This window comes from Roseivivax sp. CAU 1761, assembly GCF_054482755.1.
On sequence record NZ_JBTLRM010000024.1, the window covers coordinates 1 to 40,409 of the forward strand.

General features: G+C 70.4%; 43 protein-coding genes and 1 pseudogene. 27 read left to right on the plus strand and 17 right to left on the minus strand.

Annotated features, from left to right (window positions below; translation table 11 throughout):
• Window positions 1–154 precede the first annotated feature (154 nt).
• Window positions 155–559, plus strand: a complete 405-nt coding sequence (gene mce / locus ACXYMW_RS14085) for a methylmalonyl-CoA epimerase (protein ID WP_459035962.1) — start codon at window positions 155–157, stop codon at window positions 557–559.
• Window positions 560–563: 4 nt separating this feature from the next.
• The gene (locus ACXYMW_RS14090) at window positions 564–860 is read left to right on the plus strand and encodes a DUF1467 family protein (protein ID WP_459035963.1); all 297 of its coding nucleotides are present in this window, start codon (window positions 564–566) and stop codon (window positions 858–860) included.
• Here ACXYMW_RS14090 and ACXYMW_RS14095 read toward each other — a convergent pair.
• Together ACXYMW_RS14095 and ACXYMW_RS14100 are read right to left on the minus strand one after the other, a co-directional pair.
• Window positions 814–1,518, minus strand: a complete 705-nt coding sequence (locus ACXYMW_RS14095; protein WP_459035964.1) for an EI24 domain-containing protein — start codon at window positions 1,516–1,518, stop codon at window positions 814–816. The two genes, ACXYMW_RS14090 and ACXYMW_RS14095, sit on opposite strands and share 47 nt — an antisense overlap.
• Window positions 1,515–2,093 (minus strand): nitroreductase family protein, encoded by a 579-nt coding sequence (locus ACXYMW_RS14100; RefSeq protein WP_459035965.1) that lies wholly within the window; start codon window positions 2,091–2,093, stop codon window positions 1,515–1,517. The genes ACXYMW_RS14095 and ACXYMW_RS14100 overlap by 4 nt, the downstream gene beginning before the upstream one ends.
• A gap of 175 nt (window positions 2,094–2,268) precedes the next feature.
• Here ACXYMW_RS14100 and ACXYMW_RS14105 point away from each other — a divergent pair, with 175 nt between their 5' ends.
• Window positions 2,269–2,901 (plus strand): MT-A70 family methyltransferase, encoded by a 633-nt coding sequence (locus ACXYMW_RS14105; RefSeq protein ID WP_459035966.1) that lies wholly within the window; start codon window positions 2,269–2,271, stop codon window positions 2,899–2,901.
• Window positions 2,902–3,015: 114 nt separating this feature from the next.
• On the opposite strand, the gene ACXYMW_RS14110 is transcribed toward ACXYMW_RS14105, so the two are convergent.
• Both ACXYMW_RS14110 and aspS read right to left on the minus strand, forming a co-directional pair.
• Window positions 3,016–3,795, minus strand: a complete 780-nt coding sequence (locus tag ACXYMW_RS14110) for a BglII/BstYI family type II restriction endonuclease (protein ID WP_459035967.1) — start codon at window positions 3,793–3,795, stop codon at window positions 3,016–3,018.
• Window positions 3,795–5,576 carry an aspartate--tRNA ligase gene (aspS, locus tag ACXYMW_RS14115; protein ID WP_459035968.1) on the minus strand — a complete coding sequence of 594 codons (1,782 nt, stop codon included), beginning with the start codon at window positions 5,574–5,576 and terminating at the stop codon, window positions 3,795–3,797. The genes ACXYMW_RS14110 and aspS overlap by 1 nt, the downstream gene beginning before the upstream one ends.
• Window positions 5,577–5,749: 173 nt before the next feature.
• Between aspS and ACXYMW_RS14120 the strand changes: the two genes are divergently transcribed.
• Window positions 5,750–6,982, plus strand: a complete 1,233-nt coding sequence (locus tag ACXYMW_RS14120; protein ID WP_459035969.1) for a class I SAM-dependent methyltransferase — start codon at window positions 5,750–5,752, stop codon at window positions 6,980–6,982.
• Window positions 6,983–6,995: 13 nt separating this feature from the next.
• Here ACXYMW_RS14120 and ACXYMW_RS14125 read toward each other — a convergent pair whose 3' ends face one another.
• The 3 genes from ACXYMW_RS14125 to ACXYMW_RS14135 form a co-directional block, all read right to left on the minus strand.
• The gene (locus ACXYMW_RS14125) at window positions 6,996–8,270 is read right to left on the minus strand and encodes a bifunctional folylpolyglutamate synthase/dihydrofolate synthase (RefSeq protein WP_459036017.1); all 1,275 of its coding nucleotides are present in this window, start codon (window positions 8,268–8,270) and stop codon (window positions 6,996–6,998) included.
• An 8-nt stretch (window positions 8,271–8,278) separates the two neighbouring features.
• Window positions 8,279–9,235, minus strand: coding sequence for an acetyl-CoA carboxylase, carboxyltransferase subunit beta (accD, locus tag ACXYMW_RS14130; RefSeq protein ID WP_459035970.1), 957 nt, complete (start codon window positions 9,233–9,235; stop codon window positions 8,279–8,281).
• Window positions 9,236–9,337: 102 nt separating this feature from the next.
• On the minus strand, window positions 9,338–10,222 hold the full coding sequence (locus tag ACXYMW_RS14135) for a CPBP family intramembrane glutamic endopeptidase (RefSeq protein WP_459035971.1): 885 nt from the start codon (window positions 10,220–10,222) through the stop codon (window positions 9,338–9,340).
• A 183-nt stretch (window positions 10,223–10,405) separates the two neighbouring features.
• Here ACXYMW_RS14135 and ilvD point away from each other — a divergent pair, with 183 nt between their 5' ends.
• The 5 genes from ilvD to ACXYMW_RS14160 all read left to right on the plus strand — a co-directional run bounded on the left by ilvD (window position 10,406) and on the right by ACXYMW_RS14160 (window position 15,252).
• Window positions 10,406–12,169: a dihydroxy-acid dehydratase gene (ilvD, locus tag ACXYMW_RS14140; RefSeq protein WP_459035972.1), complete on the plus strand. Its 1,764-nt coding sequence runs from the start codon at window positions 10,406–10,408 to the stop codon at window positions 12,167–12,169.
• Complete coding sequence (locus ACXYMW_RS14145) at window positions 12,169–12,852, plus strand: dihydroxy-acid dehydratase (protein ID WP_459035973.1); 684 nt, start codon at window positions 12,169–12,171, stop codon at window positions 12,850–12,852. The genes ilvD and ACXYMW_RS14145 overlap by 1 nt, the downstream gene beginning before the upstream one ends.
• Window positions 12,849–13,682 (plus strand): DUF6478 family protein, encoded by an 834-nt coding sequence (locus ACXYMW_RS14150; protein ID WP_459035974.1) that lies wholly within the window; start codon window positions 12,849–12,851, stop codon window positions 13,680–13,682. Before ACXYMW_RS14145 ends, ACXYMW_RS14150 begins: the two co-directional genes overlap by 4 nt.
• Window positions 13,683–13,708: 26 nt before the next feature.
• A complete protein-coding gene (locus ACXYMW_RS14155; RefSeq protein ID WP_459035975.1) occupies window positions 13,709–14,110 on the plus strand; it encodes a hypothetical protein in 402 nt (133 codons plus the stop codon).
• A gap of 227 nt (window positions 14,111–14,337) precedes the next feature.
• Window positions 14,338–15,252, plus strand: coding sequence for a DMT family transporter (locus ACXYMW_RS14160; protein WP_459035976.1), 915 nt, complete (start codon window positions 14,338–14,340; stop codon window positions 15,250–15,252).
• 129 nt (window positions 15,253–15,381) lie between these two features.
• Here ACXYMW_RS14160 and ACXYMW_RS14165 read toward each other — a convergent pair whose 3' ends face one another.
• Window positions 15,382–16,371 carry an adenosine kinase gene (locus tag ACXYMW_RS14165; protein ID WP_459035977.1) on the minus strand — a complete coding sequence of 330 codons (990 nt, stop codon included), beginning with the start codon at window positions 16,369–16,371 and terminating at the stop codon, window positions 15,382–15,384.
• Window positions 16,368–17,012 (minus strand): endonuclease III, encoded by a 645-nt coding sequence (gene nth, locus ACXYMW_RS14170; protein WP_459035978.1) that lies wholly within the window; start codon window positions 17,010–17,012, stop codon window positions 16,368–16,370. The genes ACXYMW_RS14165 and nth overlap by 4 nt, the downstream gene beginning before the upstream one ends.
• 104 nt (window positions 17,013–17,116) lie before the next feature.
• Here nth and ACXYMW_RS14175 point away from each other — a divergent pair, with 104 nt between their 5' ends.
• The 3 genes from ACXYMW_RS14175 to ACXYMW_RS14185 all read left to right on the plus strand — a co-directional run bounded on the left by ACXYMW_RS14175 (window position 17,117) and on the right by ACXYMW_RS14185 (window position 19,449).
• Entirely contained in the window at window positions 17,117–17,989 is an 873-nt protein-coding gene (locus ACXYMW_RS14175; protein ID WP_459035979.1) for a methylated-DNA--[protein]-cysteine S-methyltransferase, read from the plus strand.
• 142 nt (window positions 17,990–18,131) lie between these two features.
• The gene (locus ACXYMW_RS14180; protein ID WP_459035980.1) at window positions 18,132–18,800 is read left to right on the plus strand and encodes an OmpA family protein; all 669 of its coding nucleotides are present in this window, start codon (window positions 18,132–18,134) and stop codon (window positions 18,798–18,800) included.
• 97 nt (window positions 18,801–18,897) lie between these two features.
• Window positions 18,898–19,449 carry an NADPH-dependent FMN reductase gene (locus ACXYMW_RS14185; RefSeq protein ID WP_459035981.1) on the plus strand — a complete coding sequence of 184 codons (552 nt, stop codon included), beginning with the start codon at window positions 18,898–18,900 and terminating at the stop codon, window positions 19,447–19,449.
• Window positions 19,450–19,470: 21 nt separating this feature from the next.
• On the opposite strand, the gene ACXYMW_RS14190 is transcribed toward ACXYMW_RS14185, so the two are convergent.
• On the minus strand, window positions 19,471–20,163 hold the full coding sequence (locus ACXYMW_RS14190) for a sugar transferase (protein ID WP_459035982.1): 693 nt from the start codon (window positions 20,161–20,163) through the stop codon (window positions 19,471–19,473).
• Window positions 20,164–20,962: 799 nt separating this feature from the next.
• Between ACXYMW_RS14190 and ACXYMW_RS14195 the strand changes: the two genes are divergently transcribed.
• From ACXYMW_RS14195 to ACXYMW_RS14220, 6 genes are all read left to right on the plus strand, one after another.
• Window positions 20,963–21,577, plus strand: coding sequence for a ribonuclease D (locus ACXYMW_RS14195; RefSeq protein ID WP_459035983.1), 615 nt, complete (start codon window positions 20,963–20,965; stop codon window positions 21,575–21,577).
• Between the two features lie 5 nt (window positions 21,578–21,582).
• A complete protein-coding gene (gene lptC / locus ACXYMW_RS14200) occupies window positions 21,583–22,197 on the plus strand; it encodes an LPS export ABC transporter periplasmic protein LptC (protein WP_459035984.1) in 615 nt (204 codons plus the stop codon).
• A 23-nt stretch (window positions 22,198–22,220) separates the two neighbouring features.
• Entirely contained in the window at window positions 22,221–22,706 is a 486-nt protein-coding gene (gene lptA, locus ACXYMW_RS14205) for a lipopolysaccharide transport periplasmic protein LptA (protein WP_459035985.1), read from the plus strand.
• 1 nt (window position 22,707) lies between these two features.
• Window positions 22,708–23,478: an LPS export ABC transporter ATP-binding protein gene (gene lptB / locus ACXYMW_RS14210; RefSeq protein WP_459035986.1), complete on the plus strand. Its 771-nt coding sequence runs from the start codon at window positions 22,708–22,710 to the stop codon at window positions 23,476–23,478.
• Window positions 23,479–23,763: 285 nt separating this feature from the next.
• Window positions 23,764–24,333, plus strand: coding sequence for a ribosome hibernation-promoting factor, HPF/YfiA family (gene hpf / locus ACXYMW_RS14215; protein ID WP_459035987.1), 570 nt, complete (start codon window positions 23,764–23,766; stop codon window positions 24,331–24,333).
• A 65-nt stretch (window positions 24,334–24,398) separates the two neighbouring features.
• Window positions 24,399–24,863 carry a PTS sugar transporter subunit IIA gene (locus ACXYMW_RS14220; RefSeq protein WP_459036018.1) on the plus strand — a complete coding sequence of 155 codons (465 nt, stop codon included), beginning with the start codon at window positions 24,399–24,401 and terminating at the stop codon, window positions 24,861–24,863.
• A 148-nt stretch (window positions 24,864–25,011) separates the two neighbouring features.
• Here ACXYMW_RS14220 and ACXYMW_RS14225 read toward each other — a convergent pair whose 3' ends face one another.
• The gene (locus ACXYMW_RS14225; RefSeq protein WP_459035988.1) at window positions 25,012–26,610 is read right to left on the minus strand and encodes a phosphoenolpyruvate carboxykinase; all 1,599 of its coding nucleotides are present in this window, start codon (window positions 26,608–26,610) and stop codon (window positions 25,012–25,014) included.
• A gap of 336 nt (window positions 26,611–26,946) precedes the next feature.
• Between ACXYMW_RS14225 and ACXYMW_RS14230 the strand changes: the two genes are divergently transcribed.
• From ACXYMW_RS14230 to ACXYMW_RS14255, 6 genes are read left to right on the plus strand one after another with little or no spacing between them, the layout of a single operon-like run.
• On the plus strand, window positions 26,947–27,648 hold the full coding sequence (locus ACXYMW_RS14230; protein ID WP_459035989.1) for a response regulator transcription factor: 702 nt from the start codon (window positions 26,947–26,949) through the stop codon (window positions 27,646–27,648).
• Window positions 27,649–27,651: 3 nt separating this feature from the next.
• A complete protein-coding gene (locus ACXYMW_RS14235) occupies window positions 27,652–29,382 on the plus strand; it encodes an ATP-binding protein (RefSeq protein WP_459035990.1) in 1,731 nt (576 codons plus the stop codon).
• Between the two features lie 7 nt (window positions 29,383–29,389).
• Window positions 29,390–29,815, plus strand: a complete 426-nt coding sequence (locus ACXYMW_RS14240; protein ID WP_459035991.1) for an HPr kinase/phosphorylase — start codon at window positions 29,390–29,392, stop codon at window positions 29,813–29,815.
• Window positions 29,816–29,821: 6 nt separating this feature from the next.
• The gene (gene rapZ / locus ACXYMW_RS14245; RefSeq protein WP_459035992.1) at window positions 29,822–30,739 is read left to right on the plus strand and encodes an RNase adapter RapZ; all 918 of its coding nucleotides are present in this window, start codon (window positions 29,822–29,824) and stop codon (window positions 30,737–30,739) included.
• A complete protein-coding gene (locus ACXYMW_RS14250; RefSeq protein WP_459035993.1) occupies window positions 30,736–31,158 on the plus strand; it encodes a PTS sugar transporter subunit IIA in 423 nt (140 codons plus the stop codon). The genes rapZ and ACXYMW_RS14250 overlap by 4 nt, the downstream gene beginning before the upstream one ends.
• Window positions 31,159–31,179: 21 nt before the next feature.
• Complete coding sequence (locus ACXYMW_RS14255) at window positions 31,180–31,458, plus strand: HPr family phosphocarrier protein (RefSeq protein WP_459035994.1); 279 nt, start codon at window positions 31,180–31,182, stop codon at window positions 31,456–31,458.
• A 46-nt stretch (window positions 31,459–31,504) separates the two neighbouring features.
• On the opposite strand, the gene ACXYMW_RS14260 is transcribed toward ACXYMW_RS14255, so the two are convergent.
• A complete protein-coding gene (locus ACXYMW_RS14260; protein ID WP_459035995.1) occupies window positions 31,505–31,735 on the minus strand; it encodes a hypothetical protein in 231 nt (76 codons plus the stop codon).
• On the opposite strand from ACXYMW_RS14260, the pseudogene ACXYMW_RS14265 reads away from it, so the two are divergent.
• A pseudogene (locus ACXYMW_RS14265) lies at window positions 31,659–32,045 on the plus strand (1-acyl-sn-glycerol-3-phosphate acyltransferase); the annotation flags it as partial. The gene ACXYMW_RS14260 and the pseudogene ACXYMW_RS14265 overlap by 77 nt on opposite strands.
• A gap of 363 nt (window positions 32,046–32,408) precedes the next feature.
• Here ACXYMW_RS14265 and ACXYMW_RS14270 read toward each other — a convergent pair.
• From ACXYMW_RS14270 to ACXYMW_RS14280, 3 genes are read right to left on the minus strand one after another with little or no spacing between them, the layout of a single operon-like run.
• Window positions 32,409–32,906 (minus strand): MarR family winged helix-turn-helix transcriptional regulator, encoded by a 498-nt coding sequence (locus ACXYMW_RS14270; RefSeq protein WP_459036019.1) that lies wholly within the window; start codon window positions 32,904–32,906, stop codon window positions 32,409–32,411.
• A gap of 57 nt (window positions 32,907–32,963) precedes the next feature.
• Complete coding sequence (locus ACXYMW_RS14275) at window positions 32,964–33,242, minus strand: succinate dehydrogenase assembly factor 2 (RefSeq protein WP_459035996.1); 279 nt, start codon at window positions 33,240–33,242, stop codon at window positions 32,964–32,966.
• Window positions 33,239–33,628, minus strand: a complete 390-nt coding sequence (locus ACXYMW_RS14280) for a helix-turn-helix domain-containing protein (RefSeq protein WP_459035997.1) — start codon at window positions 33,626–33,628, stop codon at window positions 33,239–33,241. The genes ACXYMW_RS14275 and ACXYMW_RS14280 overlap by 4 nt, the downstream gene beginning before the upstream one ends.
• Window positions 33,629–33,738: 110 nt before the next feature.
• On the opposite strand from ACXYMW_RS14280, the gene ACXYMW_RS14285 reads away from it, so the two are divergent.
• Window positions 33,739–34,944, plus strand: a complete 1,206-nt coding sequence (locus ACXYMW_RS14285) for a pyridoxal phosphate-dependent aminotransferase (RefSeq protein ID WP_459035998.1) — start codon at window positions 33,739–33,741, stop codon at window positions 34,942–34,944.
• Window positions 34,941–35,354 carry a hypothetical protein gene (locus tag ACXYMW_RS14290; protein ID WP_459035999.1) on the plus strand — a complete coding sequence of 138 codons (414 nt, stop codon included), beginning with the start codon at window positions 34,941–34,943 and terminating at the stop codon, window positions 35,352–35,354. The genes ACXYMW_RS14285 and ACXYMW_RS14290 overlap by 4 nt, the downstream gene beginning before the upstream one ends.
• Here the strand turns inward: ACXYMW_RS14290 and ACXYMW_RS14295 are convergent.
• Together ACXYMW_RS14295 and rpoC are read right to left on the minus strand one after the other, a co-directional pair.
• A complete protein-coding gene (locus ACXYMW_RS14295) occupies window positions 35,339–35,947 on the minus strand; it encodes a hypothetical protein (protein ID WP_459036000.1) in 609 nt (202 codons plus the stop codon). The two genes, ACXYMW_RS14290 and ACXYMW_RS14295, sit on opposite strands and share 16 nt — an antisense overlap.
• A gap of 149 nt (window positions 35,948–36,096) precedes the next feature.
• The gene (rpoC, locus tag ACXYMW_RS14300; protein ID WP_459036001.1) at window positions 36,097–40,350 is read right to left on the minus strand and encodes a DNA-directed RNA polymerase subunit beta'; all 4,254 of its coding nucleotides are present in this window, start codon (window positions 40,348–40,350) and stop codon (window positions 36,097–36,099) included.
• Window positions 40,351–40,409 lie beyond the last annotated feature (59 nt).

Consider the following 40,409-nt stretch of genomic DNA (forward strand, 5'->3'; position numbering starts at 1 on the left):
GCGGGGCGCCGCGCCGGCCCCGCAGCGGCGCCCCGGCAACGGCGCCCGGGCGGCATGCGCGCCGCCCCCGCGATGCCGTGCCGCAGCCGGCCGGCTTGCGCGCCGCCCGCTCCCGGGGCGATAACCGCGGCGCAACGATCCCGGAGGATATGCGATGATCGGTCGTCTCAACCATGTCGCCATCGCGGTGCCCGATCTCGAGGCCGCGGCGGCGCAGTATCGCAGCGCGCTGGGCGCCCATGTCGGCGCGCCGCAGCCCGAACCCGATCACGGCGTCACGGTGATCTTCATCGAGCTGCCCAACACCAAGATCGAGCTGCTGCACCCGCTGGGCGAGGACAGCCCGATCAACGGCTTCCTCGAGAAGAACCCCGCCGGCGGCATCCACCATGTCTGCTACGAGGTCGAGGACATCCTGGCGGCGCGCGACCACCTGAAGGCGCAGGGCGCGCGGGTGCTGGGCTCGGGCGAGCCCAAGATCGGCGCCCATGGCAAGCCGGTGCTGTTCCTGCATCCGAAGGACTTCAACGGCTGCCTGGTCGAGCTCGAGGAGGTCTGAGGCAATGTCCATCGCCTCCGCCATCGTGCTCTACGCGGTGATCTGGTTCCTGACCTTCCTGGTCGTCATCCCGATCCGCCTGAAGACCCAGGGCGATCTCGGCAAGGTGGTGCCCGGCACCCATGCCGGGTCGCCCGAGATCCATTCGCTGGGTCGCAAGGCGCTGGTCACCACCGGGGTGACGACGGTGCTCTGGGCGGTGATCGCCGGGATCATCGTCTCGGGCTGGATCGGGGTGCGCGACATCGATATCTTCAACCGGATGGATCCCGCGCCCGCAGCGCGTGGAACAGATGGGTGAAGGTGGCTGCACCGAGGATCGGGATCAGCAGATTGACCAGCGGCAGGCTGAGCGGCAGCGCCATCAGCGTGCCGGCGGCCCAGATCGTCGCGGCGTGGCGGCGCCGCAGCCGCCGCGCCTCTTCGCGGCCCAGCCGCCGCGCCGCCGCCAAGGTGAAGTATTCCCGCCCCAGCAGGAAGCCGTTCACCGCCCAGAAGATCAGCGGCGCGAGCGGCGCGAACATCAGGTAGAGCACCAGGGCCGCCAGGTTGGCGCCGAGCAGCAGGCCGAGAAAGCCCAGCGTGTCGGCGACCATTTCCGGGAAGGGCTGGCGCCGCGCCGGCGGCAGGCCGGGATAGTGCCGGGTCTCCACCGCCTCGGCCACGGTGTCGAGGAAGATGCCGGTGATCGCCGAGGCCACCGGCACCATCAGCACCACCGACAGCAGCAGCATGGCCGGGATCAGCGACCAGCCGAGCGCCTCGTCGAGCCAGCCGACCTCGCCCAGCCAGGGCAGGGTGACGCTGTCCGGGGCGAGCCAGCCGACCCCGGCGATCAGCGCCCAGGAGAAGCCGGCCAGCAGCGCCACGCTGAGCCCCAGCCCGCGCCACAGCACGCCGCGGAAGCGGGCATCGGCGCCGAACTGCGCCAGCGCCCGCAGGAAGGCGCCGAGGATCATGCCTCGCGCCATTCGACGATGGCGGCGAGATCGGGGCGCGGGCGCTCGGGCGGGGCGGCGCGCGCGGTGCCGATATGGACGAAGCCCGCCACCCGCTCGCCGGGGGCGAGGCCCAGCGCCCGGGTGCCGAACGCGGCATCATGCGCCACCCAGCCGGTGAGCCAGTTGGCGCCCCAGCCGGCGGCGAGCGCCGCGTTGAGCAGGGCGAGGCAGGCGGCGCCGGCGGAATAGGTCTGCTCGATCGCCGGGATCTTGGCGCTGTCCTTGGGCGATTCGATCACCGCCACGCAGAGCGGGCTGTCGCGGAACTGCGCCTCGGCCTTGGCGGCGTCCTCCTCGCCGCGGCCGGCCTCCGCCGCGCATTCGCGCGCGGCGGCGGCCAGGCGGTCGAGCGCGGCGCGGCCCAGCACCACGAAGCGCCAGGGCTCGAGCTTGCCGTGATCGGGGGTGCGGGCGGCAGCGGTCAGCAGGCGCTCGAGCTCGGCGCGGTCGGGCACCGGCGCGGCCAGCAGCTTGGCCGGGCGCGAGCGCCGGGTGAGCAGGAAATCGAGGGCGGCATCGTTGCGGTCGGGCATCGCGAACACTCCGGAAGCAGGGGTCCGGGCCTGTCTCCGACAGCGCCCGGCCACTTGCAAGGCCGGGGCGCCGGTCGGGGGGCGGGAATGCGATTGCGGATCCCGCCCCGCCCGGTATAGGTTCGCCAAACGTTCGCAATCGACATTCCCGCGGCAACCCGGCAGACTCACCTTCATGGGGCAGGACGCAGTACAGGATCTCAGAACCTTCCTGAACGGGGACCGGTTCGGCTGCGTGATGGCCGACCCGCCCTGGCGCTTTGCCAACCGCACCGGCAAGGTGGCGCCCGAGCACAAGCGCCTGGCGCGCTACCCGACGATGACGCTCGAGGATATCTGCGCGCTGCCGGTGGCCGAGCATCTCGAGGACCGGGCGCATTGCTATCTCTGGGTGCCCAACGCGCTGCTGCCGGACGGGCTGGCGGTGCTGACCGCCTGGGGCTTCGAGTACAAGTCGAACATCGTCTGGCACAAGGTGCGCAAGGATGGCGGCTCGGACGGGCGCGGGGTGGGCTTCTACTTCCGCAACGTGACCGAGCTTTTGCTGTTCGGCACCCGCGGCAAGAACGCCCGGACCGAGGCCGCGGGCCGGCGCCAGGTCAACATGATCCAGACCCGCAAGCGCGAGCATTCGCGCAAGCCCGACGAGCAGTACCGGCTGATCGAGAGCTGCTCCTGGGGGCCCTATCTCGAGCTGTTCGGGCGCGGCGTGCGCGACGGCTGGACGGTCTGGGGCAACCAGGCCGACGCCGATTACAAGCCGTCCTGGAAGACCTACGTCTACAATTCCTCGCTGGCGGCGGAATAGCGGCCGGCCGGTCCGGGGACGACGGGGATTGAGGGGCGCTGCCCCTCTTGCCCGGCTCGGCCGGGCAATTCACCCCGGGATATTTTTGCTCAAAAGAAGCGGCGGGCGCGGACGCTAGCGGCTGAAGAGGTCGGGGGCCGGGCTCTGCGGGGCGGGGGGCGGGCCTTCGGTCAGGAGGCTGGCGGGCAGGCCGATCAGCAGCAGCGGGCAGGGATTGCCGACGCCGCGGGCCACGCGGTCGGCGAGCTTGCTCCAATGCGTCGTGGCGATGCCGTATTTCGAGGTCACGAAATTGCGCGCGAAGGCCTCCGGGAAGGACAGGCCGCGGGCCACCTGGCGGGCCACCGCGTCGCGCTGGGCGCGGGTGCGCTCGCCGATGCCGAGCCGGTCGAGATCGGCCTCCGAGGTCAGGCCCTGATCGGCCATCCAGGCGCTGAGCCGCGGCAGGAAGGCCTCCTGCATGGAGCTGCCCCGGGTCACCACGATGCCGACCGAGATCGCCGAGAGCGCATGCAGGCGCTGGAAGTTTTCCAGGTCGCGGTCGAAGAACGGATCCTTGTTGTTCCACTCGATTTCGCAGGCCAGCGTGCCGCGGGCGGCGAAGCGGACATGGTCGACCTCGTGGCTGATCGAATCGCGCAGGCGGCCGTCGACGGTGATCTGCACCGCGAAGGAATGCTTGCGCCATTCCGCGGCGGCCAGGGCGTGGCGCAGGCGCTGGGTCTGGCCGGCCTCGCCGCCGCCGCCGCCCGCCAGTTCGGTCAGGGTGATGCGGTGGGCGGCGAGGGCCGAGACCAGCTCGTCCAGCTCGGGCGCGAAATCCTGCGCCAGGATGGCGTCGGCATGGTTGCGGGTCAGGACGTCGAAGCCCGCCCGGCGCAGCCGGTCGAGCATCACTCCTCCGGCATCACCCGCAGCCGCAGCTCCATCAGCTGCTCCGGCGCGGGCTCCGACGGCGCGCCCATCATCAGGTCCTCGGCGCGCTGGTTCATCGGGAACATGATGACCTCGCGGATATTGGCCTCGTCGGCCAAGAGCATGACGATGCGGTCGATGCCCGCCGCGCAGCCGCCATGCGGCGGGGCGCCGAAGCGGAAGGCGTTGACCATGCCGCCGAAGCGCTTGCGCACCTCGTCCGCGCCGTAGCCGGCCAGTTCGAAGGCCTTGAACATGACGTCCGGGCGGTGGTTGCGGATGGCGCCCGAGACCAGCTCGTAGCCGTTGCAAGCGAGGTCGTACTGGTAGCCCTTGACCGCCAGCGGATCGCCTTGCAGCGCCTCCATGCCGCCCTGCGGCATCGAGAACGGGTTGTGCGAGAAGTCGACCGCGCCGGTCTCCTCGTCGGCCTCGTACATCGGGAAGTCGACGATCCAGGCAAAGGCGAAGCGGCCCTCGTCGGTCAGGCCGAGCTCCTCGCCGATGGTAACCCGGGCCTTGGCGGCGACGCGCTCGAAGCTCGCCGGCTTGCCGCCGAGGAAGAAGGCCGCGTCGCCGACGCCGAGCCCCAGTTGCTGGCGGATCGCCTCGGTGCGCTCGGGGCCGATGTTCTTGGCCAGCGGGCCGGCGGCCTCGGTCTCGCCACCCGCGTCGCGCCAGAAGATGTAGCCCATGCCCGGCAGGCCTTCCTTCTGGGCGAAGGCGTTCATGCGGTCGCAGAACTTGCGGCTGCCGCCCTTGGGGGCCGGGATGGCGCGGATCTCGGTGCCGTCCTGCTCCAGGAGCTTGGCGAAGATGGCGAAGCCCGAGCCGCGGAAATGCTCGGAGACGTCCTGCATCTCGATCGGGTTGCGGAGGTCGGGTTTGTCGGTGCCGTATTTCGCCAGCGCCTCGGCATAGGGGATCTGCGGCCAGCTCTCGGGGGCATCGACCTTCCGGCCGCCGCCGAACTCCTCGAACACGCCGGCCACGACGGGCGCGATGGTGTCGAAGACGTCCTGCTGCTCGACGAAGCTCATCTCCATGTCGAGCTGGTAGAAGTCGGTGGGCGAGCGGTCGGCGCGCGGATCCTCGTCGCGGAAGCAGGGGGCGATCTGGAAATACTTGTCGAAGCCCGACACCATGATCAGCTGCTTGAACTGCTGCGGCGCCTGCGGCAGGGCGTAGAACTTGCCCGGGTGCAGCCGCGACGGCACCAGGAAGTCGCGCGCGCCCTCCGGCGAGGAGGCGGTGATGATCGGCGTCTGGTATTCGCGGAACTTCTGGTCCCACATGCGCTGACGCAGGCTGCGCACCACGTCCGAGCGCAGGGTCATGTTGTGCTGCATCGCCTCGCGCCGCAGGTCGAGGTAGCGGTAGCGCAGGCGGGTTTCCTCGGGATAGTCCTGATCGCCGAAGACCTGCAGCGGCAGCTCCTCGGCGGCGCCCAGCACCTCGAGCCCGCGGGCATAGACCTCGATCGCGCCGGTCGGCAGCTTGGGGTTCACGAGGCTTTCGTCGCGCGCCTTGACCGAGCCGTCGATGCGCACGCACCATTCGGCGCGCAGCTTCTCGACCTGGGCGAAGACCGGGCTGTCGGGGTCGCAGATCACCTGGGTGATGCCGTAATGGTCGCGCAGGTCGATGAACAGCACGCCGCCATGGTCGCGGATGCGGTGGACCCAGCCGGCCAGGCGGACATCCTCGCCCACATGCTCCTTGCGAAGGTCGGCACAGGTCTGGCTGCGATAGGCGTGCATGGCGTCTTGGCCCCTTCGGATCTGCCGGAAATTCAGGCGGTGATACACAGGTCCCGGCCGGGGAAGTCAAGCGCGGGCCCCGGCGGATTTGGCCGCCGGGCGGAATCGTCCTAACATTTCCGTGTGGGTGGCGCCGCTTGGCGCCGCCGGGGGGTGAAAGACGGGAGGCGCCGATGTGGGAGAAGACGCTCGACCGGATGCTGGAGCGGCTGATCACCGAGGGCCGCCTGACGGTGATCTGGCCGGATGGCGACCGCCGCGAATACGGCCCGGGCGGCGCCGCGGCGCCGGTGGTGACGCTGGCCGATGCCGGCCTGTTCCGCCCGCTCTGCCTGACCCCGGTCCTGACCTTCGGCGAGGGCTACATGGAGGACCGCATCCGCGTCGAGGAGGACCGGATCTACGATCTGCTGGCCTTCCTGATCCGCAACCGCATGCAGGGCGAGGTGCCGGGCTGGGTGACGGCGATGGAGCGCGGGCGCAACGCGGTCAAGCGCTTCGTGCTGCGCAACACGCCGCTCAGCGCGCGCCGCAACGTGGCGCATCACTACGACATCTCGGACGATCTCTACCGCCTCTTCCTCGACGCGGACATGCAGTATTCCTGCGCCTATTTCGCCCGCCCCGACATGAGCCTCGAAGAGGCGCAGGCGGCCAAGAAGGCGCATATCGCGGCCAAGCTCAGGCTCGAGCCGGGGATGCGGGTGCTCGACATCGGCTGCGGCTGGGGCGGCATGGCGCTGACCCTGGCGCGCGATCACGGCGTCCACGTCACCGGGGTCACGCTGTCGGAGAACCAGCTCGCCACCGCGCAGGCGCGCGCCGCGGCGGCCGGGCTGGGGGCCAAGACCGAATTCCGCCTGCAGGATTACCGCGATGTCGCCGAGCGCTTCGACCGCATCGTCAGCGTCGGCATGCTGGAACATGTCGGCACGCCGCAATACCCGGTCTATTTCGACAAGGTGCACGACCTGCTCGACCCCGACGGGGTGGCGCTGATCCACACGATCGGGCTCACCGGGCCGCCCTCGCCGACCTCGCCCTGGATCGCCAAGTACATCTTTCCGGGCGGCTATTGCCCGGCCCTGTCGGAGCTGATGCCGGCGGTCGAGCGCTCGGGGCTCTGGACCTGCGACATCGAGGTGCTGCGCGGCCATTACGGGCCGACGCTGCGGCACTGGCGGGAGCGCTTCGAGGCCAATGCCGGGAAGGTCGCGGCCATGTACGACGCCCGCTTCGTGCGGATGTGGCGCTTCTACCTCGCCGCCTGCGAGGCCGCCTTCGAGGAGCAGACGCAGGGCGTGTTCCAGTTGCAGCTGGCGCGCCGGCAATACGCCGTGCCCACCACCCGCGACTACCTCTACCCGTCCGGCGCCGACCAGACCTGGCGGCACGCCGCGCAGTAGCGCCGCGTGGCGGTCAGCCGTTGTCGCGCAGGATGTGCCCGGCGAGGTAGAGCGAGCCGCAGATCAGCACCCGTGCCGCGGGGTCCTCGGCCCGGATGCGGTCCAGTGCCGCGCCGACGTCGGGGGCGGTGGCGGCGCGGTGGCCCGCGGCCCTGGCCGCCGCGGCGGTGTCCTCGGCCGACAGGGTCGCCGCCTCGCCCGGCACCGGCACCGCGGTCAGGCTGGCCGCATGGCGCGCCAGCGGGCGCAGGAAGCCGCCCACATCCTTGGTGTTGAGCATGCCGCAGATCAGGTGCGTGGGCCGCGCCGGCAGGTCGCCCAGATGCGCCGCCAGCGCCTCGCCCGCGGCCGGGTTGTGGCCGCCGTCGAGCCAGAGCTCGATGTCCGGCGCGGCCGCAACCAGCGGTCCGCGGCGCAGGCGTTGCATGCGCGCGGGCCATTCGGCGCGGGTCGCCGCGGCCTCGGCGGCGTCCTCGCCCGCGCCGAGATGGCGCAGGGCGGCCAGCGCCGCGCCGGCATTCTCGATCTGGTGGCGCCCCGGCAGGTTGGGCCGCGGCAGGTCGAGCAGCCCGGTCTCGTCCTCGTAGACCAGCCGGCCGTGTTCCTCGCGCACGTGCCAGTGCTGGCCGTGCGCCAGCAGCGGCGCGCCGAGCCGCGCGGCGCGGTCCTCGATCACCTCCAGCGCCGCCTCGGGCTGCGGGCCGACCACGCAGGGCACGCCGCGCTTCAGGATGCCGGCCTTCTCCCCGGCGATCGCGGCCAGCGTGTCGCCGAGATATTGCTGATGGTCGAGCGAGATCGGCGTCAGGATGGTCAGCGCCGGGCGCTCGACCACGTTGGTGGCGTCGAGCCGTCCGCCCAGCCCGGTCTCGAGCAGCGTGTACTCCGCCGCGCTGCGGGCGAAGGCCAGCAGCGCCGCGCAGGTGGTGATCTCGAAATAGGTGATCGCCTCCCCGCCATTGGCGGCCTCGCATTCGTCGAGCACCGCGGCCAGCGCGTCCTCGGAGATCAGCGTGCCGGCCAGCCGGATGCGCTCGTGGAAGCGGGCGAGATGCGGCGAGGTGTAGACGTGGACCCGGTGCCCCGCGCCCTCGAGCCCGGCGCGGATCATCGCCAGCGTCGAGCCCTTGCCGTTGGTGCCGGCGATGTGGACCACCGGCGGCAGCGCCCGCTCGGGATGGTCCAGCGCCGCCAGCAGCCGCTCCACCCGGTCGAGCGTCAGGTCGATGATCTTCGGGTGCAGCGCCATCATCCGCGCGAGGATGCGGTCCGAGGCGGGCGCCGCCAGATCCGCGGTCACTTCGCCGGGCCCTTCTCGGCCGGGGCCTTGGCTTGCGCCGCCGCGGGCTCCGCCGCCTCGGGGGTCAGGGTCTCGGGAGCCGGCAATTCGCCCCAGACCGGGGGCTCCATCCCCATCAGCATGCGCAGCATCACGATCAGCTCGTCGCGCAGCTTGCGGCGGTCGGTGACCCGGTCAAGCATGCCGTGCTCGAGCAGGTACTCGGCGCGCTGGAAGCCCTCGGGCAGGGTCTCGCGGATCGTCTGCTCGATCACCCGCGGGCCGGCAAAGCAGATCAGCGCCCCGGGCTCGGCGATCTGGATGTCGCCCAGCATGGCGTAAGAGGCGGTGACGCCGCCGGTGGTCGGATGGGTGAGCACCACCACGTAGGGCAGCCCGGCCTCGCGCAGCATCTGCACCGCGACGGTGGTGCGCGGCATCTGCATCAGGCTCAGGATGCCCTCCTGCATGCGCGCGCCGCCGGCGGCGGAGAACAGCACCAGCGGCCGCTTCAGCTTCACCGCCTCCTCGGCCGCCTTAATGATGGCGTTGCCCACGAACATCCCCATGGAGCCGCCCATGAAGGAGAAGTCCTGCGCCGCGGCGACGATCGGGGTGCGGCCGATCTCGCCCTTGGCGACCAGCATCGCCTCCTTCTCGCCGGTGGCCTTCTGGGCCGCCTTCATGCGGTCGGGATAGCGCTTCTGGTCGCGGAACTGCAGCGGGTCGGCGACCGGTTCGGGCACCGCGATCTCGGCGAAGGCGCCGCCGTCGAACAGCGCCGTGAAGCGCTGCCGCGGGGTGATCGACATGTGGTGCCCGCAATTGGTGCAGACGTTCAGGTTGTCCGCCAGCTCGCGGTGGAACAGCATCGTTCCGCAGGACTCGCACTTGGTCCAGAGATTGTCCGGCACCTCGCGCCGCGAGAAGATCGAGTTGATCCGCGGGCGGACATAGTTGGTGATCCAGTTCATCTGCGCATCCCGCTTCGGCCCTCGGTGGCCGGGACTTAATGCCGCGTCTGGCGATTTGCAATCGGCCCGGGGCGGGGGCGTCCACCGCCGCGCGGGGCCGCCTCAGGCCCGCAGCGCCACCCGCGCGGCGAGCCAGCTGACCCCCAGCACGGCGTAGTCGAGCGGCAGGGCGCGGGCGATCTCGGCGGCGTCGGCGGCGCCGAACGGATAGACGTAGAGCGCCAGCCCCGACATCGTGCCGTCGAGACCCACCACCAGTAGCACCACGGCGTTGTTGGCGAAATGTAGCGCCATGGCCGGGCCCAGCGTGCCGGCCCGCGCCGTCAGGTCGGCCGCCGCCAGGCCGAACAATCCGGCCCAGCCCGCCACCAGCCAGGCATTCTCGCCGAAGGTGGCGGCGTAATGGCCGAGCGCGAAGATCAGCGAGGGCAGCCCCATCCAGAGCAGCGGGCTGCGGAACCGCGCGGCAAGCTGGCTTTGCAGGTAGCCGCGGAAGAACAGCTCCTCGCTGCCGGTCTGCACCAGCACCGCCAGCGCCGAGAGCGGCAGCAGCGCCAGCCAGGTGGCGGGCGCCATGTTCAGGCTCAGCCCCTCGGCGCCAAGGCCGAGCACCGCAAGCAGGATGGCGTCGAGCAGCGCGATGGCGCCCAGCACCCTCAGCCCCTGCCGGAGCGCCGCGGGATGCGGGCCGAACAGGCTGCGCGCCGGGCGGGCATGCAGGAGCCGCGCCGCCAGCAGGGCGCCCAGACCCAGCGCGCCCATGGCCAGCAGCATGGTCAGCATCGCCGGCGCGGTGTCGGCCCGCGCCAGGTCGCGGAGGAACCGGTCGAGCCCCTCGGCCGGCAGCAGCGTCGCCGCCGCGGCGATCACCGTCTGGCCCACCGTCAGGGTGACGGCGATCACCAGCAGCACCCCGGCGGCGAGCCGCCACAGCGCCGGCCGGCGCCGGGCCGGGGCGACCATCGCCTCGTGCGCCGCGTAGCTCATGCGCGGCGTCCTGCGGCAGGGCGGCGACCGGGGGTGCGGCGGGGGCGGACGGGATCTGGCATGCGGGTCCTCTGGTCGGGATCGGGCGGGGTCGTGCGGGTCCGGCGGGCGGCCGGGCATGAAGCTTGTATGGCCGGATGCGCTTCGCTATTCGATGGAAAACGTTTCTCCCGCGAGGTTTCCATGCTCAAGCGCCCCTTCGACAAGACGAAGCTGCCCAGCCGCCACGTGACCGAAGGGCCCGCCCGCGCGCCGCATCGCTCCTACTATTATGCGATGGGCATGACCGAGGAGGAAATCCACCAGCCGCTGGTCGGCGTCGCCACCTGCTGGAACGAGGCCGCGCCCTGCAACATCGCGCTCAGCCGTCAGGCGCAGGCGGTGAAGATGGGCGTCAAGCAGGGCTTCGGCACGCCGCGCGAATTCACCACCATCACCGTCACCGACGGCATCGCCATGGGCCATGAGGGCATGCGCTCCTCCCTCGCCTCCCGCGAGGCCATCGCCGACACTGTCGAGCTGACCATGCGCGGGCATTGCTACGACGCGCTGGTGGGCCTGGCCGGCTGCGACAAGTCGCTTCCCGGGATGATGATGGCCATGGTGCGGCTGAACGTGCCCTCGGTGTTCATCTACGGCGGCTCGATCCTGCCGGGCCGGGCGCCCGCGCACAAGGAGATCCCCGAAGACTTCGCCGCCCGCGACCTGACCGTGCAGGACATGTTCGAGGCGGTGGGCCGGCACCAGTCCGGCACGCTCTCGGACAAGGCGCTCGACGTGCTCGAGCGCGTCGCCTGCCCCTCGGCCGGGGCCTGCGGCGGCCAGTTCACCGCCAACACCATGGCCTGCGTCTCCGAGGCCATCGGCCTCGCGCTCTTCAACTCGTCGGGCGCCCCCGCCCCCTACGAGAGCCGCGACCAGTACGGCGAGGCCTCGGGCCGCGCGGTGATGGACCTGATCGAGAACAACATCCGCGCCCGCGACGTCGTCACCCGCAAGGCGCTGGAGAACGCCGCCCGCGTCGTCGCCTGCACCGGCGGGTCGACCAATGCCGGCCTGCACCTGCCGGCCATCGCCCACGAGGCCGGGATCGAGTTCTACCTCGAGGATGTCTGCGACATCTTCCGCGACACGCCGTACTTCGTCGACCTGAAGCCGGGCGGGCAATTCGTTGCCAAGGACCTCTACGAGGCCGGCGGCCTGCCGGTGGTGATGAAGGAGCTGCGCAAGGCGGGCCTGATCCACGAGGATTGCCTGACCGCCTCCGGCCGCTCCATCGGCGAGGAGCTCGACCGGGTCGAGCGCGAGGCCGACGGAAAGGTCATCCACGCCATCTCCGACCCGATCACCAAGACCGGCGGCGTCGTCGGCCTGAAGGGCAACCTCGCCCCCGAGGGCGCCATCGTGAAGGTCGCCGGCATGTCCGCCGAGGAGCAGGTCTTCACCGGCCCGGCGCGGGTCTTCGAGTCCGAGGAGGAGGCCTTCGAGGCGGTCAAGGCGCGCTCCTACAAGGAGGGCGAGGTCATCGTGATCCGCAACGAGGGCCCCGCCGGCGGCCCCGGCATGCGGGAGATGCTGGCCACCACGGCGGCGCTGTCGGGCCAGGGCATGGGCAAGAAGGTGGCGTTGATCACCGATGGCCGGTTCTCCGGCGCGACGCGCGGCTTCTGCGTCGGCCATGTCGGCCCCGAGGCGGCGCAGGGCGGCCCGATCGCGCTGCTGCAGAACGGCGACATGATCACCATCGATGCGGTGAAGGGCGCGATCAGCGTCGATCTGAGCGACGACGAGCTGGCCGAGCGCCGCGCCGCCTGGAGCGGGCCGCGGCCGACCAACTACGCTTCGGGCGCGGTGTGGAAGTTCGCCAAGCTGGTGGGCCCGACCTACAAGGGCGCGGTGACCCATCCCGGCGCCGAGGCCGAAACCCACGTCTACATGGATTTGTGATGCGTCGCGCGCTCGCCTCTGCCGTTCTCCTGGCCCTCGTCCTGGCGGGCTGCGCGACCGGACCGGACGGGCGGGCGCGCGCTTTCCTCGACGGCTTCACCACGCCGGGCTCGGAGGGCGGCGCCTCGGCGCTGGCCAAGCCCGACAGCGACCTGCCGCCGATCCGCCGCGCCGCGCTGGCCGGCGGCGAGGTGGTGGTGGCGGGGCCGGACGGCTATTGCATCGATCCGGTCACCTTGAAGGGCACGGCGCGCGAGGGCGTGGTGATCCTCGCCAGCTGCCGCATCCTGAGCGGCGGCCGCACCGGGCCTGAGGTCGCGCCGGCGCTGATCACCGTCACCGTGGGCGCCCGCGAACCGGCCCCGGTGCTGCCCGACCCGCCGACGCTGGCCGGCATTGCCGGGGCGCCGCTGGCCAGCGGCGAGACCCGCGGCGGGTTCAGCCTGGCGCAGATCTCCGAAGGCGGCGGGCGCTTCTTCGAGGGCTCCGACGGGCGCTACTGGCGCGGCGCCTTCGTGCTGCGCTCGCGGCTGGTGGCGCTGGCGCTCTACGCGCCCGCGGGCTCGCCGCTGGCCGCCGGCCGGCGCGGCGCCGAACTGCTTGACCAAGTCCAACGGGCGATCCGCGCCGCGAGCCCCGGTGCGCCGCTCAGCGGGCGCCCGGCGGGCACCTCGCGCGGATGACACCGGCAGCGACGCCGGGCAGGCGCGACGGCCCGGCCCGGCCCGGGCGTCTCCTGCGGTGGGCGCGGCGCTGGACCGAGCCGCCGGGGCGCCGGGCCGAACGGGTTTGGCGCGACCGCGCCGCGGCGGCCGCGACCTGCCCGCTTTCCGAGCTGGACGCGCAGCGCGCCGAGGCGCGGCGCCTCCGCGCCGAACTCGACCGCTTCCTGCACCGCGCCGCGGCCCGGCTGGCCGGCAGCGACCGCCCCGCGCCGCCGCATCCGCACGCGGCCGACTGGGTGTGGCGCCCGGATGTCTGGGCCGCGCCTGATGCCGTGGCCGGGGCCGCCGGGGTGGCCTCCGGACATGTCGTGGCGCCGAGCCTGCGGCTCTTCCACGACTGCCCGCTGGCCGAGGTGACCATCCGCCAATGCCCGGCCGCCCCGGACGCAGGCGGGGACGCCGGACGCGGTGCCGCCCGCGGCCTCGCCCTCGACGTGCTGGGCTTCGAGGGCAGCTACCTGTCGCTGGCGCTCGACCTGCCGGCGGAGGCGGTGCGCGGGCTGGCAGGGCGCCACCTGATCCGGCTCACCCTGGCGCGCGAGGCCGAGGCGCCGGTCGGGCTTCGCGCCCGGCTCAACCTGCGGCACGGCCCGAATGTCGCGCAGATCCTCTGCGAGGTGCCGACCGGCGGGGCGGAGGCGATGGTGGAATTCGACCTCGCCCATGCCGGCCTCGGCGAACGAGGGGTGGAGGCGGTCTGGCTCGACCTGCTCCTGGAGGGCGTGGCGATGAACCGGGTGACGATCGGCGACCTGGTGCTCTGCCGGCTGCCGCGGGCGGAATTCTGAGGACATTTCCGAGCGGCGGGGAGGCGATGGCGCAGTACCGAGTGATCAAGACCGGCTTCTCGGACGGCATCTGGCGCGGCCGGCTGGAGGCCGAGGGCCGGGCCGGGGCGGCGCCCGAGATCGTCGTGACCCGGGACGGCCGGGCCGTGCCGGGCCTGCGGCTGGCCGAGACCGCGGCGCCGGGCGCCTGGACGCTGGAGATTCCGGTCCCGGCCGCGGCGCTGTGCGACGGGGTGCAGAGTTTCGTGATCGCCCTGGCCGGCGAGGCGGCGCCGCTGGCCAGCTTTTCGGTGATCGCGGGGGATGCCGCCGAGGCCGATCTGCGCGCCGAGATCGCCCTGCTGCGCGCCGAGCTCGACCTGGTGAAGCGCGCCCTGCGCCGCCTCGCGGCACGGCAGCCGGGCCCCGCGGGCAACGCCGCGGACTGAGCGCGCCGCCGCGGGCGGACGCCGCGCCGCGGCGGCGGGGCCGTCGTGGGCGCCCCGGGGGGGCCGGCGCGACCGCCCGCGGCGCGGCGCCGGATGCGGGGGCCGGGGTCGGGCCGGGGGCGAGGCTCCCGTTGCCGGAAGACCGGGCTTGCAGCCCGCGCGGGTCGGCCTGCGTTGACCATCCCGCCGCGGCGCGACAGGGTCGCGGCGAACCCGAAAGGTCCCGAATGTCTGCGTTGCGCGGAATTGCTCTGAAGCTCGCCTCCGTGGCGCTCTTCGTCGTCATGTCGGCGATGATCAAGGCCACCGCCGCGGAGGTGCCGCCGGGCCAGGCGGTGTTCTTCCGCTCGCTCCTGGCGATGCCGGTGATCCTGGTCTGGCTGACCGGGCGGCGGGCCCTGCGCACCGGGCTGAAGACCCGCGACCCGCTGGGCCATCTCTGGCGCGGGCTGATCGGGGTCTCGGCGATGGGCTGCACCTTCGCCGGGCTGGGCCTGCTGCCGCTGCCCGAGGTCACCGCCATCGGCTTCGCCGCGCCGCTCCTCACCGTGCTGTTCGGCGCCGCCCTGCTGGGCGAGCGGTTGCGCGCCTTCCGGATGACCGCGGTCGTGGCGGGGCTGGTGGGGGTGCTGATCATCCTCTGGCCGCGGCTGGCGCTCGAGTCGGGCGACGAGGCCGCGACGCTCGGCGTCGGCGTGGTGCTGGCGGCCTGCGTGTTCCGCGCGCTGGCGCAGATCCAGACCCGGCGGCTGGTGGCGCACGAGGACACCGCCGCCATCGTCTTCTACTTCTCGCTGACCTCGACGCTGCTGTCGCTGCTCACCCTGCCGCTGGGCTGGGTCCGGCCGGCGCCGGACACCGTGCTGCTGCTCTGCGCTGCGGGGCTCCTGGGCGGGCTGGCGCAGATCCTCATCACCTCGGCCTACCGCCATGCCGAGGCGGGGCTGCTGGCGCCCTTCGACTATGCCTCGATGCTGTTCGCGCTGGTGATCGGCTACGCCGTCTTCGGCGAGGTGCCGACGGTCTGGATGCTGTCCGGCGCCGGCATCGTGATCGCCGCCGGCTGCCTGATCATCTGGCGCGAGCGCCAGCTCGGGCTGCAGCGCGGCCGGGCCCGGCCGGGGATGACGCCGCAGGGGTGAGGCGGTGCCGCGCCGCGCGCCGCGCCGGGGGCGCTGCCCCCGGACCCCCGGGATATTTCTGCTCAGAAGAAGTTGGGGGCGGCGCTGGCGCCGGGGGCGCCGGTCACGGGCGCGCGGCCGGGGCGGGGCTCAGATCAGGCCGCGCTCGCGGAACAGGGCCGAGAGATCGGCCTCGGGGCGCGGGCCGAGATGCGAGATCACCTCGCCGGCGGCGGCATGGCCCATGCGCGCCGCGGCCGCCATGTCGGCGCCGGTGGCGAGCCCGTAGAGGAAGCCCGCGGCGAACTGGTCGCCGGCCCCGGTGGCGTCGACCGGCGTCACCTTCTCGACCGGGACGTCGGTGCGGACGCCGTCGCGGATCACCGTGACGCCGTCGCCGGACCGGGTGCAGATCACCAGCGGGCAGATCGCCGCGACCGCGGCCAGGTCGGCGTCGAGATCGTCGTTGCGGTAGAGCGCGCGGATCTCGGCCTCGTTGCCGATGACGTAATCCATCTCGTGCTCGATCAGGGCGAGGAAATCGTCGCGGTGGCGCTCGACGCAGAACGGGTCGGAGATCGCGATGCCGGCCCGGCCGCCGCCGCCGCGGCAAGCCCGGGCGAGCCGGGTGAAGGCCTCCTTGCCCTTGTCCTTGTCGAACAGGTAGCCCTCGAGAAAGACCAGTTCGGCCTCGCGCGCCACGGTCTCGTCGACGTCGTCGGGGCCGAGCTCGGCGGAGATGCCGAGATAGGTGTTCATCGACCGCTCGCCGTCGGGGCTGACGAAGATCATCGAGCGCGAGGTCGGCAGCTCGCCGCCGGCGGCCGGGGCGTTGACGAAGCGGGTGCCGGCCTCCTCCATCGCGGCGGCGTAGAAGCGGCCCAGGGGATCGTCGTTGACGCGCCCGATGAAGGCCGTGCGGAGGCCGAGATTGCCGAGACCGGCGAGGCTGTTGGCGACCGACCCGCCGGGCGCCTCGAGGCGGTCCTGCATGGCGGCGTAGAGCGATTCCGCGCGGTCGCGCTCCACCAGCTGCATGATCCCCTTCTCGATCTCCATGCGGGACAGGAAGGCATCGTCGCAGCGCGCGATGACATCGACGATGGCGTTGCCGATGCCGACGATCTGGTAGGTCTTCATGCGGTCTTTTCCTCGAAGGGACAGAGGTCACGGATCAGGCAGGCCGGGCATTTCGGCTTGCGGGCGACGCAGGTGTAGCGGCCGTGCAGGATCAGCCAGTGATGGGCGTGGCGCAGGAAGTCCACCGGCACGTTGTCCTCGATGGCGCGCTCCACCGCGACGACGTCGCGGCCCGGCGCGATGCCGGTGCGGTTGGCGACGCGGAAGATATGCGTGTCGACGGCCTGGGCGGGAAACCCCCACCACATGTTCAGCACCACGTTGGCGGTCTTGCGCCCGACCCCGGGCAGGGCCTGCAGCGCGGCGCGCGAGCAGGGCACCTCGCCGCCATGCTGCTCGACCAGGATGCGGCTGAGCTTGATGACGTTCTTGGCCTTGTTTCGGTACAGGCCGATGGTGCGGATATGCGCGACCAGCCCCTCCTCGCCGAGCGCCAGCATCTTCTCGGGCGTGTCGGCGATCTCGAAGAGCTTGGCTGTGGCCTTGTTGACCCCGGCATCGGTGGCCTGGGCCGATAGCGCCACCGCCACCACCAGGGTGAAGGCGTTGACATGCTCGAGCTCGCCGCGGGGCTCCGGCTCGGCCTCGCGGAAGCGGGTGAAGATCGCCCTCAGGGCGTGGTAATCGAGCTGGCTGGCCATCGGCCCGATGTATGGCCGAGGGCCGCTGGATGCGCAACATTCGGGTCGCCCGGGCGGGCGGGGGGGCGTAGAACCGGTGCGGAGACGCCGCAGGAGGTGGAGCGATGAGCGTTCAGCAGGCACAGGTCGCGCCGCAGGGGCCCGAGGCAAGCTACCATTACCGCGTCATGGCGCGCGCCATCGCGGCGGTGGACCGGCTCGGCCCGGCCGCGCGGCTCGAAGATCTGGCCGCCGAGATGCGGATGAGCCCGGCGCATTTCCAGCGGCTGTTCAGCGAATGGGCCGGGGTCAGCCCGAAGCGGCTGCAGCAATACCTCGCGCTCGGCCATGCCAAGGCGCTGCTGCGCGAGCATTTTACCACGCTGGAGACGGCGCAGGCGGCGGGCCTGTCCGGCAGCGGCCGGCTGCACGACCTGTTCCTGCGCTGGGAGGCGATGGCGCCCGGCGCCTATGCCGCCGGCGGCGCCGGGCTGGAGATCGCCTGGGGGCGCTTTCCGAGCCCCTTCGGCCCGGCCCTGCTGATGGCCACCGGGCGCGGTCTCTGCGGCCTCGCCTTCGAGGCCGAATGCGGCCCCGAGGCGGCCTTTGCTGATCTCGCCGGGCGCTGGCCGGCGGCGCGCTTCGTGGAGGCGCCGGAGCGGCTCGCGGACCATGCCGAGGCGGCCTTCGGCGCCGCCCCGCGGCGCGCCGCGGCGCTGGTGCTGATCGGGGCGCCGTTCCAGATCAAGGTCTGGGAGGCGCTGATGCGCATCCCCTCGGGGCAGGTCACCACCTATTCCGAGATCGCCGCGGCGATCGGCCGGCCGGCCGCGGTGCGGGCGGTGGGCACCGCGGTGGGGCGCAACCCGGTGAGCCTGCTGATCCCCTGCCACCGCGCCCTGCGCAAGACCGGCGGGCTTGGCGGCTACCATTGGGGGCTGCCGGTGAAGCGCGCCATCCTGGCGCACGAGGCGGCGCGCCGCGACCTCGCCGGCTGAGGGCTCCGTTCACGACTTTCCAACAGGCTCAGCAAGATTTTGCCGAGCGCACACTGGTTTGAGTTCAGGGCCGGGCCATCTCCCCCTATACCGATCGGCGATCCCGTTTCCGGGACCGCACCTGACTGCATGAGGGACACCCATGATCCGAGCCAAGTCCACCATCCTTTTGTCCACCGTGGCGCTGATGGCGCTGGCCGCCTGCGACCCGGCGGCGATGAACGACCCCAACAACCCCAACCGCAAGACCCAGCAAGGCGCGCTGATCGGCGCCGGCGTCGGCGCGGTGGCCGGGGCCCTGGCGGGCAACGACCCCGAGGAGCGCCGCCGCAACGCCGCGGCCGGTGCGCTGATCGGCGCCGGGGCCGGCGCGGTGGTCGGCAACCAGCTCGACAAGCAGGAGCAGGAACTGCGCCAGCAGCTCGGCAACGACGCGATCGACATCCGCAACACCGGCGACCGCCTGATCGTCACGATGCCGCAGAACATCCTCTTCGCCACCGATTCCGCCAATGTCAGCCCGTCGATCCAGGGTGACCTGCGGGCCGTGGCGCAGAACCTCAACCAGTACCCGAACACCTCGGTGCAGGTGGTGGGCCACACCGACAATACCGGCGGCGCGACCTACAACTACAACCTCTCGGAGCGCCGCGCCCAGGCGGTGGCCGGCATCCTGATCTCGAACGGCGTGGCCTCCGGCCGGGTCCGTGCGATCGGCCGCGGCGAGGACCAGCCGGTGGCCTCCAACCTGACCCCCGAGGGGCGTCAGCAGAACCGCCGGGTGGAGATCGTCATCCTGCCCAACGCCTGATCCGGTCCGGACAGACGCATCGTGCGGGCGTCGCGGCTTGCCGCGGCGCCCGTTTCGTTTCACCACGGGCGCAGTTCTTGCCGTTTGCGGAGGACCCATGTCCGAACTCACGCTCGTCGGCCTGTGCGGATCGCTGCGCCGGGCCTCCACCAACCGCTTGCTGCTGCACGAGGCGGCGCGCCGCTTCGGGCCCAGCCGCTTCGACGAGGCGCCGATCGCGCTGCCGCTCTTCGATGCCGACCTGCAGGCCGAGGGCATCCCGGCGGCGGTGCAGGATCTCTCCGACCGCATCGCCGCCGCCGACGCGGTGATCGTCGCCACCCCGGAATACAACAAGGGCATCTCGGGGGCGCTGAAGAACGCGCTCGACTGGATCAGCCGCACCGAGGGCAATCCGTGGCGCGACAAGCCGGTGGCGATCCTGTCGGCCAGCGCCGGCATGGCCGGCGGGCCGCGCGCGCAGGCCATGCTGCGGCTCTGCCTGACGCCGTTCCGGCCGCTGCTGCTGCCGGGGCCGGAAGTGCTGGTGGGGCAGACCTCGAAGAAGTGGGACGAAGAGGGCCGACTCGCCGACGAGACCGCGATCCGGCTGCTCGACGAGCTGATGGCCGACCTGCGGCGCGCGGCGGAGCGGGCGCGGGCCGGCTGAGCCGCGCCCGGGCTGCGGGTCTCAGTACCCGGTGCCGGTGGCCACCACCTTCACGGTGCGCACCAGAAGCTTCACGTCGGTGGCAAGCGACAGGTCGCGCAGATAGGCGAGGTCGAATTCCGCGCGCTCGGCAAAGCTCGAATCGTTGCGCACCGAGGTCTGCCAGTAACCGGTGATGCCCGGGCGCAGCGCGTAATAGGCGCTGCCGGGATAGATGCTGCGCTGGCAATCCATCATCGGCCGCGGGCCGACCAGGGACATGTCGCCGCGCAGCACGTTCCAGAGCTGCGGCAATTCGTCGAGCGAGGTCTTGCGGATGACCCGGCCGAGCGGGGTGATGCGGGGATCGCGGCGCAGCTTCTGCGCGGCGTCCCATTCCGCGCGCGCCGCCGGGTCGGAGGCGAGATGCGCCTCGAGCCGGGCCTCGGCATCGGGCACCATGCTGCGCAGCTTCCACATGTAAAAGACGCGCCCGCCCCAGCCGACCCGGCGCTGCCGGTAGATCGGCGCGCCGCCATCAAGCATGATCAGGGCGCAGAGCGGCAGCAGCGCCAGAAGCACCGGCAGCGCCGCCATCAGGACCAGCGCCACGTCGAGCAGCCGCTTCGCCCGGTCGCGGTAGAAGGTCGGACGCGGACGCGCCTGGAACGCGTCCAGCACGAGGCTTTCGATCTCGTTCGTACCGGCCAGCGGTCGACGGAAATGTGCGGTCAAGGTTCCCTCCGAGGCCCGGGGCCACTGCTCTTTCGGACCCGGTTGGACGGCGCGGGGCGGTGCGGGAGCCGCGCTGGCGCGCGGGGCACTGCCCTGCCGGTCTTCCGGGGCCGCTCTTGTTGTCTGCGCAGCACCAGCCCCCGGTGCCTCGTCACCCGAAACGGACCGGAATGCGGCCGTCCCGTTACGCCCCACGATATTGAATTGCGGCCATTTTCGGCAACGGACCTCACGCAGTTACAACTTCGGAGAGAACGGGACTCCGCGCGGCAGGGCCCGTGCCGCGCGCCGCAATTCGCCGGCCGGTCCGAAATGGGCCGCGCGCACGAGGGTCCGGCCCAAAGGAAACCCCACGGTTTCAGGAACTTGCCGCCCGGGCGCCGCAACGCACCGCTTCCCCGCGGGAAACAAATCCGGAAGCGGGGTGCGGCATTCGTTAAGAAATCTGAACGAATGTTAATCTCTACCTGGAATTGTTGCGCGCCGGGGTGCGAATTGCGCCCGCGGCGCGGCAACAATTCGGCGGAGGGCCGGGCGGGGCATTCCCGGCGCGCGGGGCTCCGGGCCGCGCCCGGCTCCGCGCTTCACGGCCGCGGCGGCGCGACATCCTAGAGGAGAGCCGGGCGATGTCTCAAATGTTACAAGAATTGGAGGCGACCCTCCGGGACCCCCCGAAGCCGCCACAAAGTCGCCCGGTTTCGCCCGAATCGCCGCCCCGTCCGGGGCACGGGCGGGGCGCCGATCGCTTGCCTCGCCGCCATGCCCCTTCTATGTCGGCAGCAAACCAACGGAGTTCGCCATGGCCAATCATCTCCATCACGGCGATCTGCCCGACGGGCTGGATCTCGGACCCGCCGTGGCGATCGACTGCGAGACGATGGGGCTCGATCCGCATCGCGACCGGCTCTGCGTGGTGCAGCTCTCGGCCGGCGACGGCGAGGCGCATCTGGTGCAGATCGCCCGCGGCCAGACCAGCGCGCCGAACCTCGAACGCCTGCTGACCGACCCGCAGGTGCTCAAGCTGTTCCATTTCGGGCGCTTCGACATCGCCGCGATGTACAAGACCTTCGGGGCCCTCGCGGCGCCGGTCTATTGCACCAAGATCGCCAGCCGGCTGGTGCGCACCTATACCGACCGGCACGGGCTCAAGGCGCTGCTGAGCGAGCTGCTCGACGTCGACATCTCCAAGCAGCAGCAATCCAGCGACTGGGGGGCCGAGGCGCTGAGCGGGGCGCAGATGGATTACGCCGCCTCCGACGTGCTCTACCTGCACCGCCTGCGCGAGGCGCTCGACGCGATGCTGGCGCGCGAGGGCCGCAGCGCACTGGCGCAGGCCTGTTTCGACTTCCTGCCGGTGCGGGCGCAGCTCGACCTCGCGGGGTGGCCCGACACCGACATCTTCGCGCATTCCTGACGGCGATGGTCCGGGCGCGCGGCAGAGGGCTCCACTCCGATCTCGTCTCCTGGATGAAGATCGTGCTGCCGCTGGTGGCGCTGGGCCTGTTGTCGACGATCTTCCTCTTCGCGCGCGATTCCGATCCCACCGGCAACGTGCCGATCGCCACCCGCGAGGGCTTTTCCGACCGCGCCTCCGAGATGGTCACCGCGCCGTTCTATTCCGGCGCCACCGGGTCCGGCGCGCTGCTGACGCTCAAGGCGGCGCAGGCCCGCCCCGACCCCGAGGCCGAGGGCCGGGCGCTGGCAGTGGACGTCGAGGCGGCGATGGCCTGGCCGGATGGCAGCCGCGTCGACCTCGCCGCCCCGGCGGCCAGCCTCGACGGCGAACAGAGCGTGCGGCTGACCGGCGGGGTGCGGATGCGCTCCTCGCAGGGCTACCGGATGCAGACCGATGCCCTGACCGCGGCGATGGACCGCGTCGCGGTGGAGAGCGACGGCCGGGTCGATGCCAGCGGCCCGGTGGGCGAGATCGAGGCCGGCCGGATGCGCATCGAGGAAAGCGCCGGCACCGCCGAGGAGGATGCCGACCTGCGTCTGCTTTTCACCGACGGGGTTCGGGTGATATATCGCCCCTGATGCCAGCGAGGTCTCCGGCCATGATGCGACACATTCCGTTCTGCCTGGTTCTGGGCCTGCTGCCGGTCGCGGCGCTGGCCCAGGGGGCCGAGGTGGCCTTCGGCGCGATGCGGCAGGACAGTTCCCTGCCGGTCGAGATCAGCGCCGACCAGCTCGAGGTGAGCCGCGCCGAGGGCACCGCGCTCTATACCGGCAACGTGGTGATCGGGCAGGGCGAGATGCGCCTGGCCGCGCCGCGGGTGCTGGTGGTCTACGGCGAGGAAGCCGGCCGCATCGCCCGGCTCGAGGCCACCGGCGGCGTCACCCTGGTCTCCGGCGAGGAGGCGGCCGAGGCGGAGCGCGCCGATTACGACATCGATGCCGGCACCGTGGTGATGAGCGGCGACGTGCTGCTGACCCAGGGCGACAACGCCCTGACCTCGGAGCGCATGGTGGTCAACCTCGAGAGCGGCACCGCCGAGATGTCCGGTCGGGTGCGCACGGTGCTGCAGCCGGCGGGTCAGGAATGACATGGCGGGACCGAACGGGCGCGCGGCGCTGAGCGTCACCGAAGGCGAGAGCGGGCTGCGGGTCAGCCACCTGCGCAAGAGCTACCGCAAGAAGGTGGTGATCCGCGACGTGTCGATCACCCTGGAGCGCGGCGAGGTGGTGGCGCTGCTCGGGCCCAACGGCTCGGGCAAGACGACGAGCTTCTACGCCATTGCCGGGCTGGTGAATCCCGAGGGCGGGCAGGTCCTGATCGACGGTTACGACGCGACCTACCTGCCGATGTATCGCCGCGCCCGGCTGGGCATCGGCTACCTGCCGCAGGAAATGTCGATCTTCCGCGGCCTGTCGGTCGAGGAGAACATCGCCTCGATCCTCGAGATCAGCGTGCGCAACGCCCAGAAGCGGCGCCGGCGGCTCGAGGCGCTGCTCTCGGAATTCTCCATCGAGCACCTGCGCCGGGCGCCGGCGCTGGCCCTGTCGGGCGGCGAGCGGCGCCGGGTGGAGATCGCCCGCTGCCTTGCCGCCGATCCGAAATATCTGCTGCTCGACGAGCCCTTCGCCGGGGTCGACCCGATCAGCGTCGGCGACATCCGCGGCCTGGTCTCGGAACTCAAGACCCGCGGCATCGGCGTGCTGATCACCGACCACAACGTGCGCGAGACGCTGGGTATCGTCGACCGGGCCTACATCCTGCACGACGGACGGGTGCTGATGTCGGGCAGCCCGGAGGAGGTCGTGCAGAACGAGAACGTCCGCCGTGTCTATCTGGGGGAAGGCTTCCGCTACGGTTGATTGCCGTCGCGGCACCCGCCCGCCGGGCCGCGGGCGGGGATCGGCTGACGTCGGTGCGCGGAACCCGGAGGCGCGGGTTTCGTTTGACAGAAACCCGGCTTCTCGCCTCAAATATCCATCATGACGCAGCGACTCCGTGCCCCTCGACGCGCCTGCCTCCGCTTCCGCGGCGGTGCGGTCTGGGCGATCGCAGGCGCGCGTCATCTCCCGACGCCAGGGGCCGTTCGCGCGTGCCAGAGCACGTGACCGGTCGCGCGCGCGGCCCTTTCACAGAAGGACAAGTCCATGCGGTATCAGATCACGGGCAAGCAGATCGACATCGGCGAATCGCTTCAGACCCACGTCAGGACCGAGCTCGCCGGCACGGTGGAGAAATATGCCGGCCGGCCGACCGACGCCAATGTGATCTTCTCCAAGAGCGGCCATGAATATGTCTGCGAGGCGGTGGTGCATCTGTCCACGGGCCTGAACTGCACCGCCAAGGCCCGCGCCACCGAGATCTATGCCGCCTTCGACGCCGCGCGCGAGAAGATGGACAAGCAGCTGCGGCGCTACAAGCGGCGTCTCAAGGACCACCATCAGGCCCGGACGAGTCCGGTTGAACTCTCCGGTGCGTCTTCGTATATCCTCGCCGGACCCGGTGACGACCTGCCGGAGGATGCCGAGCCCGACAGCCTCCAGCCGATCATCGTCGCCGAGATGGAGACGCAGATTCCGTCGCTCTCTGTGGGCGAGGCGGTGATGCAGATGGAACTCGCCGGAGCGCCGGTGCTGGTGTTCCGGAACGAGAAGAAGGACGGCGTGAACGTGGTCTACCGTCGTGACGACGGGAATATCGGCTGGATCGATCCGTAGGGCTCGGGCAGATGCCGAGCCAGAAGTCGGACGGCACGCGGCACGCGAAATCTGAGCAGGTGCATATGAACGTCATGAACCTTCTTGAGCCGGGCGCCGTCCGGGTGATCAGCGGTGCCACGAGCAAGAAGCGGCTGATGCACGACATCGCGGAGACCGCGGCGAGTGCCTATCGGGTGGATTACGACCGCACGCTCGAGGCGCTGATGGAGCGCGAGAGCCTGGGCCCCACCGGCGTCGGTCACGGCGTGGCGCTGCCGCATGCCCGTCTGTCCGGGCTCGACGCGGTGCGCGGCGCCTTCATCCTGCTCGAGAAGCCGATCGAGTTCGAGGCGGTGGACCGCCAGCCGGTCGATCTGGTCTTCGCGCTCTTCGCGCCCGAGGATGCCGGGGTGGAACACCTGAAGGCGCTGGCGCTGGTGTCGCGGACCCTGCGCGACGGCGGTTTCTGCAACAAGCTGCGCGCCAATCCCGATCCGGCCAAGCTGTTCACCATCCTGACCGAGGTGACGCCGTCGCAGGCCGCCTGAGCCGCGCCCGGACCGCACCCCGAACACGCGACATGACGGCCCCGCGGCATCTGCCCGGGGCCGTTTCGCGTGGCCGGTCCCGCAAACGAAAACCGCCCGCCCCGGGACGGGGCGGGCGGCGCGAGGGCGGGCCGTGGCCGGCCTGCGGTCAGCCGATGGCGGCGGCCTTCACGTCCTCGTCGATATAGGGCGCGTATTGCGCGAAATTGTCGGCGAACATCTGCACCAGCTTGGCGGCCTGCGCGTCGTAGGCGGCCTTGTCCTCCCACGTGCGGCGCGGGTCGAGCAGCAGCTCGGCCACGCCCTCGACCTTGACCGGCACCTCGAAGCCGAAATTCGGGTCCTTGCGGAACTCGGCATTGGACAGCGACCCGTCGAGCGCCGCGGTCAGCAGTGCCCGGGTGGCCTTGATCGGCATCCGCGAGCCGGTGCCGTAGGCGCCGCCGGTCCAGCCGGTATTGACCAGCCAGCAGGTGGCGCCGTGCTTGGCGATCTTGTCGCGCAGCAGGTTGCCGTAGACCTCGGGGCGGCGCGGCATGAAGGGCGCGCCGAAGCAGGTCGAGAAGGTCGGCTCGGGCTCGGTGACGCCGCGCTCGGTGCCGGCGACCTTGGAGGTGAAGCCCGACAGGAAGTGGTACATCGCCTGCGCCGGGGTCAGCCGGGCGATCGGCGGCAGCACCCCGAAGGCGTCGCAGGTCAGCATGATGATGTTCTTCGGATGCCCGCCGAGCGCCGTCTTCGAGGCGTTCGAGATGTAGCTCATCGGGTAGGCGCAGCGCATGTTGGCGGTCAGGCTGTCATCCTCGTAATCGAGCTCGAAGGTCTCCTCGTCGAAGACCATGTTCTCGATCACCGTGCCGAACTTCTCGGTGGTGGCGTAGATCTCGGGCTCGGCCTCGCGGCTCAGGCTGATCGTCTTGGCGTAGCAGCCGCCCTCGAAGTTGAAGGTGCCGCGCTCCGACCAGCCATGCTCGTCATCGCCGATCAGCACCCGCGCGGGGTCGGCCGACAGGGTGGTCTTGCCGGTGCCGGACAGGCCGAAGAAGATCGCCGTGTCGACCGGGTTGCCGACGGCGTGGTTGGCCGAGCAATGCATCGGCATCACGCCCTTCTCGGGCAGCAGGTAGTTCAGCAGCGTGAACACCGACTTCTTGTTCTCGCCGGCATATTCGGTGTTGCCGATCAGGATCAGCTTCTTGTCGAAGTTCAGGGCGATGACCGTCTCGCTGCGGCAATCGTGGCGCGCCGGGTCGGCCTGGAAGGTGGGGCAGTTGATGATGGTGAAGTCGGCGGTGTACTCGTCCAGATCCTCGCGGTCGGGCCGCCGCAGCAGGTGCCGGATGAACAGGTTGTGCCAGGCCAGTTCCGAGACCACGCGCACGTTGATGGCGTGCTGCGGGTCGGCCCCGCCCACCAGATCCTGCACGTAGTAGTCGCCGCCCTTCATGTGCTCGAGCATGTCGGCATGCAGCGCGTCGAAGCCTTCGGGGGACATCGGCGCGTTGTTGTCCCACCAGATCTTGTCCTCGACCGAGGCGCTGCGCACGACGTGCTTGTCCTTGGGCGACCGGCCGGTGAAGGCGCCGGTGGTGACCAGGAAGGCCCCGCCGCGGCCCAGCCGTCCCTCTCCCCGTTTCAGCGCCGCCTCGACGAGGGCGGGCTCCATCAGGTTGTAGTAGACATTTCCCAGCCCCTCGATCCCCTGATCTTCGAGCCGGAATTGCGGGTTGACCCGTCCAAATGTCATCGCTCTCGCGCTCCTGTAAGCCCGGCCGCCCGGCGGCCTGTCATCAGTTCCCCACGGCATAGTATACCGCAGGGCACCATCTAGCACGGGCAGCATTTGACTGAACAGATTGCCGGGCATCGAGTTAGCGCAACCAGTCGAGGTTTAGCGCAACCAAATTTCGCGGCGTTCCGGCGGCGGGAAAGGTCGTGACGCGGATTAAGCCGATCTCGACACTTTTGGGGTTGCATCGAAGCCATGCCCCGTCGGTGATTCGTCATTAGGAATTGCTGTACCCCCCGAAACCGCCCATATTGTGGAAAAACAGACAACAAGAGCAGTACAAGGAATTCCCCCATGTCGAGAATCGCCCTTGTGGACGATGACCGCAACATCCTGACCTCTGTCTCGATCACGCTCGAGGCCGAGGGCTTCGAGGTCGAAACCTACAACGACGGCCAGCAGGCGCTCGAAGCCTTCAACCGCAAGCTGCCGGACATGGCGGTGTTCGACATCAAGATGCCGCGCATGGACGGCATGGACCTGCTGCAGCGGGTGCGGCAGAAATCCAAGATGCCGGTGATCTTCCTGACCTCCAAGGACGACGAGATCGACGAGGTCCTGGGCCTGCGCATGGGCGCCGACGACTACGTCAAGAAGCCGTTCAGCCAGCGCCTGCTGGTGGAGCGCATCCGCGCCCTGCTGCGCCGCCAGGAGGCGGTGGAAACCGACGCGGTGGGCGACACCGAGGAGACCAAGCTCCTGGTCCGCGGCTCGCTGACCATGGACCCGCTGCGGCATTCGGTGACCTGGAAGGGCAAGGACGTGTCGCTGACGGTGACCGAGTTCCTGCTGCTGCAGGCGCTGGCGCAGCGCCCGGGCTTCGTCAAGAGCCGCGACCAGCTGATGGACGTGGCCTATGACGACCAGGTCTACGTGGACGACCGCACCATCGACAGCCACATCAAGCGGCTGCGCAAGAAGATGCGCGGCGCCGACGACACGTTCTCGGCGATCGAGACGCTCTACGGCATCGGCTACCGCTTCAACGAAGAGTGATCCATGGCCCTTGCCGAGCGCATCCTGCCGCAGGATGACCCTTCGCCGGGACGGCGGGACGACGACGTGGTGCTGGGCGACGACTGGGTCGCCCCGCATTCCACCGTCGAACGCGAGCTGCGCGAGAGCCGCGCGCGGCGGGGGCTGTTTTCACTCAACCGGTCGCCGCTGACCCGCAAGATCATCACCTTCAATCTGATCGCGCTGAACGTCCTGGCGGCCGGCATCCTGTTCCTGAATTCGTCGCGCGACACCCTGGCGATCCAGCGCGCCAACGCCGTGCAGGGCGAGATCGAGCTCGTCGCCGACGTCTTCGAAGCGCAGATCGACAGCGCGGCGGAGGTCGATCTGGCCGCCGGGCAGGGGCTCGACGTGGCGCGGACGCTGGCCGGGCTCGACCTGCGGGCCGGGGCCCAGGTGATGGTCTTCGACCCGGCGCTGTTCCTCGTCGGCGAGGCCGAGGGCGCGATGCGCCCCGCCGCCGGCGAGACCGCGGCCGAGGCGGTCGAGCAGCCGACGGTGATCTCCGACTTCCTGACCGCGCTGTGGCATTCGGTGGCGGGGATGTTCTCCATCCTGTCGAGCGACGCGCCGCTCAGCCTCGAGGACCGGCTGCGCCGCCTGATCGAAAGCAACGGCACCGAGGCGACCGTGGTCTCCCAGGTGCAGGTCGAATCCGGCGCCACGGTGTTCACCGCGCTGACGCCGATCCGCCAGGGGTCGGAGGTCGCGGGCATCGTCGGCGCGGTGTTCCCGGCCGAGGAGATCGACACCGCGGTGCGGCTCGAGCGCGAGCGCGTGTTGCAGATGTTCGTCATCGCCACGCTGGTCTCGATCGGGCTCAGCCTGGTTCTGGCCTCGACCATCGCGCACCCGATCTCCGACCTCGCCGAGGCCGCCGAGATGGGGCGCGACCGCAACCGCCGCAACAATTCCCCCGGCCGCATCCGCATCCCCGACCTGACCGCCCGCCCGGACGAGATCGGCCGCCTCTCGGGGGCGCTGCGCGGCATGGTGGCGGCGCTTTACGACCGCATCGACGGCAACGAGCAGTTCGCCGCCGACGTCGCGCACGAGATCAAGAACCCGCTGGCCTCGCTGCGCTCGGCCGTGGGCTCGCTCCGGATGATCAAGAAGGAGGAGCACCGCACCAAGCTGCTCGACGTGATCGAGCACGACGTGCGCCGCCTCGACCGCCTGGTCTCCGACATCTCGAACGCCTCGCGGCTCGACAGCGAACTGGTCAAGGAGGAGGAGCAGGAGTTCAACCTGCTTGAGATGGTCGACAACCTGACCCAGTATCTCGGCGCCGATGCCAAGAAGAAGGGCGTCGAGTTCATCACCGACCTGCCGCCGCGGCCGATCCGCATCAACGGGCTCGAGGCGCGGCTGGCGCAGGTCTTCGTCAACCTCATCACCAACGCGATCTCGTTCTGCGAGGACGGCGACGCCATCCGCGTCTGGGTGCGGCGGCGCGACAACCGGGTCCTGGTGGTGGTCGAGGATACCGGCCCCGGCATTCCCGAACAGTCGCTGACGAAGATCTTCAAGCGCTTCTACTCGCACCGCCCGGACAGCGATTTCGGCAACAATTCCGGCCTCGGCCTGGCCATCTCCAAGCAGATCGTCGAGGCCCATGGCGGGGTGATCTGGGCCGAGAACATCCGCCCCACCGAGGCCGACGTGACCTCCGAGCCGCTCGGCGCGCGCTTCGTCGTGGGCCTGCCGATATGAGCCGGGGATGACCGACGCGCCGGTCGTCCTGCACGGCACGGCGGTCGCCTGGGAGAGCCGCGCCCTGCTGATCCGCGGCGCATCGGGGCGCGGCAAGTCGGCGCTGGCGCTGCAGCTCATGGCCTGGGGCGCCGGGCTCGTCGCCGATGACCGGGTCTGCCTCGCGGCGCGGGCCGACGGCGTCGAACTCTCCGCCCCGGCGCCGATCCGCGGGCTGATCGAGGCCCGCGGCCTCGGGCTGCTGCGCGCCGAGGCGGTGGCGGGCGCGCGGCTGGCGGCGATCCTCGATCTCGACCGGGCGGAACCGCAGCGCCTGCCGCCGGCGCGGCACGAGACGGTTCTCGGTCACCGGGTGGTGTTGCTTCACAACTTCGAGCACGCCCATTTCGCCGCCGCATTGCTGCAATATCTAAAGGCGGGTCGAAAGGAGTAACGCGGCATGGGTTCGTCCGCTGAGCGTGTTGTGCTCGTCACCGGTCCGTCCGGGGCCGGACGGTCCACGGCGATCAACGCGCTGGAGGATTTCGGCTACGAGGCCATCGACAACATCCCGGTCAGCCTGATCCCGCGCCTGCTCGAGGGACCGACGCTGCCGCGGCCGATGGCGCTGGGAGTCGACGTGCGCAACCGCGACTTCTCGGTCGAGGGGCTCTTGGAACTGCGCGCCCGGCTGGCCGATTGGCCGAGCCTGGCGCTGGAACTGCTCTATCTCGATTGCAGCGAGGCGGTGCTGGTGCGGCGCTATTCCGAAACCCGGCGCCGGCATCCGCTGTCGCCCGATGCCGCGCCCAGCGACGGCATCCGCCGCGAACGGGCCCTGCTGGAGCCGGTGCGGCTGGTCTCCGACACGCTGATCGACACGTCTGCCCTGTCCCCGCACGAGCTGCGCGAGGAATTGCAGGCGGGCTTCAGCCTCGACCCGGCGCGGCAGCTCGCCGTGTCCCTGATGTCCTTTTCCTACAAGCGCGGCGTGCCGCAGGGGGCCGACATGATCTTCGACTGCCGCTTTTTGCAGAACCCGCACTGGGTGGCGGAATTGCGGCCTCTGACCGGGCTCGACGCCGAGGTGGCCGCGCATGTGGCGGGCGATGCCCGGTACGCCCGCTTCCTCGACCGGGTGACCGACCTTTTGACCTTCCTGCTGCCGGCCTACCGCGACGAGGGCAAGGCGCATTTCGCCGTCGGCTTCGGCTGCACCGGCGGGCAGCATCGCTCTGTTGCCGTTACGGAAAGCGTGGCCGGCGGGCTTGCGGCTGCGGGCTGGCGGGTGTCTATAAGACACAGGGAACTGGAACGCCGGGGCCTTGCCCCCGCTACCGGACGCGTTCTGGACAAAACTGGGGAAGGCGGATCTTGATCGGGATCGTCATCGTGGCGCATGGCGGACTCGCGCGCGAATATCTCGCCGCGGTCGAGCATGTCGTGGGCCAGCAGCCCGGGATCAGCGCGATCGCCATCGAGGCCGATTGCAACCGGAGCAGCAAGCAATCCGAGATCTGCGCCGCCGCCGACGCCGTCGACCAGGGCGACGGGGTGGTCATCGTGACCGACATGTTCGGCGGCTCGCCCTCCAACCTGTCGCTGCGCGCCTGTCAGCCCGACAACCGCCGCATCCTCTACGGCGCCAATCTGCCGATGCTGATCAAGTTGGCGAAATCACGCAACAAAAGTGTGACGGAAGCGGTCCGCGCAGCGCTCGAGGCGGGCCGGAAATACATTGACAGCCAGAACATCAAGCCCGATCACATGGCCGATCTGCCGTCCCAGACGGCCTGACCGGAACCGGACGTTTCTGCCATGACCGACATCGTGCGCCGCCAGCTCAGGATCGTGAACGAGAAGGGCCTGCATGCCCGCGCCTCGGCCAAGCTGGTGGAGATCGTCGAGGGCTTCGACGCCTCGGCCGAGGTGTCGCGCGACGGGCTCTCGGCCTCGGGCGACAGCATCATGGGGCTCTTGATGCTGGCCGCGGCGCGTGGCAGCACGATCGAGGTGGAGACCTCGGGCGCCGATGCGGCGGCGCTCGCCGATGCCATCGAATCCCTGGTGGCCGACAAGTTCGGGGAGCCGTGCTGAGCCACGCCGCCCGGGGCGACGGCCGCGTCGAGGCCCGCCGCCTGAGCTACGCCAACACCTTTCCCGATCCCTGGAAGCGGGTTGCGATCCGGGCGCTCGAATGGAGCACCGGCAAGGCCCGGCTGCTGCGGTTGGTGCGGCGCTTCGAGCGGCTGGGCCCGGCCGAGGGCCAGGCCTTCTGGAGCCAGGCGCTGGCGGTGATGGGCATCGCCATCGAGACCCCGGCGGCGGAGACCGCGCGGATCCCGGCCCAGGGCCCGGTGGTGCTGGTCGCCAACCATCCGCACGGCCTCGTCGACGGCATGGTGCTGGCCGAGCTGCTGGGCCGGGTGCGCCAGGATTACCGCATCCTCGTGCGCTCGCTGCTCACCGGCATTCCCGAGATCGAGGACTTCCTGATCCCGGTGCCGTTCCCGCACGAGGCCGATGCCCGGGCGCGCGGCCTGGAGATGCGGGCGCGGGCGATGGCGCAGCTCGAACGCGGCGGCGCGGTGGCGCTGTTTCCCGCCGGCGCGGTGGCCGCGGCGCCGGGCGGCTGCGGCGCCGCCCAGGAGGCGCCCTGGGCGCCCTTCACCGCCAATCTCATCCGGCGCAGCGGCGCCACCGTGGTGCCGGTGCGCTTCCCGGGGGAGAATTCCCGCGCCTACCAGCTGGCCAGCACGCTGTCGCCGACGCTGCGCCAGGGGCTGCTGCTGCACGAGGTGGTGCGCGCCTGCGGCCGGCCGCAGGCGCCGGTGACCGGCGCGCCGCTGGGGCCGGCCAACTGGGCCGCGCCGGACCTGATCCGGCGCGCGGCCCCGCGCCCCTGTGCCGGAAACCCGGTCCGGCGGCGCCCGGCCGCGGCGCGCCCCTGGCGCTCCGGGGCGCCCGCCGGCTCGGAACCCGGGCCGCCCGCCGCCTCCGGACCCGGGCCGCCGGCCGGATCGCCAAGCCGGGCGCCGGCCGGCTGCTCAGTAGATGTAGCGGATCTGGTCGGTCCAGAAGCGTTCCAGCCGGCGCAGGTTGTGCGACAGGTCGTCGAAGCCCGCCGGGCCGAACACGCTGCCGCGGCGCATGCCGTCGGCATGCCGATCGAACAGCTCACGCACGACCTGACGGACCTCCCGCCCCTTGCCGGTCAGCCGGACCCGCACCGCGCGGCGGTCGATCTCGCAGCGCTGGTGGTGCATGTAGCCGGCATCCACCAGCTTCTTGAGATTGTAGCTGACATTCGAGCCCTGGTAGTAGCCGCGGGTCTTCAGTTCGCCCGCGGTCACCTCGTTGTCGCCGATGTTGAACAGCAGCAGCGCCTGCACGGCATTGACCTCGAGAATGCCGAGCCGCTCGAACTCGTCCTTGATCACGTCGAGCAGCAGGCGGTGCAGCCGTTCGATCATCGACACCGCGTCGAGATATCCGGGCAGCAATCCGTCGCGTTCCGCCTGGCCCATCATGGAGTGCAGGGTCATCGTCTTCTCCGCCATTGTTCATTGGGCGGAGATTGCGGCAAAGTCGCAAACAATCGGTTAAGTCGCGCGGCCCCCGCCGGGCAGGGTCGCGGTGATCTCGGCGATGCTGGCGCCGTGGCGGGACGGCGCCGGCTCCTGGCCGCTGATCCAGCGGTAGAGATCCTGATCGTTCTCCTCGAGCAGCGCCTCGTAGCGGTCGAGCGCCTCGTCCGGCAACGCCCCCAGCCGAGCCTCGACGAAAGCCATCAGGATCAGGTCCATCTCCTTGGTGCCGCGGCGCGAGGAGCGCATGGCGAGCCGGCGCAGGCGCACCGCGCGGGTCTCCGCGGCGCTCATATCCCGGCCTCCGACATCGCCCGGCGCAGGCGCTTCTCGAGCCGGCCGACGCGTTCCGCCGTGCGCCGCATGTCGGTCTGGATCTCGCGCAGGTCGATCAGCAGGGCGCGCAGGTCGGCCATGTCGGGCTCGTCGGCCGGCGGGCTCAGCCCCTCGCCCTCGCCGGAGAGCAGCCAGGCCATCGACACGTTCAGCATGCCCGACAGCGATTGCAGCCGGTGGGTCCGCGGCTCCGCCCGGTCCTCCTCCCAGGACTGCACCAGCGTCACCTTGACGCCGAGCCGCCGCGCCAGGTCCTCCTGGGACATCTGCGCCGCGTCGCGCGCCGCCGCCAGGCGATCGCCGAAGGTCGCCGCGTCGGGGCCGTACCAGTTCTCGTCATCCATCGCGTCATTCCTTTCAGCGCCGCCGCGCGCCCGCCCGCGACCGGCCCCGGTTGATCACCGCTGCGGCCAAATCTAAGACAGGGCGCATTGCGGTTCAAATCGGGGCACCCATGGCCTTTCTGTCCGACACCCTCTCCCGCGTCAAACCTTCCCCCACCGTCGCGGTGACGCAGCTGGCGCGCGACCTCGCCGCCGAAGGCCGCGACATCATCGGTCTCGGCGCCGGCGAGCCGGATTTCGACACGCCCGAGCATATCAAGGCCGCCGCCGTCGCGGCGATCGGTGCCGGGCACACGAAATACACCGCGCCCGACGGCATGCCCGAGCTCAAGGCGGCGATCGCCGAGAAGTTCCGGCGCGAGAACGGGCTGGTCTATGCGCCCTCCGAGATCTCGGTCTCCACCGGCGGCAAGCAGGTGCTGTTCAACGCCCTGATCGCCACCCTCAACCCCGGCGACGAGGTGGTGGTGCCGGCGCCCTACTGGGTCAGCTACCCCGACATCGTCCGGCTCGGCGGGGCGGAGCCGGTGATCGTGGCGACCCGGGCCGAGGCGGGGTTCAAGCTGACGCCCGAGGCGCTCGGGGCGGCGCTGACGCCGCGCAGCAAGTGGCTGATCTTCAACTCGCCCTCCAACCCCACCGGCGCGGCCTATACCAGCGGCGAGATCGCCGCGCTGATGGCGGTGGTGCGGCGCTGGCCCAACCTGCACGTGCTGTCGGACGACATCTACGAGCACCTGACCTATGACGGCTTCCGCTTCGCGACCCCGGCCAAGGTGGCGCCCGACCTGCGCGACCGCATCCTGACCGTCAACGGCGTCTCCAAGGCCTATGCCATGACCGGCTGGCGCATCGGCTATGCCGGCGGGCCCGAGCCGCTGATCGCGGCGATGCGCAAGGTGCAGTCGCAATCGACCACCAATCCCTGCTCGATCAGCCAATGGGCGGCGGTCGAGGCGCTCACCGGGCCGCAGGACTTCCTGGCCGAGTGGCGCGAGGTCTTCCGGCGCCGCCGCGACCTGGTGGTCGGCGCGCTGAACGCCTGCCCGGGGATCACCTGCGCGGTGCCCGAGGGCGCCTTCTACGTCTACCCATCGGTGGCCGGGCTGATCGGCGGCACCAGCGCCGGCGGCACCCCGCTCGACGACGACGAGGCGGTGTGCCGCGCCCTGCTCGAGGAGGAGGGCGTGGCGGTGGTGTTCGGCGCGGCCTTCGGCCTCAGCCCCTATTTCCGGGTCAGCTACGCCACCTCGGACGCGGTTCTGGAGGAGGCCTGCCGCCGCATCCGGCGCTTCTGCGAGGGGGTAACGCGATGAGCCGGCTGCCGCGGCTCTACTTCCGCATCCGCGAGGGCGGCGCCGCGGTCTGCCGGATCGATGCCGAGAACCGCAACCGCCGGCTGGACCTGCAGCAGGTCGCGGTGGTCGGGCTGCGCTCGGGCGAGATCCGGACCCAGGGCGGGGCCGAGCTGTCGCCGGAGGAGGTCGCCGAGATCGAGACCTGGCTGATGCGGCGCCGCACGCTGCTGAAGCTGCGCGAGGCCGACGAGATGCACCGCGTGGTGGAGCAGATCAACCTCGCCGCGCACTGGGCGCAGAGCCGCGCCAGCGACGCCCAGCTCGACGAGATCACCGACGACCTGCTGCTGGCGATGCACGATCTCCGGGCGGTTCTGGTGCGGCGCCGCGCCGAGCGCGACCCGCCTTCCGGTCAGGGCAGCGCGTAGCCGCGGGTCACCGCAGCGGTTTCCGAGCCTTCGCCGCCGCTGCGGCGCGACGACAGCACCTCGGCGCGGGGCAGCCAGTCGTACCGGGCGTCCTCGCGCGTCGGGGACCAGAACAGGACACCGCCGAAGCGCCAGGGATCGAGCACCAGACCGTCATACATGCCGTCGCCGCGGCGGCTCAGGATCACCGTGCTGTGCTCCAGCCGGAAGACATTGCGCGGCGGCGCGATGGCGCGGTGCAGCTGGAGCGTGCGGAAGCCCTCGCGGGCCAGCCGGGCCTGCAGGTCCTCGGCCCAGTGCCAGCACAGGCCGCGCGGCTTGGCGCCGTTGTTGACCTTGATGTTGTGGACCACCGGCGGGTCCTCGATCTCGTAGCGCTCGGCCAGCGTCAGCGGGTAGGTGAAGGCGATGCGCGCGGCGCGCTCGGCCTCGCCGGGATCGACATCGGCGCCGAGGTCGCGGATCGCCGCCGCCAGGGCCGCGATCTCGGCCTGGTCCGGCCCCGGCGGTCCGTTCACGTAGCTCGGTCCGCAAGCGGTCAGGCCCAGCAGGGCGACCAGCGCCGCGAGGCGCGCCAACAGCCTGAATGTCATGGATGTCTCTTCCCGTTCCCGTCGTGCGCGCCGTCCCTAGCGCGGAGGCCGGCGGCTGTCGAGCGCCCGGAACGCGAAAGCCCCCGCCGGGGGCGGGGGCTCACGAAGCAGTGACGCGGCGGGCCGGGCGGAGGCCTGGCCCGGAGCGGTCACTCGCGGCTTTCGGGGGTGTCGACGATCAGCGTGTCGTAATCGTCCTCGCCCATCACGTCGCTGCCGGCGCTCTCCTCCGGGGCGGCCAGGGCCGCGGCCTGCTCGGCCTCGGTCTTGCGCGCCTCGATCACCACGTTGTCGCGGTCGGTGGCGATCTTCTGCACCTTCTGGGTCGCGCCACCGGTGCCGGCCGGGATCAGGCGGCCGACGATGACGTTCTCCTTGAGGCCCACCAGCTTGTCCACCTTGCCCTGCACCGAGGCCTCGGTGAGCACGCGGGTGGTCTCCTGGAAGGAGGCCGCGGAGATGAAGGACCGGGTCTGCAGCGACGCCTTGGTGATGCCGAGCAGGATCGGTTCGCCCTGGGCCGGACGGCCGCCCTTCTTCTCGATCTTCTCGTTGGCGGCGTCGAACTCGGCCTTGTCCACGTGCTCGCCCTTGAGCAGCGTCGTGTCGCCGGAGTCGAGGATCTCCCACTTCTGCAGCATCTGCCGGACGATGACCTCGACATGCTTGTCGTTGATCTTCACGCCCTGCAGCCGGTAGACGTCCTGGACCTCGTCGATCATGTAATTGGCCAGCGCCTCGACACCCATGATCGACAGGATGTCATGCGGCGCCGGGTTGCCGTCCATGATGTAGTCGCCCTTCTGGACGTAATCGCCTTCCACGACCGGAATGTGCTTGCCCTTCGGGATCATGTATTCCTTGGGCTCGACACCGTCCTCGGCCGGTTCGATCGAGATCCGGCGCTTGTTCTTGTAGTCCTTGCCGAAGCGCACGTAGCCGTCGATCTCGGCGATGATCGCGTGGTCCTTGGGACGACGGGCCTCGAACAGTTCCGCCACCCGCGGCAGACCGCCGGTGATGTCCTTGGTCTTGGCGCCCTCGCGCGGGATCCGCGCCACCACGTCGCCGGCCTTGATGTCCTGGCCGTCCTCGCAGCTGAGGATGGCGTCGACCGACATCGGGTAGGTGACCGGGTTGCCGGCATCGTTGCGCACCGGCTCGCCGTTGGCGTCCTGCAGGATGATCTCGGGCTTGAGCTCGTTGCCCTTGGGCGCGGCGCGCCAGTCGGTGACGATCTTCTGCGTCATGCCGGTGGCGTCGTCGGTATCCTCGCGGACCGAGATGCCGTTGATCAGGTCGACATGACGGGCGGTGCCGTCCTTCTCGGCGATGATCGGCAGGGTGTAGGGGTCCCATTCGAAGAGCTTGTCGCCCCGCGCGATGGTCTGCCCCTCCTCGACGAAGAGCTTGGTGCCGTAGCCGACCTTGTGGCTGGCCCGCTCGGCGCCGTCCTCGCCGACGATGCGCAGCTTCATGTTGCGGCCCATCACCAGCGTCTCGCCCGCGGCGTTGAGCAGGGTCGAGGCGTTCTCGTACTCGATCTTGCCCGACTGGCTGGCCTCGAGGAACGATTGCTGGCCGCCTTGCGCGACGCCGCCGATGTGGAAGGTCCGCATCGTCAGCTGGGTGCCCGGCTCGCCGATCGACTGCGCCGCGATGATGCCGACGGCCTCGCCGACGTTCACCATGGTGCCGCGGGCCAGGTCACGGCCGTAGCACATGGCGCAGACGCCTTCCTCGGCATCGCAGGTCAGCGGCGAGCGGATGCGCGCGGTCTGCACCGCCGCCTCCTCGATGGCGTCGGCCATGCGCTCGTCGATGAGCTGGCCTTCGCGGATCAGCACCTCGTCGGTGCCCGGCTTGAGGATGTCCTCCGCCGACACGCGGCCGAGCACGCGCTCGCCAAGCGAAGCCACGACCTCGCCGTCGTTGATCGCCGCCTCGGCGGTGATCGAACGGTCGGTGCCGCAATCGTTCATCCGCACGATGCAGTCCTGCGCCACGTCCACCAGGCGGCGGGTCAGGTAGCCCGAGTTCGCCGTCTTCAGAGCGGTGTCCGACAGGCCCTTCCGGGCACCGTGGGTCGAGTTGAAGTACTCGAGAACGGTCAGGCCTTCCTTGAAGTTCGAGATGATCGGCGTCTCGATGATGTCGCCGTTCGGCTTCGCCATCAGGCCGCGCATCCCGCCCAGCTGCTTCATCTGGGTGACCGAGCCCCGGGCGCCGGAATGCGCCATCATGTAGACCGAGTTCGGCTCCATCTCGGCGCCGCTCTCGTCCTTCTTGGCGGCCGAGATGGTCGCCATCATGGCCTCGGTGACCTTGTCGTTGCACTTCGACCAGGCGTCCACGACCTTGTTGTACTTCTCGCCCTGGGTGATCAGGCCGTCCATGTACTGCTGCTCGAAATCCTTCACGAGCGCGCGGGTCTCTTCCACGATCGGCCACTTCGACTCGGGCACGACCATGTCGTCCTTGCCGAAGGAAATGCCGGCGCGGAACGCCTCCTTGAAGCCCATGCCCATGATCTGGTCGCAGAAGATGACCGATTCCTTCTGGCCGCAATAGCGGTAGACGGTGTCGATGACGCGCTGCACGTCCTTCTTGCGCAGCAGGCCGTTGACCAGGTCGAAGGGCGCCTTGGCGTTCATCGGCAGCAGCGCGCCGAGACGGACCCGGCCCGGCGTGGTCTCGTAGCGCTTCCAGACCTCCTGGCCCTCGTCGTCGATCTGCTTGACGCGGCACTCGATCTTGGCGTGCGGATGCACCTCGCCGGCATTCAGGGCGTGCTCGACCTCCTCGATGGAGGCGAACTTCATGCCTTCGCCCTTCATGCCCTCGCGCATGATCGTCGTGTAGTAGAGGCCGAGGATCATGTCCTGCGACGGCACGATGATCGGCGCGCCGTTGGCCGGCGACAGCACGTTGTTGGTGGACATCATCAGCACGCGCGCTTCCAGCTGGGCCTCGAGGCTCAGCGGCACGTGGACGGCCATCTGGTCACCGTCGAAGTCGGCGTTGAAGGCCGAGCAAACGAGCGGGTGCAGCTGGATCGCCTTGCCCTCGATCAGCGTGGGCTCGAAGGCCTGGATGCCGAGGCGGTGCAGGGTCGGGGCGCGGTTCAGCAGCACCGGGTGTTCGCGGATCACCTCGTCGAGGATGTCCCAGACCTCCGGACGCTCCTTCTCCACCAGCTTCTTGGCCTGCTTCACCGTCGAGGAGAGACCCTTGGCCTCGAGCCGCGAATAGATGAACGGCTTGAACAGCTCGAGCGCCATCTTCTTCGGCAGGCCGCACTGGTGCAGCTTCAGCTCCGGACCGGTCACGATGACCGAGCGGCCGGAGAAGTCCACGCGCTTGCCGAGCAGGTTCTGGCGGAACCGGCCCTGCTTGCCCTTGAGCATGTCCGACAGTGACTTCAGCGGGCGCTTGTTGGCGCCGGTGATGACGCGGCCGCGACGGCCGTTGTCGAACAGCGCGTCGACCGATTCCTGCAGCATCCGCTTTTCGTTGCGGACGATGATGTCGGGCGCGCGCAGCTCGATCAGCCGCTTCAGGCGGTTGTTGCGGTTGATCACCCGGCGGTAGAGGTCGTTCAGGTCCGAGGTTGCGAAGCGGCCGCCATCGAGCGGCACCAGCGGACGCAGTTCCGGCGGGATGACCGGGATCACCGTCATCACCATCCACTCGGGACGGTTGCCGCTCTCGAGGAAGTTCTCGACGACCTTCAGGCGCTTGATGATCTTCTTCGGCTTGAGCTCGCCGGTGGCTTCCTTGAGCTCCTCGCGCAGGCGCTCGGCCTCGCTCTCGAGGTCGATCTGGGCCAGCATCTCGCGGATCGCCTCGGCGCCGATATTGGCGGTGAAGGCGTCGGCGCCGTACTGGTCCTGGGCGTCGAGGAATTCATCCTCGGTCAGCAGCTGGCCGTAATTCAGGTCGGTGAGACCCGGCTCGACCACCACGTAATTCTCGAAATAGAGGATGCGCTCGAGATCGCGCAGCGTCATGTCCAGCATCAGGCCGATGCGCGAGGGCAGCGACTTCAGGAACCAGATATGGGCGCAGGGCGCGGCCAGCTCGATATGGCCCATGCGCTCGCGACGGACCTTCTGCAGCGTCACCTCGACGCCGCATTTCTCGCAGACGACGCCGCGATACTTCATCCGCTTGTACTTGCCGCAGAGGCACTCGTAATCCTTGATCGGCCCGAAGATGCGGGCGCAGAACAGGCCGTCGCGCTCGGGCTTGAAGGTCCGGTAGTTGATGGTCTCGGGCTTCTTGATCTCGCCGAAGGACCAGCTGAGGATCCGCTCGGGGCTCGCCAGCGACACCTTGATCTCGTCGAAGACTTTCGGCGGGGTCAGGGGGTTGAACGGGTTGTTGGTGATTTCCTGGTTCATCTTGATACCTCGAATTGCGCGCAAGGGACGGGGCGGGCCGGGCTAGTGCCCGGCCGGCC

Coding starts and splice junctions, on each gene's coding strand:
- ACXYMW_RS14225 (WP_459035988.1), bottom strand. CDS start 26,610: ATGACATTTGGACGGGTCAACCCGCAATTCCGGCTCGAAGATCAGGGG.
- mce (WP_459035962.1), top strand. CDS start 155: ATGATCGGTCGTCTCAACCATGTCGCCATCGCGGTGCCCGATCTCGAG.
- ACXYMW_RS14275 (WP_459035996.1), bottom strand. CDS start 33,242: ATGAGCGCCGCGGAGACCCGCGCGGTGCGCCTGCGCCGGCTCGCCATG.
- lptB (WP_459035986.1), top strand. CDS start 22,708: ATGGCGGGACCGAACGGGCGCGCGGCGCTGAGCGTCACCGAAGGCGAG.
- ACXYMW_RS14295 (WP_459036000.1), bottom strand. CDS start 35,947: ATGACATTCAGGCTGTTGGCGCGCCTCGCGGCGCTGGTCGCCCTGCTG.
- ACXYMW_RS14255 (WP_459035994.1), top strand. CDS start 31,180: ATGACCGACATCGTGCGCCGCCAGCTCAGGATCGTGAACGAGAAGGGC.
- ACXYMW_RS14105 (WP_459035966.1), top strand. CDS start 2,269: ATGGGGCAGGACGCAGTACAGGATCTCAGAACCTTCCTGAACGGGGAC.
- ACXYMW_RS14090 (WP_459035963.1), top strand. CDS start 564: ATGTCCATCGCCTCCGCCATCGTGCTCTACGCGGTGATCTGGTTCCTG.
- ACXYMW_RS14120 (WP_459035969.1), top strand. CDS start 5,750: ATGTGGGAGAAGACGCTCGACCGGATGCTGGAGCGGCTGATCACCGAG.
- nth (WP_459035978.1), bottom strand. CDS start 17,012: ATGGCCAGCCAGCTCGATTACCACGCCCTGAGGGCGATCTTCACCCGC.
- ACXYMW_RS14290 (WP_459035999.1), top strand. CDS start 34,941: ATGAGCCGGCTGCCGCGGCTCTACTTCCGCATCCGCGAGGGCGGCGCC.
- lptA (WP_459035985.1), top strand. CDS start 22,221: ATGCGACACATTCCGTTCTGCCTGGTTCTGGGCCTGCTGCCGGTCGCG.
- ACXYMW_RS14150 (WP_459035974.1), top strand. CDS start 12,849: ATGACACCGGCAGCGACGCCGGGCAGGCGCGACGGCCCGGCCCGGCCC.
- aspS (WP_459035968.1), bottom strand. CDS start 5,576: ATGCACGCCTATCGCAGCCAGACCTGTGCCGACCTTCGCAAGGAGCAT.
- ACXYMW_RS14155 (WP_459035975.1), top strand. CDS start 13,709: ATGGCGCAGTACCGAGTGATCAAGACCGGCTTCTCGGACGGCATCTGG.
- lptC (WP_459035984.1), top strand. CDS start 21,583: ATGGTCCGGGCGCGCGGCAGAGGGCTCCACTCCGATCTCGTCTCCTGG.
- ACXYMW_RS14285 (WP_459035998.1), top strand. CDS start 33,739: ATGGCCTTTCTGTCCGACACCCTCTCCCGCGTCAAACCTTCCCCCACC.
- ACXYMW_RS14095 (WP_459035964.1), bottom strand. CDS start 1,518: ATGATCCTCGGCGCCTTCCTGCGGGCGCTGGCGCAGTTCGGCGCCGAT.
- ACXYMW_RS14195 (WP_459035983.1), top strand. CDS start 20,963: ATGGCCAATCATCTCCATCACGGCGATCTGCCCGACGGGCTGGATCTC.
- ACXYMW_RS14270 (WP_459036019.1), bottom strand. CDS start 32,906: ATGACCCTGCACTCCATGATGGGCCAGGCGGAACGCGACGGATTGCTG.
- ACXYMW_RS14145 (WP_459035973.1), top strand. CDS start 12,169: ATGCGTCGCGCGCTCGCCTCTGCCGTTCTCCTGGCCCTCGTCCTGGCG.
- rpoC (WP_459036001.1), bottom strand. CDS start 40,350: ATGAACCAGGAAATCACCAACAACCCGTTCAACCCCCTGACCCCGCCG.
- hpf (WP_459035987.1), top strand. CDS start 23,764: ATGCGGTATCAGATCACGGGCAAGCAGATCGACATCGGCGAATCGCTT.
- ACXYMW_RS14185 (WP_459035981.1), top strand. CDS start 18,898: ATGTCCGAACTCACGCTCGTCGGCCTGTGCGGATCGCTGCGCCGGGCC.
- ACXYMW_RS14235 (WP_459035990.1), top strand. CDS start 27,652: ATGGCCCTTGCCGAGCGCATCCTGCCGCAGGATGACCCTTCGCCGGGA.
- ACXYMW_RS14240 (WP_459035991.1), top strand. CDS start 29,390: ATGACCGACGCGCCGGTCGTCCTGCACGGCACGGCGGTCGCCTGGGAG.
- ACXYMW_RS14100 (WP_459035965.1), bottom strand. CDS start 2,093: ATGCCCGACCGCAACGATGCCGCCCTCGATTTCCTGCTCACCCGGCGC.
- ACXYMW_RS14220 (WP_459036018.1), top strand. CDS start 24,399: ATGAACGTCATGAACCTTCTTGAGCCGGGCGCCGTCCGGGTGATCAGC.
- ilvD (WP_459035972.1), top strand. CDS start 10,406: ATGCTCAAGCGCCCCTTCGACAAGACGAAGCTGCCCAGCCGCCACGTG.
- ACXYMW_RS14180 (WP_459035980.1), top strand. CDS start 18,132: ATGATCCGAGCCAAGTCCACCATCCTTTTGTCCACCGTGGCGCTGATG.
- ACXYMW_RS14280 (WP_459035997.1), bottom strand. CDS start 33,628: ATGGATGACGAGAACTGGTACGGCCCCGACGCGGCGACCTTCGGCGAT.
- ACXYMW_RS14230 (WP_459035989.1), top strand. CDS start 26,947: ATGTCGAGAATCGCCCTTGTGGACGATGACCGCAACATCCTGACCTCT.
- ACXYMW_RS14165 (WP_459035977.1), bottom strand. CDS start 16,371: ATGAAGACCTACCAGATCGTCGGCATCGGCAACGCCATCGTCGATGTC.
- accD (WP_459035970.1), bottom strand. CDS start 9,235: ATGAACTGGATCACCAACTATGTCCGCCCGCGGATCAACTCGATCTTC.
- ACXYMW_RS14110 (WP_459035967.1), bottom strand. CDS start 3,795: ATGCTCGACCGGCTGCGCCGGGCGGGCTTCGACGTCCTGACCCGCAAC.
- ACXYMW_RS14175 (WP_459035979.1), top strand. CDS start 17,117: ATGAGCGTTCAGCAGGCACAGGTCGCGCCGCAGGGGCCCGAGGCAAGC.
- ACXYMW_RS14160 (WP_459035976.1), top strand. CDS start 14,338: ATGTCTGCGTTGCGCGGAATTGCTCTGAAGCTCGCCTCCGTGGCGCTC.
- rapZ (WP_459035992.1), top strand. CDS start 29,822: ATGGGTTCGTCCGCTGAGCGTGTTGTGCTCGTCACCGGTCCGTCCGGG.
- ACXYMW_RS14135 (WP_459035971.1), bottom strand. CDS start 10,222: ATGAGCTACGCGGCGCACGAGGCGATGGTCGCCCCGGCCCGGCGCCGG.